Annotated in this window: 55 protein-coding genes (1 of these 55 running past the window's edge); 28 read left to right on the forward strand and 27 right to left on the reverse strand. The window is 32.6% G+C overall.

The annotated features are described in order from the left end of the window. Positions 1 to 460, forward strand: a 460-nt coding sequence (locus tag BM253_RS10685; RefSeq protein ID WP_143095626.1) for a helix-turn-helix domain-containing protein, incomplete at its 5' end; no start/stop codon positions are given. 26 nt (positions 461 to 486) lie between these two features. On the opposite strand, the gene BM253_RS10690 is transcribed toward BM253_RS10685, so the two are convergent. The 3 genes from BM253_RS10690 to BM253_RS10700 all read right to left on the reverse strand — a co-directional run bounded on the left by BM253_RS10690 (position 487) and on the right by BM253_RS10700 (position 2,817). Beyond that, a complete protein-coding gene (locus BM253_RS10690; protein ID WP_218154372.1) occupies positions 487 to 873 on the reverse strand; it encodes a VOC family protein in 387 nt (128 codons plus the stop codon). A 13-nt stretch (positions 874 to 886) separates the two neighbouring features. Further along, positions 887 to 1,348 carry a VOC family protein gene (locus tag BM253_RS10695; RefSeq protein ID WP_091523686.1) on the reverse strand — a complete coding sequence of 154 codons (462 nt, stop codon included), beginning with the start codon at positions 1,346 to 1,348 and terminating at the stop codon, positions 887 to 889. A 557-nt stretch (positions 1,349 to 1,905) separates the two neighbouring features. Continuing rightward, complete coding sequence (locus BM253_RS10700) at positions 1,906 to 2,817, reverse strand: EamA family transporter (RefSeq protein WP_091523689.1); 912 nt, start codon at positions 2,815 to 2,817, stop codon at positions 1,906 to 1,908. A gap of 380 nt (positions 2,818 to 3,197) precedes the next feature. On the opposite strand from BM253_RS10700, the gene BM253_RS10705 reads away from it, so the two are divergent. Next, positions 3,198 to 3,725, forward strand: a complete 528-nt coding sequence (locus tag BM253_RS10705; protein ID WP_091523693.1) for a DoxX family membrane protein — start codon at positions 3,198 to 3,200, stop codon at positions 3,723 to 3,725. Positions 3,726 to 3,818: 93 nt separating this feature from the next. On the opposite strand, the gene BM253_RS10710 is transcribed toward BM253_RS10705, so the two are convergent. Beyond that, the gene (locus BM253_RS10710) at positions 3,819 to 4,376 is read right to left on the reverse strand and encodes an NADPH-dependent FMN reductase (protein ID WP_091523696.1); all 558 of its coding nucleotides are present in this window, start codon (positions 4,374 to 4,376) and stop codon (positions 3,819 to 3,821) included. Between the two features lie 610 nt (positions 4,377 to 4,986). Here BM253_RS10710 and BM253_RS10715 point away from each other — a divergent pair. From BM253_RS10715 to yidC, 4 genes are all read left to right on the forward strand, one after another. Next, positions 4,987 to 5,598: a cyanophycin synthetase family protein gene (locus BM253_RS10715; RefSeq protein ID WP_143095627.1), complete on the forward strand. Its 612-nt coding sequence runs from the start codon at positions 4,987 to 4,989 to the stop codon at positions 5,596 to 5,598. Positions 5,599 to 5,693: 95 nt separating this feature from the next. After that, positions 5,694 to 5,924, forward strand: a complete 231-nt coding sequence (locus BM253_RS10720; RefSeq protein WP_091523702.1) for a DUF3820 family protein — start codon at positions 5,694 to 5,696, stop codon at positions 5,922 to 5,924. Positions 5,925 to 6,025: 101 nt separating this feature from the next. Further along, positions 6,026 to 7,645: a CTP synthase gene (locus BM253_RS10725; RefSeq protein ID WP_091523705.1), complete on the forward strand. Its 1,620-nt coding sequence runs from the start codon at positions 6,026 to 6,028 to the stop codon at positions 7,643 to 7,645. A gap of 83 nt (positions 7,646 to 7,728) precedes the next feature. Beyond that, entirely contained in the window at positions 7,729 to 9,606 is a 1,878-nt protein-coding gene (yidC, locus tag BM253_RS10730) for a membrane protein insertase YidC (protein ID WP_091523707.1), read from the forward strand. 600 nt (positions 9,607 to 10,206) lie between these two features. On the opposite strand, the gene BM253_RS10740 is transcribed toward yidC, so the two are convergent. After that, entirely contained in the window at positions 10,207 to 11,322 is a 1,116-nt protein-coding gene (locus BM253_RS10740) for an NAD(P)/FAD-dependent oxidoreductase (RefSeq protein ID WP_091523714.1), read from the reverse strand. A 180-nt stretch (positions 11,323 to 11,502) separates the two neighbouring features. Here BM253_RS10740 and BM253_RS10745 point away from each other — a divergent pair, with 180 nt between their 5' ends. From BM253_RS10745 to acs, 5 genes are all read left to right on the forward strand, one after another. Next, a complete protein-coding gene (locus BM253_RS10745; RefSeq protein ID WP_091523717.1) occupies positions 11,503 to 12,135 on the forward strand; it encodes a toxin-antitoxin system YwqK family antitoxin in 633 nt (210 codons plus the stop codon). A gap of 48 nt (positions 12,136 to 12,183) precedes the next feature. Beyond that, positions 12,184 to 13,380 (forward strand): tRNA 2-thiouridine(34) synthase MnmA, encoded by a 1,197-nt coding sequence (mnmA, locus tag BM253_RS10750; protein ID WP_091523720.1) that lies wholly within the window; start codon positions 12,184 to 12,186, stop codon positions 13,378 to 13,380. A 65-nt stretch (positions 13,381 to 13,445) separates the two neighbouring features. Further along, positions 13,446 to 13,871, forward strand: coding sequence for a hypothetical protein (locus tag BM253_RS10755; RefSeq protein WP_143095628.1), 426 nt, complete (start codon positions 13,446 to 13,448; stop codon positions 13,869 to 13,871). Positions 13,872 to 13,878: 7 nt separating this feature from the next. After that, entirely contained in the window at positions 13,879 to 14,817 is a 939-nt protein-coding gene (locus tag BM253_RS10760) for an NAD(P)H-dependent flavin oxidoreductase (protein ID WP_091523931.1), read from the forward strand. Between the two features lie 86 nt (positions 14,818 to 14,903). Beyond that, positions 14,904 to 16,811, forward strand: coding sequence for an acetate--CoA ligase (acs, locus tag BM253_RS10765; protein ID WP_091523727.1), 1,908 nt, complete (start codon positions 14,904 to 14,906; stop codon positions 16,809 to 16,811). A gap of 33 nt (positions 16,812 to 16,844) precedes the next feature. On the opposite strand, the gene BM253_RS10770 is transcribed toward acs, so the two are convergent. From BM253_RS10770 to BM253_RS10815, 10 genes are all read right to left on the reverse strand, one after another. After that, entirely contained in the window at positions 16,845 to 17,120 is a 276-nt protein-coding gene (locus tag BM253_RS10770) for an ATP-dependent Clp protease adaptor ClpS (RefSeq protein ID WP_091523731.1), read from the reverse strand. A 2-nt stretch (positions 17,121 to 17,122) separates the two neighbouring features. Then, entirely contained in the window at positions 17,123 to 17,965 is an 843-nt protein-coding gene (gene prmA, locus BM253_RS10775; protein WP_091523735.1) for a 50S ribosomal protein L11 methyltransferase, read from the reverse strand. A gap of 72 nt (positions 17,966 to 18,037) precedes the next feature. Next, the gene (locus BM253_RS10780; protein WP_091523738.1) at positions 18,038 to 19,252 is read right to left on the reverse strand and encodes a porin; all 1,215 of its coding nucleotides are present in this window, start codon (positions 19,250 to 19,252) and stop codon (positions 18,038 to 18,040) included. A 148-nt stretch (positions 19,253 to 19,400) separates the two neighbouring features. Next, positions 19,401 to 21,086, reverse strand: coding sequence for a sodium:solute symporter family protein (locus tag BM253_RS10785; protein ID WP_091523742.1), 1,686 nt, complete (start codon positions 21,084 to 21,086; stop codon positions 19,401 to 19,403). Positions 21,087 to 21,187: 101 nt separating this feature from the next. Further along, positions 21,188 to 23,683: a PIG-L family deacetylase gene (locus BM253_RS10790; RefSeq protein ID WP_091523745.1), complete on the reverse strand. Its 2,496-nt coding sequence runs from the start codon at positions 23,681 to 23,683 to the stop codon at positions 21,188 to 21,190. Positions 23,684 to 23,720: 37 nt separating this feature from the next. Beyond that, positions 23,721 to 24,227 (reverse strand): mechanosensitive ion channel domain-containing protein, encoded by a 507-nt coding sequence (locus BM253_RS10795; RefSeq protein ID WP_091523934.1) that lies wholly within the window; start codon positions 24,225 to 24,227, stop codon positions 23,721 to 23,723. Further along, the gene (locus tag BM253_RS10800) at positions 24,227 to 24,808 is read right to left on the reverse strand and encodes a Maf-like protein (protein ID WP_091523749.1); all 582 of its coding nucleotides are present in this window, start codon (positions 24,806 to 24,808) and stop codon (positions 24,227 to 24,229) included. Before BM253_RS10800 ends, BM253_RS10795 begins: the two co-directional genes overlap by 1 nt. A gap of 1 nt (position 24,809) precedes the next feature. Beyond that, positions 24,810 to 25,703, reverse strand: a complete 894-nt coding sequence (locus BM253_RS10805) for a UbiA prenyltransferase family protein (protein WP_091523753.1) — start codon at positions 25,701 to 25,703, stop codon at positions 24,810 to 24,812. A 19-nt stretch (positions 25,704 to 25,722) separates the two neighbouring features. Then, positions 25,723 to 26,250, reverse strand: coding sequence for a KdsC family phosphatase (locus tag BM253_RS10810; protein WP_091523756.1), 528 nt, complete (start codon positions 26,248 to 26,250; stop codon positions 25,723 to 25,725). Further along, positions 26,243 to 26,995 carry a Rossmann-like and DUF2520 domain-containing protein gene (locus BM253_RS10815; RefSeq protein ID WP_091523760.1) on the reverse strand — a complete coding sequence of 251 codons (753 nt, stop codon included), beginning with the start codon at positions 26,993 to 26,995 and terminating at the stop codon, positions 26,243 to 26,245. Before BM253_RS10815 ends, BM253_RS10810 begins: the two co-directional genes overlap by 8 nt. Positions 26,996 to 27,194: 199 nt before the next feature. On the opposite strand from BM253_RS10815, the gene BM253_RS10820 reads away from it, so the two are divergent. The 3 genes from BM253_RS10820 (at position 27,195) to BM253_RS17340 (ending at position 31,794) form a co-directional block, all read left to right on the forward strand. Continuing rightward, positions 27,195 to 28,811, forward strand: a complete 1,617-nt coding sequence (locus BM253_RS10820) for an ABC-F family ATP-binding cassette domain-containing protein (RefSeq protein WP_091523764.1) — start codon at positions 27,195 to 27,197, stop codon at positions 28,809 to 28,811. A gap of 88 nt (positions 28,812 to 28,899) precedes the next feature. Then, positions 28,900 to 30,324 (forward strand): T9SS type A sorting domain-containing protein, encoded by a 1,425-nt coding sequence (locus BM253_RS10825; RefSeq protein WP_091523768.1) that lies wholly within the window; start codon positions 28,900 to 28,902, stop codon positions 30,322 to 30,324. Positions 30,325 to 30,336: 12 nt separating this feature from the next. After that, a complete protein-coding gene (locus BM253_RS17340; RefSeq protein ID WP_091523771.1) occupies positions 30,337 to 31,794 on the forward strand; it encodes a T9SS type A sorting domain-containing protein in 1,458 nt (485 codons plus the stop codon). A gap of 70 nt (positions 31,795 to 31,864) precedes the next feature. On the opposite strand, the gene rluF is transcribed toward BM253_RS17340, so the two are convergent. Genes rluF through BM253_RS10850 form a run of 4 tightly spaced genes read right to left on the reverse strand, consistent with a single transcriptional unit; the run spans position 31,865 to position 35,503 of the window. Beyond that, positions 31,865 to 32,722, reverse strand: coding sequence for a 23S rRNA pseudouridine(2604) synthase RluF (rluF, locus tag BM253_RS10835; RefSeq protein WP_091523774.1), 858 nt, complete (start codon positions 32,720 to 32,722; stop codon positions 31,865 to 31,867). A 9-nt stretch (positions 32,723 to 32,731) separates the two neighbouring features. Continuing rightward, positions 32,732 to 33,592, reverse strand: coding sequence for an alpha/beta fold hydrolase (locus BM253_RS10840; RefSeq protein ID WP_091523777.1), 861 nt, complete (start codon positions 33,590 to 33,592; stop codon positions 32,732 to 32,734). 33 nt (positions 33,593 to 33,625) lie between these two features. Continuing rightward, positions 33,626 to 34,405, reverse strand: coding sequence for a zinc ribbon domain-containing protein (locus BM253_RS10845; RefSeq protein ID WP_091523781.1), 780 nt, complete (start codon positions 34,403 to 34,405; stop codon positions 33,626 to 33,628). Positions 34,406 to 34,408: 3 nt separating this feature from the next. After that, positions 34,409 to 35,503, reverse strand: a complete 1,095-nt coding sequence (locus BM253_RS10850) for a Nif3-like dinuclear metal center hexameric protein (protein WP_091523786.1) — start codon at positions 35,501 to 35,503, stop codon at positions 34,409 to 34,411. 73 nt (positions 35,504 to 35,576) lie between these two features. Between BM253_RS10850 and BM253_RS10855 the strand changes: the two genes are divergently transcribed. The 6 genes from BM253_RS10855 to BM253_RS10880 all read left to right on the forward strand — a co-directional run bounded on the left by BM253_RS10855 (position 35,577) and on the right by BM253_RS10880 (position 43,605). Continuing rightward, on the forward strand, positions 35,577 to 36,233 hold the full coding sequence (locus BM253_RS10855) for a hypothetical protein (protein ID WP_143095629.1): 657 nt from the start codon (positions 35,577 to 35,579) through the stop codon (positions 36,231 to 36,233). Continuing rightward, complete coding sequence (lpxK, locus tag BM253_RS10860) at positions 36,230 to 37,231, forward strand: tetraacyldisaccharide 4'-kinase (protein WP_091523793.1); 1,002 nt, start codon at positions 36,230 to 36,232, stop codon at positions 37,229 to 37,231. Before BM253_RS10855 ends, lpxK begins: the two co-directional genes overlap by 4 nt. 89 nt (positions 37,232 to 37,320) lie before the next feature. Continuing rightward, positions 37,321 to 38,817, forward strand: a complete 1,497-nt coding sequence (locus tag BM253_RS10865; protein ID WP_091523796.1) for a T9SS type B sorting domain-containing protein — start codon at positions 37,321 to 37,323, stop codon at positions 38,815 to 38,817. Next, positions 38,818 to 39,318 (forward strand): hypothetical protein, encoded by a 501-nt coding sequence (locus BM253_RS10870; protein WP_091523801.1) that lies wholly within the window; start codon positions 38,818 to 38,820, stop codon positions 39,316 to 39,318. 47 nt (positions 39,319 to 39,365) lie between these two features. Further along, positions 39,366 to 41,432 carry a T9SS type B sorting domain-containing protein gene (locus BM253_RS10875; protein WP_091523803.1) on the forward strand — a complete coding sequence of 689 codons (2,067 nt, stop codon included), beginning with the start codon at positions 39,366 to 39,368 and terminating at the stop codon, positions 41,430 to 41,432. A 106-nt stretch (positions 41,433 to 41,538) separates the two neighbouring features. Beyond that, positions 41,539 to 43,605 carry a T9SS type B sorting domain-containing protein gene (locus BM253_RS10880; protein ID WP_091523807.1) on the forward strand — a complete coding sequence of 689 codons (2,067 nt, stop codon included), beginning with the start codon at positions 41,539 to 41,541 and terminating at the stop codon, positions 43,603 to 43,605. 41 nt (positions 43,606 to 43,646) lie between these two features. Here the strand turns inward: BM253_RS10880 and BM253_RS10885 are convergent, their stop codons facing one another. Continuing rightward, complete coding sequence (locus BM253_RS10885) at positions 43,647 to 44,357, reverse strand: YebC/PmpR family DNA-binding transcriptional regulator (RefSeq protein WP_091523810.1); 711 nt, start codon at positions 44,355 to 44,357, stop codon at positions 43,647 to 43,649. A gap of 84 nt (positions 44,358 to 44,441) precedes the next feature. Between BM253_RS10885 and BM253_RS10890 the strand changes: the two genes are divergently transcribed. Beyond that, positions 44,442 to 45,074, forward strand: coding sequence for an outer membrane beta-barrel protein (locus BM253_RS10890; RefSeq protein ID WP_091523814.1), 633 nt, complete (start codon positions 44,442 to 44,444; stop codon positions 45,072 to 45,074). A gap of 59 nt (positions 45,075 to 45,133) precedes the next feature. Here BM253_RS10890 and BM253_RS10895 read toward each other — a convergent pair whose 3' ends face one another. After that, positions 45,134 to 45,604, reverse strand: coding sequence for a DinB family protein (locus tag BM253_RS10895; protein ID WP_091523817.1), 471 nt, complete (start codon positions 45,602 to 45,604; stop codon positions 45,134 to 45,136). Positions 45,605 to 45,758: 154 nt separating this feature from the next. On the opposite strand from BM253_RS10895, the gene BM253_RS10900 reads away from it, so the two are divergent. Then, entirely contained in the window at positions 45,759 to 46,652 is an 894-nt protein-coding gene (locus BM253_RS10900; protein WP_091523820.1) for a lysophospholipid acyltransferase family protein, read from the forward strand. A gap of 149 nt (positions 46,653 to 46,801) precedes the next feature. On the opposite strand, the gene BM253_RS10905 is transcribed toward BM253_RS10900, so the two are convergent. The 6 genes from BM253_RS10905 to BM253_RS10930 all read right to left on the reverse strand — a co-directional run bounded on the left by BM253_RS10905 (position 46,802) and on the right by BM253_RS10930 (position 51,953). Continuing rightward, a complete protein-coding gene (locus BM253_RS10905) occupies positions 46,802 to 47,563 on the reverse strand; it encodes an META domain-containing protein (protein WP_091523824.1) in 762 nt (253 codons plus the stop codon). A 215-nt stretch (positions 47,564 to 47,778) separates the two neighbouring features. Next, positions 47,779 to 48,525, reverse strand: coding sequence for a 3-oxoacyl-[acyl-carrier-protein] reductase (gene fabG / locus BM253_RS10910; RefSeq protein ID WP_091523827.1), 747 nt, complete (start codon positions 48,523 to 48,525; stop codon positions 47,779 to 47,781). Positions 48,526 to 48,562: 37 nt separating this feature from the next. Further along, a complete protein-coding gene (locus tag BM253_RS10915; RefSeq protein WP_091523830.1) occupies positions 48,563 to 49,852 on the reverse strand; it encodes a Na+/H+ antiporter NhaC family protein in 1,290 nt (429 codons plus the stop codon). 74 nt (positions 49,853 to 49,926) lie between these two features. After that, positions 49,927 to 50,820, reverse strand: a complete 894-nt coding sequence (locus BM253_RS10920; protein WP_091523834.1) for a transporter — start codon at positions 50,818 to 50,820, stop codon at positions 49,927 to 49,929. Continuing rightward, positions 50,817 to 51,485 carry a spermidine synthase gene (locus BM253_RS10925; protein ID WP_091523837.1) on the reverse strand — a complete coding sequence of 223 codons (669 nt, stop codon included), beginning with the start codon at positions 51,483 to 51,485 and terminating at the stop codon, positions 50,817 to 50,819. The genes BM253_RS10920 and BM253_RS10925 overlap by 4 nt, the downstream gene beginning before the upstream one ends. Then, positions 51,486 to 51,953 carry a helix-turn-helix domain-containing protein gene (locus BM253_RS10930; protein ID WP_091523840.1) on the reverse strand — a complete coding sequence of 156 codons (468 nt, stop codon included), beginning with the start codon at positions 51,951 to 51,953 and terminating at the stop codon, positions 51,486 to 51,488. 282 nt (positions 51,954 to 52,235) lie between these two features. Between BM253_RS10930 and BM253_RS10935 the strand changes: the two genes are divergently transcribed. From BM253_RS10935 to BM253_RS10960, 6 genes are all read left to right on the forward strand, one after another. After that, complete coding sequence (locus BM253_RS10935; protein ID WP_091523844.1) at positions 52,236 to 53,324, forward strand: M14 family zinc carboxypeptidase; 1,089 nt, start codon at positions 52,236 to 52,238, stop codon at positions 53,322 to 53,324. Between the two features lie 133 nt (positions 53,325 to 53,457). Further along, positions 53,458 to 53,937, forward strand: coding sequence for an Lrp/AsnC family transcriptional regulator (locus BM253_RS10940; protein WP_091523847.1), 480 nt, complete (start codon positions 53,458 to 53,460; stop codon positions 53,935 to 53,937). A 54-nt stretch (positions 53,938 to 53,991) separates the two neighbouring features. Next, positions 53,992 to 54,978: a metal-dependent hydrolase gene (locus tag BM253_RS10945; protein ID WP_177205769.1), complete on the forward strand. Its 987-nt coding sequence runs from the start codon at positions 53,992 to 53,994 to the stop codon at positions 54,976 to 54,978. Between the two features lie 87 nt (positions 54,979 to 55,065). Beyond that, the gene (gene yaaA / locus BM253_RS10950; RefSeq protein ID WP_091523854.1) at positions 55,066 to 55,830 is read left to right on the forward strand and encodes a peroxide stress protein YaaA; all 765 of its coding nucleotides are present in this window, start codon (positions 55,066 to 55,068) and stop codon (positions 55,828 to 55,830) included. Positions 55,831 to 55,893: 63 nt separating this feature from the next. Next, positions 55,894 to 57,387, forward strand: a complete 1,494-nt coding sequence (gene hutH / locus BM253_RS10955) for a histidine ammonia-lyase (protein ID WP_091523857.1) — start codon at positions 55,894 to 55,896, stop codon at positions 57,385 to 57,387. A 91-nt stretch (positions 57,388 to 57,478) separates the two neighbouring features. Then, positions 57,479 to 57,671 carry the 5' portion of an HD domain-containing protein gene (locus BM253_RS10960; protein WP_091523861.1) on the forward strand. It continues 1,043 nt past the right edge of the window, so the window shows 193 of its 1,236 coding nt (coding positions 1-193); its start codon is at positions 57,479 to 57,481; its stop codon lies beyond the right edge, outside the window.

The raw sequence follows: 57,671 nt of genomic DNA on the forward strand, positions 1-57,671 counted from the left end.
ACGTAGCGAGTTAGGTGTAAAACGAACACTTGATGAATTTGGAATACCACGAAGTACGTTTTACAAATGGTATAACAATTATCTTAAAGCAGGTTTTGATGGGTTAAAACCAACTAAAAGGCTAACTAACAAGCAATGGAACAGTATACCGGAAGATCAGAAAAATTTGGTAGTTGCATTAGCCTTGGAACATACAGAATTGTCCGCACGTGAACTAGCATATAAAATAACCGACGAGCAAGGCATTTATATTTCTGAATCAAGCGTGTACCGCATCCTAAAGCAGCGAGGGTTAATTGCAGCACCAAATCATATTTTAATCGCAGCATCAAATCAATTTAAAGATAAAACCCAATTTGTTCACCAAATGTGGCAGACCGATTTTACTTATTTTAAAATCATAGGCTGGGGCTGGTATTATTTAAGTACTATTCTAGATTGCATTACTATTTTAAGATGATGTTACAGTGTAAAATTACAACCATTTTACTCCGTTTGTGTACTCACTGCCCAATAATTTCCTGCAAAATCATAGAAAGATCCTCTCATGTCCGGATCTCCAGATTTGTTGATTGGTTTTTCAATAGTTTCACATCCATTTGCTATGGCTTTTTCAAATGTTGTTAATACATCGGGTACATATACATGCAGCATGGTTTTGTGTGCTTTATAGCTTTCTGTGCTGTTGCTCATCATTAGTACGCTATCGTCTAACTGTAATTCAATATGTGCAATCTTTCCGTTCTCGTGATTAAATCTTCTTAAAACTTTCGCATCGAAAATTACAGTGAGTAAGTCGGTTAGTTTTTGGGCATCATCAACTATCAAGTAAGGCGATAGTGAATTATAATTGTTAGGTTTATACGTTTTCATATTCATTATGTGTTTAAAAATCTGCAATAATTAGTTTTTTCATTCCCATCATTTTTTTGAAAGCACCCGGTTTTTTGTTCAGTTCTTCCCAATTTTCAGGACAAACCTGCCAGCTTAATCCATACTTATCCTTAAGCCAGCCGCAAACACTTTCTTCACCACCGTTGGCAGTTAACGAATCCCAATAATAATCAATTTCGGCTTGATTTTTACAAGGAATCATAAATGAGACCGATTCATTGAACTTAAACATAGGACCGGCATTGATTCCGATAAAACGCATGCCCAGAATTTCGAATTCAACCGTAAGAATTTTTCCGGCAAGATCTTTCTGAAATTCAGCCAATCCTTCTTCTTCGGTCATTGGATAATAAGTTGTTTGAATTATTTTCCCGTCTTTAAAAACAGACAGATAATAGTCTGCAGCTTCTTTTGCATTGCCGTCAAACCATAAATTTGGAACTATCTTTTGCATATTTTTGATTTTAATTGAATAGCTAATTTAATGAATTTGGTTGGGGCTGTAAATTGCCTTATGACAAGAATATATACGATTTATAATTGAATGCTTAAATATTGCTTTAAAATTGAATAATTGAACTTAATAATGATAATTATGTAACTATTTGTGATTGAGTAATGATTAATACAACGCTTTTATGATAAAACTAGATATTTAATCTATAAAATTTTTACATTATGATTGAAAAATTTTTAAATATTTTAAAATTTGAATACAACTTTTTTAATTAATAATGGTTAAAAATAAAAAATATTTCAAAAAATTAAAGATTTAATTTTGCTGCGTATTAAGTTATCAGTATTAGCTAATTGAGTATTTTAATTATGAAACAGAAATTATCTTATTTAGTTTGGGGTGCTCTTAGTTTATTATTCCCCTTTCTACTATGGTTAGGAGAGAAATTTATGTAAATAGATTTCAAACCGATACTTTTATTCAAAGAAAGTATCTCTACACCCTTCGGGGTGTTTTTTTTATGGTTTATAGCGAAATTATAAGGTACCTTATGATTATACTTTTTTCGATTTGATGTTATTCATGAAACTTAAAATCTTCTTTTCGAACAAATTAAAGATTAATCCGCCCATAATAAAAAACGAAGCCCAGAGTTTCCAATCGGTTAATTGTTCACTTAAAAACAATGCAGAACTTAAAAATCCAACTACAGGAATTAGCAATGTAAACGGAACCACTGTTGATGTTGGATACATTTTAATTAACAATCCCCAAATGCCGTAACCTAAATGAGTTGATATGTAAACAACGTAAGCAATTGCCGCTATTGCTGTCCAAGAAATATGTTCTAATGAATGTGTAATTGCTGTTGTACCATCGATAAAATAAGATGCACTTGCCATAAAGGGTAAGGCAACCAGATTTCCCCATACTACAAGCGAAAGCGGTGATTCGGCGTTGATTTTTTTTGTGAACATATTTCCCGATGCCCAAGCAAACGAAGCTAATAAGGTTAGAATTAGTCCTATAAGTGTAACATCGCCACCAACATGTGCGGCAACAATTCCAATACCTGCAAACGAAACCAACGATCCAATAATTTTAAACCAATTAGGTTTTTCGTTAAAAAAAAGAAATGCCAATCCTATCGAAAAAAATACCTGAACCTGCATAACAAGCGATGCCAAACCGGGTGACAACCCAAGATGAATTCCGCTAAAAAGTAAACCGAACTGTAACGCAAAGTTAAATAATCCGAAACCTATAATATATAAGATAGGAGCTTTAGGTCGGGGCAAAAAGAAAACAAACGGTAAAGCCGAAAGTGCAAAACGAATCGTACAAAAAAGAAATGGCGGCAGCTCTTTTAATCCTAAATATATTGCAATGAAATTTGTACCCCATACAAAAACAGTTACCAACACAAAAAAAAGATGTTTGGGAGTTAAATTTATTGTTGTGCTCATATTTATACGAAATAATTAGATATTTCTATTGAAATGCAAATGTCAGCAATCGGTTTTAATTATAAAGAATATTTTGTAAGTATTAAAGAATATCTATACTGTGTTTTGAATGGACATTTCTTACAATATGTTATTATGAAGTAAAAAAAATAAAAAGTCCCCCGCCCAAACTAAAAATCTCACCTTCTAATTCTTGAGTAAAAACCCCGTTAGGGGGACAATATATCGTTAGGTTGGGATATTTATAAGAAAGTGAGGGTGTAAATTTAATTATAATTATTCGGGATACAATATTTTTTCTCAAAAACTTAAACTTTATAGTACAATTTAAACTGCGGATGTAATATCTTTATATATGAATACAATTTCCGCTTGAATCAATGCTTAAGAAAGATCAAAAATCAACAATCTACTATTATATTATTATTTTCCTTCGAATTGTAGGCGGAACAGTATTTATTCCTTCGGGATTACTTAAAATACAAGGAAAACGGTTCTCGTACTTTTGTCCCGAAATGTATTCAGGCACTTTTTTTAACGAACTGCACCAAACAGGATTTTACTGGAATTTTTTAGGATTTTGTCAACTGCTCACGGCATTTTTGCTATTCAGCCAGCGATACACGGTATTGGCAGCGTTAATGTTTTTCAGTATATGCACAAACATTTTTATTTTTACATTAAGTGTTGGCTTAATTGATAAATCGATTATTATGATATTTATGATGAGCATTGCATCATTACTGATTTTATGGGATTGGAAAAATATCAAGCTGTTGTTTGGAAGAACTCCGGTTGAAAGTGTTATAGAAGATCACAAAAAAATTCCTGTTTCATTTCAAATAACCGGAACTATACTGTTTATTGTCGTAATTATTTTCTTTTTACTTGCTGATACATACTATTAGATTTGATTTATCTGCAAAAAAAATCCCACTTTATCTATTTAAAGCAGGATTTTATTCAACTTTAATCAGTTGAATCGAATAATTTTATATGAATTATTTCAAAAGCTTTTCAGCAAAATCAATATAAGATTGTAATGCATCCTTAAGAAATTTAGCAGAATCTTCTTTAACCAATTCACCTTTTTCATTAAAGTAATCTTGTACATTGGCCAAATATATTTCAGGTTGTTGTAAGGTAGGCATATTTAAAAAAGCCAGCGATTGCCTTAAATGATGATTGGCACCAAAACCGCTAATTCCGCTAATTGATGAAGAAATAACCATTGCAGGCTTATTGTCCCAAACACTTTTTCCGTAAGGACGCGAACCAACATCTAACGCATTTTTTAAAGCTGCTGGTACAGACCTGTTGTGTTCGGGAGTAATAAAAATGATTCCATCCATACCTTTAACTTTATTTCTGAATTCAGCATAGTTTTCCGGTTCGTTTGCATCATCATAATCCTGATTGTAAATAGGTAAATCAGCAATTTCTATTTTTTCAAGTTGATATCCCGATGGTGTATTCGACATTAAAAAATCGGCTATTTTTTTTGTGTAAGCATCTTTTCTGATCGATCCTACAATAATTCCTATTTTCTTATTTTCCATAACTATATTTTTAAGATCTACAATGGTATATTTCAAATCATAATTAACTCAATAAAAAATTGCTGGCATAAATTAGTATAGCTAATCCGCCAACAAATAAAAGTAAAATTGCTAAAAATTGAATGTTTAATTTCTTTTTCATCATAATAATATAAATAAGTGTTACGCTGATATTCAGCATTACTTATTGTGCATATATTGTGCCATTAATTTACAATGAGCGGTTTGTAACTATATTTCTTGTAAACAAATACTTTGTAAATAGGGATTTGTTCTCAATATGATTAATTCTAACCTTCATTTGGAAAATATCTACAAAGTGTAAACTAATTCTATAAAATTTCAGGTATATAAATACACAAATATTCGTTTGATATGGTTTTTTAATGATGTTTTAATTTCATAATAATAATTTAACTGCTCTAATATATTTTTAATAATCTCAATAAAATAAAGGTTTTACTTTGGATATTATTAATACAGCATTCAATCAAACTACTTTTTAAAATGATATTATAAATAATACATTCATTATAAATTTTGATTTTGAATGAACAACATTTGTTGGCACAATTTTTATATTTTTCTATGTAATAAAAAAGGAAAAGCTATGAAAATCGAAAAAATACAAGTACTAAATGATTCAAATGTTTTGAATAACAATTTAAAAAAAGTGATATTGATGAAAGTTGATATCGGTAATTTAGAAACAAAGCCTACAAATACAATTGATGGTTTTTCGGATCGATTAAAGGCTTTAATGCCGAGTTTATACACTTATAAAAATTCTGAAGGAACTCAAGGTAAATTTTTCCAATCTGTTGATAGCGGAATATCTATTACAAACATTATAAATAGTATTGCTACAGAATTACAATGCCTTGCAGGTATGCAAACAGAACTTGGCACAATTGAACAAACTGATACAAAAGGAGTTTACAACTTTACATTTAATTGTGTTGATGAAGATGCAGGTATGTACGCCGCGCTTGCCTCTGTTGAAATTGTAGAAGCATTAGTCAACGGAAAACTGTATTTTATAAGACATGATATAGACCGCCTTAAATGTTTGTACCATCAAAATCAAGCTGCATTAGCAACAATAAAAGTTGCTGAAAATGTTCCGTATTTTAAATTAAACAAGCAAACCGTTCAGTGGGAAAATGGTGTAAAACAACAACATAAAATTAAATTTAATATTCCGTTATTACGGGTTATTTAATTGTTTTAATTATAAAATTAGACTTAGATAATCTTTAATGTTTAAATCGAAATAGATTTTATCTTCATTATACAATTACGTACATTTGTTGTGTTATGGAAGATCAAAACAAAGAATTATTAGAACTAGCACATACAAAAATGCCCTTCGGAAAATTGCAAGGGCGTTTTTTAGTTGATATACCAGAGCCTTATTATGTTTGGTATAAAAACAAAGGTTTCCCGGCAGGTAAATTAGGTAAGCAGTTGGCTATGATGTACGAAATTAAACTCAACGGATTAGAGGTTTTAATACGAAATATCAAGAACAAATATCCAAAGCCGTAAGCAAGTATAATTGTTAATAGTAAAACTTTCAAAACCCAAATTATAGTTGTAATTTTGCCAAGTTTAATAAAGAACAACACAACTCACAACATACCTTACAAATGAAACAATGTAAATATATTTTCGTGACGGGCGGTGTAACATCATCACTTGGAAAAGGAATTATAGCAGCATCTTTAGCAAAATTATTACAAGCTAGAGGTTATAGAACAACTATTCAAAAATTCGATCCGTATATTAACGTGGATCCTGGAACTTTAAATCCGTACGAACATGGCGAGTGTTTTGTAACGAATGATGGAGCCGAAACCGATTTAGATTTAGGTCATTACGAACGTTTCTTGAACGTTCCAACATCACAGGCAAACAATGTTACAACAGGTCGCGTGTATTTATCGGTTATCGAAAAAGAACGCCGTGGCGAGTTTTTAGGTAAAACGGTTCAGGTTGTTCCGCACATTACAAACGAAATTAAAGAACGCATGCAGTTGTTGGGCAAATCGGGCGATTATGATATTGTAATTACCGAAATTGGCGGAACTGTGGGTGATATAGAATCGTTACCTTACATTGAATCTGTTCGACAGTTAGTTTGGGATTTAGGTGATAAAAATGCTATTGTAGTTCACTTAACTTTGGTGCCTTACTTGGCAGCTGCGGGTGAATTAAAAACAAAACCTACGCAACACTCTGTAAAAACGTTGATGGAAAGCGGAATTAAAGCTGATATTTTAGTTTGTAGAACAGAGCACGAATTATCATCAGACATTAAACGCAAATTAGCAGCTTTCTGTAATGTTTCTCAAGAATCTGTTATTCAGTCATTAGATGCTTCAACAATTTACGAGGTTCCAAACAATATGTTAGAAGAAGGTTTGGATACCGTTGCATTGAAAAAATTAGATCTTCCTGAAAAAGGATTACCTGATTTAACAAATTGGAACGATTTCTTACACCGATTAAAAAATCCTAAACACACCATTAATATTGGTTTGGTAGGAAAGTATGTTGAATTGCAAGATTCCTATAAATCGATACTTGAAGCATTTGTTCATGCAGGTGCGTCTAACTACACTAAAGTCAATGTGGTAAGTATTCATTCAGAATATTTAACAACCAAAAATGTTGCTGATAAAATGAAGAATTTAGACGGTATTTTGGTTGCACCAGGTTTTGGATCAAGAGGTATCGAAGGAAAGATTGAAACCGTTCGTTATGCACGTGAAAACAACATTCCGTTTATGGGAATTTGTTTAGGAATGCAAATGGCAGTGATAGAGTTTGCACGTAATGTTTTAGGTTACGAAAATGCCAATTCAACCGAAATGAACGATAACACGCCGTATCCGGTAATTACGTTTATGGAAGAACAAAAGACCATTACTGATAAAGGCGGAACCATGCGTTTAGGTGGTTGGGATTGCGAAATTAAAGAAGGCACAAAAGCATTCGATATTTACCAAAATACGTTAATTAACGAGCGTCACCGTCACCGTTATGAATTCAACAACTATTATACCGAAGCGTTTGAAAAAGCGGGTATGGTACTTTCGGGCGTAAATCCTGAAACTAAATTGGTAGAGATTATAGAATTGCCAAACCATCCGTTTTTTGTTGCAGCGCAGTATCACCCGGAATATAAGAGTACGGTAGCAAACCCGCATCCTTTGTTCTCTGCGTTTGTAAAAGCGGCAGTTGATAAAAAGATAAATACCCTGTAAAACTTAAAAATGTTTGGTTGTTGTAAAATGACCGAACTTTTTTTGATTTTTTCAGTTTTAAAAGAAGAAAAAGATTTTCAAGAATGGAAGAAAAAAAATTAGACAAAAGTAGCCTTATTGGTATGGCTATAATTACCGTTTTATTGTTTTGGATGATGTCTGGAACTATGTTTGGAGATAAAAAAGATGATAAAACAAAAGAAACAGCTAAAACCGAAACGGTTGCTAACACGTCAATTGATCAGTTGGCTGCAAATGCACAAAACGATACGGTTGCAAATGCGAAATTAAAAAGTCAGTTAGGTTCGTTTGCTTACGGTGCGTCGTTGCCAAGTGTTACTGGGGCTAAGGATATTACAGTAAATAACGGCGTTTTAACAGTTGTTTTTTCTAACAAAGGCGGATATATCAAAGAAGTTACCGTTAACGATCAAAAAAGAATTTCGAGCAAAAATGATGATTTGGTAAAAATTATCACCAACAATAATTCAAAATTAGACCTTAAGTTTACTACAAAAGACAATCGTTTGTTAAATACAAAAGATTTGTTGTTTGAACCTACTACGACAAAAGAAGGCGAGAACACGGTAGTTTCTATGAAATTAAAAACATCAGAAACGGCGTATTTAGAATATCGTTATGTATTAAAACCTAACGAATACATGTTAGATTTAAGCATAAAATCGGTTGGTTTAAGTTCTGTTCTTAACACGGCTGCACCTGCAGAATTAACTTGGCAGTTAAAAGCTACACGTAACGAAAAATCAATCACTTACGAAAATCGTTATTCAGAAATTGTTTATGAATACGAAGATGGTAAAGACGATTATTTAAATCCTGCAAAAACAACTACCGAAGACGCTAAAGATTTAACTTATGTGGCATTTAAACAGCATTTGTTTACATCGGTTTTATTAACGGAAACTCCTATTAAAGCAGCAAAATTAAGTCAAGAAAATTTGGTAGATAAGGAAGATGAAAATGCAGCGTTCTTAAAAGATTTTACTGTGGTAATGCCGTTAGAATATAAAGGAGGCGAAATAAACTACAACATGAATCTGTACATGGGTCCTACAGATTATAACATCTTAAACGATTACGATAAAAATTTAGACGAAATTGTACCATTAGGTTGGGGAATTTTTGGTTGGTTGAACAAATTAATCGTTATCCCGATTTTCACGGTATTAACAACGCTAATTCCACACGGAATTGCCATTGTATTGTTCACGATCGTTATCCGTTTAATCATGTCGCCGGTTCAATACAAATCGTACGTATCACAGGCAAAAATGAAAATTATTCGTCCGGAAGTAAACGAATTAAATGAAAAGTATGCGAAAGATCCAATGAAAAAACAGCAGGAAACAATGAAGTTGTACAACAAAGCCGGAGTAAATCCAATGGCGGGTTGTATTCCAATGTTGATTCAGTTGCCGGTTTTCTACGCATTATTCAGTTTCTTCCCGTCAGCGTTTGATTTAAGACAAAAAGCATTCCTTTGGGCAGACGATTTATCGTCGTACGACAGCGTGTTTACCTTGCCGTTTTCAATTCCATTCTACGGAAACCACGTAAGTTTGTTCCCAATTTTGGCTGCTTTGGCAACGTTTGTTTACATGAAAATGACAACCGGCGATCAAGCTGCAATGACTCCGCAACAGGAAGGTATGCCTGATATGAGCAAAATCATGAAAGTAATGATTTACATTTCACCAATCATGATGTTGTTCTTCTTTAACAATTACGCATCTGGATTATCGTTGTATTACTTTATTTCCAATTTAATTACCATTGGTATTATGTATGTAATTAAAAACAAAATTGTTACAGAAGATAAAGTAAAATTGATTATTGAAAACAATAAATCTAAAGAAAAGCCTAAATCAAAGTTCCAACGCAAAATGGATGAGTTGATGGAACAGGCACAACAACAGCAAAATGCTCAAAAGAAAAAATAATTTATTTTTATTATATTTAAAGCATCCTTGAAAAAGGGTGCTTTTTTAATATTAACAAAAAGCGAAAGTATAAAAGGATTATAATATTTATCCATAGGAAGACTTAATAACCGTATATAATTTTAATTTATAAATTAATGAAGTTTTACAAATTCTTAGTATCCATTTTGTTTTCTTATGGTTTATTAGAACTAATGAAGTACACAGTTTTACTTTTTTTTCTTTTAACAGATGATGATATATATTATTTCCAAAATATAAATACTAACTCTTTTTCTATAAAAGTTGGATTAAGCAATTATTTACCAATTTATTTAGGAATTTTGTATATTTTAACTCATTTTGTAGTCAAATTATATAAAAGAAGGAAACTAGATTTTTTAAACTTTTTTTCATTGATAATTTCATTGACTTTGTATATTTTTTTTGATTTTAGAAAAGCACTCTTCTTTATTGACAATTGGAAATTAAAATTATTACTTTCTTATGTACTTTTAATACTAATCATGATTGTTATTAAAAGACTACTCGCTAAACTAACCATGCTTTCACAGTCGTGATGCTTGTACTTAATAAATGCATGTTTTAAGATATTTTATTTTAATCGACCAAATTCGCCAATTCTTCGCCTACAATCGAACCAATCGCAATTCCCGTTCCTGTTAAACGAACGCCGCAATACACATTTTCGGATAATTGTTTTACAATCGGATTTCGCTGTTTGCCCATTCCCATAATTCCGCTCCAACGATGATCGATTTGAAATTTATGATTGGGTAAAATGATTTCACGTAAATAAGTTTCCAATTGATTTTGAATTAAATCTGTTGTGCCGAATTCAGTTGTGGTTTCGCCTTCCAAATCAAGATTTCGTCCACCGCCAAACAAAACGCGGTTTCCGATATTTCTAAAATAATAAAATCCTTCATCCATATGAAAACAACCTTTGAACGGTAAATTTTCTATTGGTTTGGTGACCAAAACTTGTGCCCGAGCAGGAACTACGTCCAAATCGTATAACTTTTTAGTAAATGCGTTGGTACACAAAAACACTTTTTTTGAATTGAAATGAAATCCATTTTCCAATTCAATTTCCACTTCAGAATTCAAATCGTTTATTGATTTTACTTCTACATTATTTAAAATGGAAATTTGATTTGAAATAACCAATTCTACAAAAGATTTCATCATTTTGCCGGTATGGATATGACCTTCAAAATCGGTTTCAATCATTCCGATTGTATTTTGAAAACCAAAATCTTTATCAGATTTTCGGTAAACATTTTCGTTAAAAATCGGTTTCAAGCAACCGTTAATTTTATTTAGATTTGAAAAACTCATTTCCATCAACTCTTTATCAGATTCACGGAAAATTTCATAACCCCCAAATTGATGATAATCCATTCTTTCATCAGGAATTAATGATCTTAACTTTTGCAAACCTTTAAATCTTCTTTCCACCAATTTGTAAACTTCTTCTTCAGAATTCGATTCTAAATACCAAAGCACTTCAGACAAAGTTCCGAAACAAGCAAATCCGGCGTTTTTGGTGCTTGCGCCTTCGGGTAGCATTCCTTTTTCAATGATGATAATTTTCGCTTCAGGATGTTTTTTGCGTAAATGATACGCGGTGCTTAAACCCACAATTCCACTACCAATAATTGTAAAATCCACATTTCGGAAGTACGTTTCCAATTCCCAAAAACTTAAATTCATGTTGAAATTATTTACCTCAAAAATAAGCTGTTTTGAATAATTTTCAACTTCATATTATAATTTTTAGTTTATAAATGAACACCAACTTAAATTTGTAAAAATGAAACTATAATTTTTGGCAAAATAATTGTAAATACATAACCATATAACGTATTTTTGAAACAAATTAATTAAGCAAAAATGAAACAATATATTATAACATCATTGGCAGTTTTAGCAGCAACAACAGCTGTTTATGCACAAGATGTCAATAAAACCAATGCACAAGGCAAACGTGAAGGTGTTTGGGTTGGTTACTACCCGAAAACCAATTATGTGAAGTATGAAGGAACTTTTAAAGACGGAAAAGAAACCGGAACTTTTAAGTTTTATGCCGATGAACCTGAAAAAAAACTCATTGCAACAAAAGAATTTAAAGCAGACGGATCAGTTTACGCCATTTTTTACAATGGAAAAAAGAAAATGTCTGAAGGTTTGTATGTAAATAAATTACGTGAAGGCATTTGGAAGGTTTACCATATTGATGGACAACATGTAATGTCTGAAGAGCCTTATAAAAATGATAAAATTCACGGTGTTAAAAAAGGATATTACATATCTGGCAAATTATCTGAAGAATTAGAATATAAGAACGGAATAGAAAACGGAATTTCTAATCAATATGCCGAAAATGGTGTGAAAATCAAAGAGACACAGTACGTTAATGGAAACTTGGATGGTAAAATCATTATTCGCGATGAAACCGGAAAAATTACCGACGAAGCTAAATATGTTAACGGCAAGCTAATTGTACCTAAAAAAGATTCCAAATAAAATACAAATCAACCAATTGTCGTAACTTTGCTTTTCGATAATTAAAAAATGAAAAAAAGAGTAGTAGTAGGTCTTTCAGGCGGTGTAGATTCAAGCGTTGCAGCGCAATTGCTTTTGGATCAGGGGTATGAGGTGATTGGATTGTTCATGAAAAACTGGCACGATGACACCGTAACTATTTCCGACGAATGTCCTTGGTTAGAAGACAGTAACGATGCTTTGTTGGTTGCCGATAAATTAGGAATTCCTTTTCAAACGGTCGATTTAAGCGAACAATATAAAGAACGTATTGTAGGTTATATGTTCAATGAATACGAAAACGGACGTACACCAAATCCGGATGTTTTGTGCAACCGCGAGATTAAGTTCGACGTTTTCATGAAAATTGCCCTTGAATTAGGTGCCGATTTTGTTGCAACCGGTCATTATTGCCGAAAAGAAGAAACGGTTGTAAACGGAAAAAAGGTTTATAAATTGTTGGCAGGTAAAGATCCAAACAAAGATCAGTCATATTTTTTATGTCAGTTATCGCAAGAGCAGTTGGCGAAAGCTTTGTTCCCGATTGGCGAATATTTAAAGCCCGAAGTTCGTGAAATTGCAGCAAAAAATGATTTGATAACTGCCGAAAAGAAAGATTCGCAAGGTTTGTGTTTTATCGGTAAAGTGCGTTTACCTGAATTTTTACAGCAGCAGCTAAAACCTAAAAAAGGAATTATTTACGAAGTTTCTAAAGATCATGCTGTATATACTAATCAAAAACCGACTTTTGATTCTTTGATTGATGAATTAACTTGGGAAGCAACTTCGGTTAAATACACACCCGAAATGGCTAAAAAAGTAGGTGAGCATAACGGTGCGCATTATTTTACTATTGGTCAGCGTAAAGGGTTGAATGTAGGCGGAACTCAAGAAGCTTTGTTTATTATTGATACCAACGTTATAGAAAATGCTATTTACACAGGTCAAGGACATTTACATCCTGGTTTGTTTCGTAAAACTTTGTTAGTTCAACCGCACGAAATTCATTGGATACGTGAAGATATGCGTTTGAAAAATGGCGAATCTATGGAAGTAATGGCACGTATTCGTTACCGTCAACCTTTACAAAAAGCAACATTGTATCAAACCGAAAAAGGGTTGTTTGTACGATTTAATGAACCGCAATCAGCCATTACCGAAGGTCAGTTTGTTTCATGGCATATTGATGAAGAATTGATCGGATCTGGTGTAATATCGAAGATTTAATAAAATTGAAATTATAATTGCAAAACCAAACTAATTTTTTTAGTTTGGTTTTTAATTTTTATATCTTGAAAAAAATAGTAACTCTCTACATTTTAACACTTTTTGTTTCCTGCAAAACATATGAACTAACACCATTAGGCTTAAAAACGCAGTTAGAGAATAGTTCTGTAGAAGAAAAAGGTGTTAAATTAAATAATGCTTCCATTTTTTTTAATTCAACTTACATGGCTATTAGTCTTGATTCATTACAGGTTTACGATAAACAAGGATCAGTATTTTATCTGCAAAATTCACCTTCAATAGAAATGCGTTTAATAAATAATGAAGGCGAAAAGTTCACAATGTACTTTGATACAGTGGTTATTAAAAATGACACATTAGTAGGAAGTAGATCAAGATTTATTTCAGGTATTAAACACAAAATTCCATTTAGTACAATATCGAAAGTTTTTGTTCAAGATGGGCACAAAAATTTTAAATACACTAATTAAAAATATTATGAACAGAATAACACAACTATTCAATATAAAATACCCAATTATTCAAGGCGGAATGATCTGGAACAGTGGTTACAAATTGGCAGCAGCAGTTAGTAATTCAGGCGGTTTGGGTCTAATTGGTGCAGGATCCATGTATCCGGAAGTTTTACGTGAACATATTCAAAAATGCAAAAAAGCAACCGATAAACCTTTTGGTGTTAATGTACCAATGCTGTATCCAAATGTTGAAGAAATAATGAATATTATTGTAGAAGAAGGTGTTAAAATCGTTTTTACATCGGCAGGAAATCCAAAAACATGGACTTCGTGGTTAAAAGAACGTGGAATAACGGTGGTTCATGTGGTTAGTTCGTCAAAATTTGCGTTGAAAGCACAGGAAGCTGGTGTTGATGCTGTTGTTGCGGAAGGTTTTGAAGCCGGCGGACATAACGGTCGGGAAGAAACTACAACACTGACTTTAATCCCGATGGTAAAACAACATTTACAAATTCCTTTGATTGCTGCGGGTGGAATTGCAACCGGGAAATCTATGCACGCAGCAATGATTTTGGGAGCAGACGCAGTTCAAATGGGAACTCGATTTGCAATGACTACCGAAAGCTCATCTCATCAAAATTTTAAAGATACTTGTGTAAATGCGCAGGAAGGTGATACGTATCTTACGTTAAAAGAATTGGCGCCGGTACGTTTAATTCGAAACAAATTTTTTAACGAAGTGCAAGAAGCTTATGGAAAATGTGCTACTACCGATGATTTAAAAGCGTTATTGGGAAGAGCAAGAGCAAAGCGCGGTATGTTTGAAGGCGATTTGGAAGACGGCGAACTAGAAATTGGTCAGATTGTAGGTTTAATAAATGAAATTAAACCAGTTAGTGATGTTATGGCTGAAATTATGGCTGATTTTGAAAAATCGGTTGCAACAACTTTTTCGTTCTAAAATCACAATAAACCCATAAAAAGCAAGGAATATTTATTAAGATATTCCTTTTTTTATTAAATTTAGTACCCTATAAGAATACTACCATGAGTTACTATAAAATTGCCGATTTAGAGCAGTACTTTAAGCATCATAAAAAATCAGTTCGCGAACCACGTAAATTCTGGAGCAAAATTGCCGAAGAAAATTTTATCTGGTATCAGGCTTGGGATAAAGTTTTTGAATTTGATATGGGTAAAGGCGATATTAAGTGGTTTTTAAACGGAAAATTGAATATCACCAAGAACTGTATCGACAGACATTTATCTAAGCGTGGTGAAAAAACGGCAATTATTTTTGAACCGAACAATCCTTCCGAAGAACCGCAGCACATCAGTTATAACGAACTGTACACCAGGGTTTCAAAAACAACGAATGTATTAAAATCGTTAGGAGTTAAAAAAGGCGATCGTGTGTGTATTTATCTGCCAATGATTCCTGAATTAGCTGTAACAATGCTGGCTTGTGCAAGAATAGGAGCGATACATTCGGTTATTTTTGCAGGATTTTCCGATGCTGCCATTCGTTCTCGAGTTGAAGATTGTGGTGCGAAAGTTATTGTAACTTCAGACGGAGGTTTCCGTGGCGAAAAAACAATAAAAATTAAAGAAATTGTTGATAAGGCTATTGAAGGACTTCCATCGGTTGAAAAAGTTTTGGTTGTAAAACGTACGAACGAACCGGTAGCTTTTAACGATAAAATTGATGTTTGGTTTGATGAATTGTATGAAGCTGCAGAAGCATCAAACATTGCTGAAATCATGGATTCCGAAGATCCATTGTTTATTTTATATACGTCAGGATCAACAGGGAAACCGAAAGGAATGGTACATTCAACGGCGGGTTATATGATTCAAACTGCCTATACTTTTCAAAATGTATTCGATTATAAAGAAGGCGATATTTTCTGGTGTACTGCCGATTTGGGTTGGATTACCGGACATTCGTACATTCTGTATGGCGCATTATTAAACGGTGCAACAACTGTGATTTTTGAGGGAATTCCAACGTATCCGAATCCATCGCGCTATTGGGATATTATCGATAAATATCAGGTTACGCATTTTTACACGGCGCCAACAGCTATTCGATCATTAATGACCAGCGATTATTCGTATGTGGCATCGCACAATTTATCTTCTTTAAGAGTTTTAGGTTCTGTAGGCGAGCCGATTAATGAGGAAGCTTGGCATTGGTTTAACGATTTTATCGGAAAAAAACGTTGTCCGATCGTAGATACATGGTGGCAGACAGAAACCGGATCAATCATGATTTCTCCGTTGGCATGTATTACACCAACAAAACCAACGTATGCAACTTTACCATTACCGGGAATACAAACGGTTTTAATGGACGAGAAAAATAACGAAATCACCGGTAATCAGGTTATGGGTAGTTTATGTGTTAAATTTCCATGGCCATCTATTGCCCGAACAATTTGGGGCGATCACGAACGTTTTGTAAAAACCTATTTTTCTGATTTTCCGGGAACATACTTCACAGGCGATAATGCCTTGAGAGATGAAGTTGGTTATTACAGAATTACAGGCCGTGCAGATGATGTAGTAATTGTTTCGGGACACAATCTGGGAACAGCACCGATTGAAGATGCCATAAACCAGCATCCGGCGGTTGCAGAATCCGCAGTGGTAGGCTTTCCGCACGATATTAAAGGAAATGCATTATACGGATTTATATCTTTAAAATTAGAAGGAAGCACACGAGATCGTGAAAACTTAAAAAAGGAAATAAACCAGTTAATAGCCGATCATTATGGACCAATTGGTAAATTAGATAAAATGCAGTTTGTAGATGATTTACCTAAAACACGTTCAGGAAAAATTTTACGTCGTGTTTTAAGATCCATTGCTATAAATCAATTAGATAATTTTGGCGATACATCAACAATGATTAACCCTGAAGTGGTTTCAAAAATTATAGAAAATAGATTGTAAAGAAAAGTCCCGAAGCAACGCTTCGGGATTTTTTTATTGTATTTCGGCACTTAAACCGGCATCTAACAAAGCAGAACACATAGGAACTAAATCATTAATATCGCCTGATTTTACATCGCATTTACCTTTGTAATGTACCAATAAAGCACATTGTTCTGCTTGTAAAGGTTCGTGGTTGCAAACTTTTACTAAAGTGTCTATAACATGGTCAAAAGTATTTACATCATCATTAAAAAGAACAATTGTATTTTGGTTACCTAAAAGTTCTTCTATTTTTACTTCTTCTAGAATTTGTTCCTTTGTACTCATTTTTATTTTTTTATAAATTTTAACGACGCCCAGTTATTTCGTTCTAACTGGAAATCTAAAAACATATTGTGTTGATTTGCAGTTTCTTCAATCGCACCAATATCTTCTGTGTAAAAACCGCTGAATAAAATAATTCCGCCAGTTTTTAATGTTTTGGCGTAAGCTTCCATATCATTCAACAAAATATTGCGGTTAATGTTGGCTATAACCAAATCGTATTTGTTTGTTTTATCTGCCAAAAGTTCTGCATCGCCTTCATAAACGTCAATATTTGTAATATTATTGCGTTCTGCATTTTCTATGGAATTTAAATAACACCAATTATCAATATCAATAGCATCGGCATGTTTGGCTCCTTTCATCAAAGCTAAAATAGCTAAAATGGCAGTTCCGCAACCCATATCCAACACTTCCATATCGGTAACATCTATATTTAATAAATGTTTCATCATCATAAAAGTGGTTTCGTGATGCCCAGTTCCAAAACTCATTTTAGGTTCAATAACGATTTGATAAGGAACATTTTTTGCTTCGTGAAAAGGTGCGCGAACATAACAAAGATCATCAACATTAATAGGTTCAAAGTTTTTTTCCCATTCTTCGTTCCAATTAACTTGTTCGATTTCTTCGGTTTGGTATGACACTTCAAATTCCGGATTGTTCAAAATATAAAGATCATTCAACAAATCGGGTGAATTATCATTTACTTGAATATACGCCGATAAGCCTTCTTCGGTTTCCACAAAACTATCAAACGCCAATTCGCCCAGTTCGGCTAATAATATATCTGCACCTGGATCTTTGGGTTCTATTTTAAAATGATAAGCTATATAGTTATTTAACATGTATTTATTTTTTACAAAGGTATAAATAAAAAGTTCGAAGTGAATAAACGCTTCGAACTCTTCTTAAATATTTTAAAAATTTATCTGTGCCTGTAAACGCAGGAGATTTCCTTTTTGATGATTGTCTCTTAAAACAAAATCTTCGTACTTACGATTAGAAATGGTGTACATGGCAACTATTTCCAAATGTTCGTTCAACTGCCACTCAACACCTAATTCCACTTCATTAACCTTATAGCTTCGGGCATCGGTTTCATGTTTTTTTCCACCTTTATAGTATTGATAACGAGCGAAAGGAAAGATGTATTGATCGTTGTGTTGAAATCTGTAAGATAATGTTGCATAACCACCTTCAAGGCTTTTTGTTTCGATGGAATTTGTTTCTTTATTGAATTCTGGACCTTTACCTATGTTATACTCTGCTTGAATACCGAATGGTTTTGGATAAAGAATGAAAGATGCCGCTGCGCGTTGATCGGTATAATTGGCATCGTGAGTCGTGGTAACGCCATCGTTAACCGATGATTCGGGCATTACCCAACGGCCTGAATATGCCTGAATTCCAGGCTCTATAATTTGATCGCCTATTTCAAACGGATACGATGCACGGGCAACAACGTGTAAATTGTTATTTAAGTCAGGTTTGTTGGCAGTTTGTCCGTTAAAAGCACCAAATGCTAAAACACCATAATCGCCAGATCCTTTAAAGTTGTTTTTTACAACATCTGAATAAATTTTTCTAACTCGTTCTGGTGCCCAGTAAAAAAATGCACCCAAATCGCGTTCGTTAGAAAAAGCACTATTTAAACCATCGTTACGGTCTAAAGGCAATCGGTTTTGACTTGACTGCATATTTTCGAATCCGAAAGGAATTTTACTTTGACCAAGTCTTACACGGAATTCATTTTTTTTATCGAAACCTATATCAAAATACGCATCACGTAACTGTCCGAAATGTAACCCTGTACTACTCGCAGCACTAGCAAAATCGGGCTGAAGATAAAAATAAACGTTTTTGTAAATTTGTCCGTAGAATACCAAACGTACTCGTCTTAAAAAGAAACTGCCTTCATTTCCCCACGATTTATCACATTGCTCACATCCCAAATCAGGGTTCGTTTCTAATAAGCGGTTGTATCTTACCTGAGCATAACCACGAATTTTAAAAGAATTAAACCATTCTTTTTCTTTCTTCGCAGGTTTTACTATAGAGTCGTTAGGTGTTTCTTGAGCACTTAACTGACTGCAGGTTAACATTGCTAGTACAAATACTTTAAAAATCTTCATTGTTGTTACGTTGTATTTTTCTGCTGCAAATCTATTAACATTAGCGTTCTATTGTGTTAACTTAATGTTATGAAGAAATGTACTTAACATTAAATTTATGTTTTGGAAATGATAATTTTTAAATTTAGTAACATAAAAAAATCGAACATTACGTTCGATTTTTTTTGCTGAATACTATTTGTAAAATAAAACCTATAATTATTACTAAAAATACACCAATTGGATTCAACCACATGTAGCTTATCACATCTAAATTATAAATGTAGATAACTAAAAGTTGCGTTAATAGGGCTCCCCAAAAAGTAGCTTTTGCTTTAATGTATTTAAAGAAGAAGGCTATAAGGAAAATACCTAAAACAGTTCCATAGAAAATAGATCCGATGATGTTTACCAACTGAATTAAATTCTCGAATAAGGTAATAACACAGGCTGCCAAAATACAGATGATTCCCCAGAAAACAACCAAATATTTAGTTACTTTTAAGTAATGTTGTTCTGTTTGATTTGGTTTATAAGTTTTGTAAATATCAATTGCCGAACTCGATGCTACTGCATACAACCCTGAAGCGGAACTTGACATGGCTGCCGAAAAAATCATTGCCAATAAAAATCCGATAATTCCGTGTGGCAGATAATTCAATATAAAATAGATAAACACATAATCTTTATCGTTTGTTTCGGCTTTACTATCAACTTTTGTAATGATATTTCGGGCTTCTTGACGCAACTGAACTTCGTTTTCGTTTAAAGTAACCAATTTTTCTTCTAACATTTCGTTTTCAAACCCTTGGTTTAACTGTCCGGTATAAATCTGCGTTACTTCTTTCTTTTCGTTCAATAAATCTTTCAACTCGATTTCTAAATTTCGATATTCCGCTTGATATTCAGAATTTAAAACTTTTGATGTATTTACTGGATTAAAATGCAACGGCGCCTGATAAAAATGGAAAAATATAAAAACCATAACACCAACTAACAAAATAAAAAACTGCATAGGAACTTTTAAAATTCCGTTCATTAACAAGCCCATCTGTGTTTCTTTAATGCTTTTTCCGGAAAGATATCGACCAACCTGCGACTGATCGGTTCCAAAATAAGCCAGCATTAAAAAGAAACCTGCCGTTAAACCGTTCCACAATGTATATGTTTCAGTAAAATCGGTAGAGAAATTAAGTAATTCTAATTTATTTTCAATCTTTGCAACATTAAATACGTTTACAAAATTTACTTCTTCGGGTAATCGGAACAAAATAATGAAAAACGTCAAGAACATTCCTGCCATTATTACAAATGCCTGTTGTTTCTGTGTGATGTTCAATGCTTTAGTTCCACCAAAATAAGTGTAAAAAATAATGACGATACCAATTGATACAATAATAAAAGTTAGATCCCAATTTAAGATCGACGATAAAATAATTGCCGGCGCGTAAATGGTAATTCCCGTACCAATACTTCGTTGAATAAGGAAAATAACCGAAGCCAATGTTCGAGTTTTTAAATCGAAACGTTCTTCCAAAAATTCGTACGCCGTATAAACTTTCAAACGGTGGAAAACCGGAATAAAAACCATACAGATTACGACCATTGCCAACGGCAATCCGAAATAAAACTGCACAAAGCCCATTCCGTCGTGATACGCCTGACCTGGTGTTGATAAAAACGTAATTGCACTTGCCTGTGTTGCCATGACCGACAAACCTACCGTAAACCAGTTGGTGCTTTGGTTTGCCAAAATATATTCCTGTATGTTTTTGCTGCCGCGAGTTTTGTAAGTTCCGTATAAAACAATAAACAATAGGGTGCTTAAAAGTATAATCCAGTCTAATAATTCCATACTAATTGCTAAAATGCATTATAAAATAAAAAAGAATAATGTAAAAAACATTAATTAAAAGCACAATACTGTAGCTTCTTCGCCATTTAATCCATTTAAAATCACTCATTTTTTAATTCAATTAGGTTAATAAATAGTTCTAAAGCACCGGTATTTCCTGCAGGTAATTGTCTAAAAAAGCTTAAACCCGTATAAATGTAATGTCCTTTTCCGTGTTTTGCAATAAGTAATGCGCCGTTTGTATCTTTTTCGTCGAAATCGTGCGATGTAAAAACTGGCTGAAATTCACCTGCAAATTCATCGGCATAATACAAACCTTGTTCCTGAACCCAGTTTTTAAAGTTCTCTTGTGTAATTTTAAAAGGTTTATTTAAAACCGTTTCGTTTGGGTTGATAAATTGAACAACGGCGTTTTCATCGGTAATTCGAGTTCTGCCAATCGATAATTTATACGGTGCAATTTCTTCGGTTTGTAAATTGCCGTTGGTTTGATATTGCGTTATTACCGTTCCGCCATTTTTTACGTAATCGAACAATAATCTGTTTTTAGTTTTTAACGAACTTTCGGTGTTAAAAGCACGTATTCCTACAATAATAGTTTCGTATTTTGATAAATCTTCGGATTTTATGGTTTCTAAATTAATGAAATCGACGTTGTAACCAACATCTTTTAAAACCTGCGGAATTTCATCGCCCGCACCAACAATATATCCGATTTTTGATTTTTTTAAAACACTTTTATTGAAAGATACCACTTTTGCTTCCGAATCTTTTAAATAATAGTTTAAAGGAATATGGTTATAATCGACCCATTTTGTTTCTCCTGATGTTCCAACTATAGATAAACCATTATTGTGACCCACAAAATATTTACCTTCAGTAAAATCTTTATTAATTATTATTTCTTTGTTTTTTTCGTTTGGCTTTAAATTAAATGTAGTTTCGTCTGAAAAAAGAACAAGACTTACAAGATTTGGAACTTTCTCACGTATTTTTTTACTTATTTCTGTATCCTCATTTTTATTAATAATAATCTTTCCATCAATTTCAACATCGGAATAATTACTTAAAACAACTGAAACGTTTTGATTTTTATTTGAATTTGATATGTAAACCGGTTGTTTAAATTGAACAGAAACTGCTGGAACAACATGAAAGGGTTTGTAAATTTCACCTTTTACTACATCTTTGTAATGATATTGAATAGGTAAGGTGTACGATAGATAAACACCGTTAACTTCTAAACCGATTTCATTTTTTATGGATGAATTAAATTGATTTTTAAAGTCATTGAAATTGTCGATAAATTTAAAATTCGTGTAATCTTGATTGGTGAATTTTGTTTGAAAATAATCGTAGTAAACTTCCTGATCTGCTAAAGATTTACCTACAGATTTTTTTTTGTTATTGATTGTAACATCTTTTATAACGATGTTCTGGTTTGATCTGTTGGCAACTTCAACCTTAACATCAACGTTTTCGTTTGGCGTAGTGTAAGGCTCGTTTGTTGTGATATCTAAAAACAATCCGGCACAGTTTTTAATCAGTTCTCTAACTTCGTTTTGTTTGCGGGTTTTCCAGATGGTTTCTGGTAATTTATCAATTTCAGAATAAATTTTTGTCAGTAGATTGATCGATTTCGATGGATCTTTAAAATCATACTCCTTAATTAATTGCGTAACCAAAGGTTGAATTTTGTTTCCGCCTTTAATACGATTCCAACTTGTGTCAATTCCTTCAAACAAATTGCTCGATTTCAACGCATCGCCATCAACCAATTCTACATAATCAATTTCTTCGCCACGAGATGACATATCACCGAAACCTTGTGATTGATGTTGACTGCGACTTAACGATGCAATTTCCTGATTATTCTTCCCCAACTGATTGTAAAAAACACCAATATTCAGTGGAATGTATTTTGATTTATCGGCTTTATCAAATGCTTGTTTGCTGCCAAAAAAGAACCATGAAACATTAAAGAATAATCGTTTTGGTTGCCAGATTTCTGCGTTTTCTTGCGATAAACCTTTATAGTTTTTATCGTTCGCTAAATTAAATGCCAGTTTAGATAATTGCGCCGATGCAGTGTGATGTCCGTGAGTGGTTCCTTCGGTTCTGTGATCAAAACGATTTACAATAACATCGGGTTGTTCCTTTCGAATCATGTAAACCATCTGTTTCAACAACAAATCTTTATCCCATTTTGAAAAAGCTTCTTTCGGATGTTTCGAAAAACCAAAATCATCGGCAGTGGAAAAAAATTGTTTTCCGCCATCAATATTTCTGGCATTCCATAATTCATTTGTTCTAATAACACCTAAATCGGTTCCTAATTCGTTACTAATTAAATTTTGTCCACCATTGCCCCGTGTTAAAGATAAATAGTTTGTATATGCTTTATCGTGATGCGTTAAATAGGTAATTAGTCGAGTGTTTTCGTCATCGGGATGTGCGGCAATGTACATGGCACTTGCCAAAACGTTTAGTTTTTCTATCTTAAAATAAATTTCAGACGGAGTAGGAGTTTGTGGTTTTTGTGCAAAAACGTTTTGTATAAACAATGCACAAAAGATATATATAATGTTGTTTTTCATTTTTTAGATTTCATTTTAGTCGTTATGACTTTAAATTTTATAGAACAACTACGGCTTTTTGTAAAAATAGATTGTTTGGATATGATATATGTTCGCCTTCGGCGGTAATTAAAATGGTATGAAATGCTTTAATATCGTCTATCTCAGCTTCAATAGGAAAATCTTTATCTTGGATTCTTATGCGATCTCCGATTTTATAAGGAAATGCAAAAAACATAATAACACCTGCGGTAAAGTTGCTTAAAACCGACCATTGTGCAAAAAATGCGACACCAATAAAGGTTATTGCAGCACCCACAAAGCCAAAAAGTTGGGTTGTATCAACTCCCCATAGTAAGATGATAAAAATAACGAACAAAATATTAAGTAATGAATTAAAATACTTAATGATCAGTTTGCTGCGGTTGTCTGATTTTGAAGAATATTCAGAAAATTTTAAAACTACTTTTCGAATAATCAGTCTTAAAATATAAATAACGACGATTAAAATTAACGTAGCTATTATTTTTCCGTAATAATCGTGTAAATGAAAATCTTTAAACATTACCATTTCATTAATTCGTTATAAAGTTTTTCCATTGGCATTCCAACTACATTTGTGTAAGATCCGTTGATTTTTTCTATTCCTATCAAACCAATCCATTCTTGAATACCGTACGATCCTGCCTTATCAAAAGGCTTAAATGTATCAACGTAATAGTCAATATCTAAAGAATTTAAGGTGTTGAATGTTACTTCGGTTACATCGTAAAACAAATGTTCTTTTTGGTTCGATTTGATACAAACGGCACTAATAACTTCATGCGTTTTGCCCGATAATTGTTGTAACATTTGCTTAGCATCATCACTGTTTTCGGGTTTTCCTAAAGCTATATCATCAATCCAAACAATTGTATCGCAGGTAATAACAAGCTCGTTTGCATCTAAATTATTAAATACCGAAGCCTTTTGCTGTGCTATATATAAAGCAATATCCTTGCCCTTTAAGTGGGAAGGATATTCTTCGTTTACGTTAGCTGGTTTAATAGTGAAATTTAAACCTAAATCTGTTAAAAATTGTTTTCTTCTGGGAGAATTTGATGCTAATATTATTTGATAATCGTTATATTTTTCTTGTAAGATCATTTCATTTTAAATTGAAGTATAAAACTACAATGGAAAATATAGTTAACCAAACGATTATGTTTAAAATATTGTTTATGCGGTCAAAATCTTCGGTAGTTTTGGCATTCCATAGTTTTGACAGATAAAATAAATAAGGAAGTACCACTAATGCACCAATGTATCCTATTAAAATGGTCAGGTTTAAATGTATCACACAAAACAAAATGATCAAAACCAAAGGAATCAGCGATAAAACGGTTGTTCGTTTTGCACCAATTTCTCTTCCGTGAATGGTTGCCAGTGACTTGCGTTTGTGCTTAATATCTAATTCCATAAATTTTAGGTCGATCAAAATCGTTTTAATAAAATATAAGAACCATAACAAAACACATATTTGTAATGAAATATTAAGCAATTGCTGTTTTTCCGGATTTTGCTCAGCATTCATTTGTAGCGACGGCATTAAATCCATCAAAACCAAAATAAAAAACGAGAACGAAATAATCAGTGAATACACAATATTATCGAACACCAAAATTTTGCGCCATTGGGTAATGTATAAGTAAAGTATTGCAGCCAAACCCAGGAAAAATCCAAAGTAATAAGTACGATCAATATCGCTGGCAACAAAAAACGAAATTCCAATACCAACGGCATTAACTCCTAAATATTTGTAATAAGCTTTTTCAACGCTTTTTTCGATATTTTTATCGGGAAATTCTTCCTGCAGCACAATTTTGTACAGCAAAACACCGCCGTACAATATAAAGCCAATAGCAATTACAAACGAAAAATAATGAAGCTTAGAAAGCCCTAAATCTTGAACCAAAGGTTCAAATAAAACAAACCTAAAAAGTAAAACAGCTGCAATAACCTGCAACATCATTTGTGCTTGATCTTTCTTTAGAACATTCATAAGCTTATATATTTAACTGTTAATCAAACTTTGCTTCGAAGTGCTCAAGCCAATTTCCTTGAACCTTCATAACTTGCTCAATTACATCGCGCACGGCACCTTCGCCACCTTTTATATTCGAAATGTATTTGCTAAGTCTTTTAATCTCGGGTGCAGCGTCTTGCGGACAAGCGGGTAAACCTACCTTTTGCATTACCCAATAATCGGGCAAATCGTCGCCCATGTATAAAACATTTTCGGGTTTAATGTTGTTCACATCAATGTATTCCTGATAAACTTCAATCTTATCAATAACCCCTAAATGTATGTCGTAAATGCCTAAATTTCTTAATCGTATTCTAACGCCTTCGCTTGATCCGCCCGAAATAACACAAACATTGTATCCTTTTTCAATTGCTGCTTTCATTGCGTAACCGTCGCGAATGTTCATGGTTCTTAATAATTCTCCTGCTTGTGTAACTTGTATTGTTCCGTTTGTTAATACGCCGTCAACATCAAAAATAAACGTGTTAATGTTGTTCAGGTATTCTTTGTAACTTTTAGACATTTTTTTGTATGCTTTGTGTAATTAAATTATAAATTTCTTTATAAGTTTTATTGGTTAAAAAATCTTGGTGTGCTTTTATTGTTTTTTGATCAAACCTTACTGCCGGACCTGTTTGGGCATCTTTTGGATTTAAATAATTGATCTTGTCAGCGGTTTCGTTAATCAGCGGTTTTAAAATATCGAACGGAATATTGTTTTCCTTACAGATTTCATTTCCTATTGAATACAGATGATTGGTAAAATTACTGACAAAAACCGCTGCTACATGCAGGCTTTTTCGTTGTTCTGACGATATTTCGAACACCTTGTCTGATAATTCTTCTGCCAACAATTTTAATTCGATTAAATCGTCCGTATTTACCGCTTCCAAACACAACGGAACTTCCTTAAAATTGATTTCCTTGTTTTTAGAAAATGTCTGTAAAGGATAAAAAACTCCTTTTCTGTTTTTATCGTTCAAAACTTCTAAAGCAGTTGTTCCCGATGTATGAACCACTAACGCATCTTTATACGGAATTCTCTCTGAAACTTCTGCAATGGCACTGTCGGTAACCGAAATCAAAGTGATATCAGCCGGTTTTAAATCTTCAATAGTTGGAACAATTAAATCGTTCGGAAAAAAATCTGCAATCTTATCTAAAGAACGAACCGCGACATTTTGAATCTTATAATTTGATAATTCGGCTAAAGCCCGCACCAAATGATGAGCCACATTACCAGAACCTATTATGTTTATTGTTTTCATAACATCAAAATTAAGGCAACACCATTTTGTAATTTCAAATTAAGTTAAATTTAATATAATTTTAAGAAAAAACGAATTTATAGTTAAAAATTATGAAAAGTTGAGTAAAATACTCACTCAAGCTATTTCAACTAATTTTAATTCGATCCTTTAATTGGATATATTTTCGTAAATTTGCAGCTTATAAAAAAATATAAGTATGTTAACAGTTTCAAATTTATCTGTTCAATTTGGAAAACGTATATTGTTTGATGAGGTAAATGCTACATTTACCCAAGGTAACTGCTACGGAATCATTGGTGCAAACGGTGCAGGAAAATCTACGTTTTTAAAGATTATTGCAGGCGATATCGATCCAACTTCTGGTCACGTAATTTTAGAACCGGGCAAACGTATGTCGGTTTTAAACCAGAACCACAATATGTTTGACGAGCACACCGTTTTAGAAACTGTTTTAATGGGAAATAAAGTGCTGTTTGCTGTTAAAAAGGAAATGGACGAGTTATATGCCGATTATTCTGACGAAAATGCAGATAGAATTGGCGAATTACAGTTGCAGTTTGATGAAATGAACGGATGGAATGCCGATTCTGATGCCGCTTCTATGTTATCGAATTTAGGAATTTCAGAAGATTTACATTACACATTAATGGGCGAGGTGGAGCCAAAGTTAAAAGTTCGTGTGTTATTAGCGCAAGCTTTATTTGGAAACCCTGATGTTTTGGTAATGGATGAGCCTACCAACGACTTGGATTTTGAAACAATTGGTTGGTTAGAGAATTTCTTGGCAAACTATGAAAATACCGTTTTGGTTGTATCGCACGACCGTCACTTTTTAGATGCGGTTTGTACACATATTTCAGATATTGATTTCGGAAAGATCAATCATTTCTCTGGTAACTATACGTTTTGGTACGAATCGTCGCAGTTAGCTGCTAAACAGCGTGCACAACAAAACAAGAAAGCCGAAGAGAAAAAAGCCGAATTAGAAGAGTTTATTCGTCGTTTTTCTGCCAACGTAGCAAAATCTAAACAGGCAACTTCACGTAAAAAAATGATCGAGAAGTTAAATGTAAATGAAATTAAACCATCGTCTCGTCGTTATCCAGCTATTATTTTTGAACAAGAGCGCGAAGCCGGAGATCAAATTTTAAACGTTAAAGATTTAGCTGCTTCGGTTGAAGGAGAAGTTTTGTTTAAGAATGTAGATTTTAATATGGCGAAAGGCGATAAAGTTGTTGTTTTTTCGAAAGATTCTCGTGCAACAACTGCTTTCTACGAAATTTTAAACAATAATTTAAAAGCCGATAACGGAACGTTTGATTGGGGAATTACTACAACGCAATCGTACTTACCGGCAGATAATCACAGTTTCTTTACCGATGATTTAACTTTGGTTGACTGGTTACGTCAATGGGCGAAAACAGAAGAAGAGCGTGACGAAGTTTATGTTCGCGGTTTTTTAGGAAAAATGATTTTCTCTGGTGAAGAAGCATTAAAGAAAGGTTCTGTTTTATCGGGTGGAGAAAAAGTACGTTGTATGATTTCACGCATGATGATGATTAGAGCCAACGTATTGATGTTAGATGAACCTACAAACCACTTAGACTTGGAATCGATTACGGCGTTTAACAACTCATTAAAAAACTTTAAAGGGTCGGTATTGTTTACAACACACGATCACGAGTTTGCCCAAACCGTTGGTAACCGTATTTTAGAATTAACACCAAACGGAGTTATAGATCGTTACATGACCTTCGACGAATATTTAGACGATCCAAAAATTAAAGAATTACGCACAAAAATGTATTCTTAATTACATTTTATAATATTATTTAAAAACAGTTCCATAAAACGGAGCTGTTTTTTTATTATATTTACTTTTTAACTAAAAAAAGAATATTATGAACAAAAAATTACTTTTTTTTTTACTAATTCCTTTTTTAGGATTTAGCCAGGTTCAAATAGGGCAGGATATTAGTGGTGATTCCAATGGTTTTCGTTTTGGTAATAGTGTTAGTTTTTCTGATGACGGTACTACATTTATAGCTGGAGGAATGTCCTCATCATCGGTAAAAGTGTATAGAATCAATAGTTCTGGTAATTGGATACAATTAGGTCAAAATTTTGTTGGTGGTAGTTTAGGTAATAATATTGCTATTTCATCTGATGGAAATATTGTAGCTATAGGAACTGTTACTAATTTAAGCAATATTGGTTATTTTTCGGTCTATCAAAATATTTCGGGTACTTGGAGTCAGATTGGGCAAAATGTTATGGGAAATATAGGTGAACAATTTGGATACAGCGTGGCTATATCTTCTAATGGAAGTGTTGTTGCAGCAAGTGCACCTTATGCTACCGGTAAAGGAGGGAAAAATTCAGGTAAAGTACGCATTTATCGTAATGTATCAGGTACTTGGACAAAAATAGGTTCTGATATTGATGATGGCGAAATAGTTAGTGAGTTTAGTGGAATTGATATTGATCTTTCTGAAGATGGGAACACACTTGCGATTGGTACTTTGCGTAATGCTTCTTCAACAAATGCAAAAGGGAAAGTTCGAGTATACCAAAATATTTCAGGAACCTGGACAAAAATAGGTAACGATATTGTTGGAGAAAATGCTTTTGATACGTGTTCTAGTGTGTCTTTATCATCAAACGGTAATATAGTTGCTATTGGATCACCACATAATGAAGGGAATGGTAAAGAGTCAGGTAGTGTTCGTGTTTATCGTAATAGTTCAGGAAATTGGATTAAAGTTGGACAAGATATTGATGGAGAAGTTGCAGGAGCTTTAAGTGGTTACAGTGTGTCTTTTTCTGCAGATGGAACTATTTTAGCAATAGGCGCCCCTGGAAATTTTACAAATAAGTCTGGTTACATTCGTATATATAAAAATATCTCTGGAAGTTGGGTTAAAATGGGGCAGGGCATTAATGGTAAAATAGGTGGGGAAAATTTCGGTCGTAGTGTTTCATTATCTGCCAATGGACAAAAAGTTGTGGTAGGTGCATTTAGTAATTCAGATAATGGAAATTTATTTGGACAAGTAAGAGTGTATGATATTTCAGGAATGCTATCAACTAATGATTTTGTATCACAAAACTTCAACATTTATCCAAATCCAACGTCAGATGTTTTAAATATTAATTTAGAAAATAATTTGGTTTTAGAGCAAGTAATTATTTATAACAATTTAGGTCAAGTGGTTAAAACATCAACTGAAAATGTTATAGATGTTAGCCATCTTGCAACAGGACTTTATTTTGTTGAGGTTACTACAAATCAAGGTAAAGCTACTAAAAAAGTGATTGTTAACTAAAAATACATAATTATGAACAAAAAAATACTTTTCTTTTTACTAATTCCTTTTTTAGGATTTAGTCAAGTACAGATCGGGCAGGATATTAATGCAATTCAACAAACGGAGTTGTTGGGAAAACGCGTTGCAATATCGGGTGATGGAACAACAATCGTGACATCAGCCTCAGGGTATAAAACTATTAATAACAATAGAGGTGCAGTAAGGGTTTTTAAAAATGCAAATGGTAGCTGGGTACAGGTTGGTTCGTCAATTGAATCAAATGGAATTGCAGATCATTTAGGTAGTGACGTTGATATTACGCACAATGGTAATATTATTGCGGTAGCAAGTTCTGGAAATCCTGGAGATGATTCAATAGGGTATGTTGCAGTTTACGAATATGATGGTATTGGTAATTGGATTCAGATAGGTAATAATATTTATGGGAAAAATTCAAAAGAAAATTTTGGATATTCTATAACTTTATCCGCCGAAGGAAATACTATTGCAGTAAGCGCACCCTATAACACGGATAATATGTTGAAAGGAAGAGTGATGGTATATCGTTTTTTGAATGGTGATTGGACACAAATTGGATCCGATATCAGTTATGCAGACGATAATTCTTCGTATTTTGGATGGAATATTTCACTTTCTGATGATGGAAATATTCTTGCTGTTGGTTCTTTGGATAATTGTTTTGGATGTACAGGTATTGCTAAAGTACATGTTTATGAGAACATTTCAAGCAATTGGACTAAACTAGGCAATGAGATAATTGGTAGTGATTCATTTGAAACTAGTGCAGGAGTTTCTTTATCATCCGACGGTAAAACTTTAGCGGTTGGGGCACCTCATAATAGTAGTAATGGAACTTATTCTGGAGAAGTACGGGTTTATAAATATTTATCGGGCTCTTGGTACAAAATCGGTAGTAGCATAAATGGATTGCAGGATGCTATTCGCAGTGGTCAATCATTATCTTTGTCTGCTAATGGTTCTGTTTTAGCTGTAGGATCCCCAGCTTCTTCTAATATATCTGGAAGTGTGCAAATTTATGAATACATTAATGGATTTTGGTATAAAAAAGGAGCTGATATAAATAGTAAAATATTAGGTGATTATACAGGCGAAAGCGTTTGTTTAAGTGCAGATGGAACAAAGATAGTTATTGGTTCTCCAAACTACTCTTCTGTTGGTTATGGATTTGCGGGCTTGGTTCGTGTATTTGATTTAACTAGTATTTTAGCAATAAATAATTTTATTTCAGATAATTTTAAAGTCTATCCAAACCCTACTATCGATATATTAAACATTAGTTTAGAAAATAATTTGGTTTTAGAACAAGTTACTATTTATAACAATTTAGGTCAGGTGGTTAAAACAGCAACTGAGGATGTTATTAATGTAAGTTCTCTTGCAAAAGGTTTGTATTTTGTTGAAGTGACAACAAACCAAGGGAAAGCAACCAAAAAAAGTGATTGTTAAGTAACAATAAAAAATACTACAAGTTATACCGCAATTAATATATTTTAAAAGAGGTGCGTATAACTCGGATTTATTTATTTCTAGTATTTCTGCGTTCGTTTCGTAGCGGACGTTGTTCTGTAAATTTCTTTTTAAAATCTTTACGATCTTTAGTAGGAGCAGGATTTTTATTAACCAAAGGTTTGTCGGTTTTTGGTAAACTGCCTTCCTCGGTTTTTGTACTGTCGCCAATTAAACGGTTAAGTTCGTCCATTTCGGCTTTGGTAATTTCGCGGTATTTTCCAACTGGCACATCTAACGAAATATTAATAATACGGATACGCTTCAACGCAACAACCGTATAATCAAAATACTCGCACATTCTGCGAATTTGTCGGTTTAACCCTTGCGTTAAAAAAATACGAAATGTTGTGCTGCTTATTTTTTCAACTCGACATTCTTTTGTAACCGTATCTAAAATAGGAACACCGGCACTCATACGCTGAATAAAACGGTCGGTAATTGTTTTGTTTACGGTAACAATATATTCTTTTTCGTGGTTGTTACGCGCACGCAGAATTTTGTTTACAATATCGCCATCGTTGGTCATGATAATCAATCCTTCCGAATCTTTATCCAATCTTCCCACAGGAAAAATTCTTTTGGGATAATTGATAAAATCAACAATATTCCCACGAACCGATTGATTAGTAGTGCATTCAATTCCGGCAGGTTTGTTAACCGCAAGATAAATTTTTGGTTCTTCTTTTTCTGTAACCAATGTTCCGTTTACACGAACTTCATCAGTCGGCAACACTTTTGTTCCCAATTCCGGAATTTTTCCGTTAATGGTTATTCTTCCTTGTTCCAACAGTTTGTCGGCTTCGCGACGTGAGCAAAATCCAACTTCCGATAAAAATTTATTAATGCGTATTCCTTCCTGATCCATTGTGCAAAATTACGATTTAAAGCGGTTGTTTTCTAAAAAATAAACAATTTGTTCGTTCACATCATCGCTGTATAAACTGTGTCCTAAATCATGTGTGGTGTAAAGCGGAATTTCCGGATGTTTCTCTAAAATTTCCAAAGTATCAGTGTACGGAACAACTTTATCTTCTTCATCGTGAATGATTCCAATGGGAACTTTTATCTGATCGACAAACGAACTACTGTTAAAATCAGTTGGATCAATAGAAAATCTTTTTGAAAATTCTTTTAGAAAACCTTGATAGGATCTATGGGAAAGCGAAATCAGGTTTCGATAATTTTCGGTAATTCGTAAAAAACGATTGGGTGCACCTAACGATACAATTTTCTTTACAAAATCGGGTTTAAAAGTCGCCATGTAATAAAACATCGTCATGCCGCCCAAACTGTGTCCAATTAAAAAATCGGGTTTAAAATGGTTGCAAACTTCGTTTACAAATCGGCTGTACAAAACGGCATTCAGTTCCTTACCATCACTTAGACCCTGTCCTGGAGCATCTAAAGCAATAATGCGGTAATGGTGTTGTTTTAGAAAATGAATCACGCCTTGCCAACGATTTGCGTTACTTTCCCAACCGTGAATAAGCAAAATAGTTTCTCTTTCGCCAAACCATTCGTACGTTTGAATATTGTGCTGATCTACTTTTAGTTTTTTCATGGCACTTGATCCCAAAAAAGTAGGCAACGATTTTAAGACGCCTTCGCGAGGAACCGAGAACAGCGTATAGGCAGTATTTGCTGCAAATTTTGCATTTAAGTAGTGCAAGGAATTAATGTACAAACCAAAACCTTTTGTAAGAAGCGTGTATTTTAATCTTTTGAAAAACCCCATAAAAAAAGCCTCTATTAAATTAGAGGCTTAAATTTATTTTAAATTTTTGATAATTGCATCAATTTTTTCTCTTTCTTCTGCTGCTAAAGCTGCATCAACCAAAATACGACCACTGTGTTCGTCTGTCATGATTTTTTTGCGGGCAGCAATTTCAACCTGAACTTGCGGTGGAATGGTAAAGAACGATCCTGCCGATGCACCACGCTCTATAGAAACCACAGCCAAACGGTTTTTAACGCCGTTTCTAATTCTTGTGTACGCATTTAACAAACGATCTTCAATTGCGGCAGCAAACTCTTCAGATTTTACAACCAACGCTTTTTCTTCGCGCTCTGTTTCTGTTAAAATACCGTTTAATTCGTTTTCTTTATGCTTTAAATGGCTTGTTTTAGTATCTAATTTTTCAGATGTCTGTGCAATTAAATTCTTTTTATATTCCATATTAGCTTTAAACTCTTTAATGTGTTTTTCAGCCAATTCAATTTCTAACGTTTGGTATTCAATTTCTTTAGTTAAAGAGTTGAATTCACGGTTGTTACGAACGTCTTTTTGTTGATCGGTGTATTTTTTAATTGATTCTTTGTGCGATTCAATTTCGTTTTTCTTCGTTTTAACCTGCTCTTCAACCGTTTGTACTTCGTTGTTAAGCTTTTCTAAACGAGTGGTAAGCCCGGCAACTTCATCTTTTAAATCTTCAACTTCAAGAGGTAATTCGCCTCTCATGTTTCTAATTTCATCAATTCGTGAATCAATCAATTGTAAGTCGTATAACGCTCTTAATTTTTCTTCAACAGTTTCTGCTTTCTTTGCCATATATTATAGGTAGTTAACCGGATTTGTTTTAATGCTTGATAAAATAATTGCAAAAGTACGTATTTTTTTTGATAGATAATCAAAAATATAATTTTTTACATAACGTTCACTTTCAAAATGACCAACATCTGCTAATAAAATCTGATTTTCTGCTTGAAAAAAATCATGGTATTTTAAATCGGCTGTTACCAGTACATCGGCATTTTGAGCTTTGGCGGCAGCAATTGCAAAACTGCCCGATCCACCTAAAACAGCTACTTTCTTAACTTTTTTATTTAAGAAATTTGAATGACGAATGCCACCGGTTTCTACTTTATTTTTTACTGATTGAAGAAAATCGATTTCGGAAATTTCATTTTCCAATTCGCCGATCATTCCCAAACCGATATTTTGATGTTGGTTTTCTAATTTTATGATTTCATGAGCAACTTCTTCGTACGGATGACTTTCAAACAAGGCTTTTAAAATGTTGTTTTGCAGATGTTTTTCAAAAGTAACCTCTAATTTGATTTCTTCCACTTCGGTAAAAACATTCTGAGTGCCAATTACCGGATTACTGTCGTTGTTTCCTGTGAAAGATCCAATCCCAGCCGAAGTAAAACTGCAATCGTAATAATTTCCAATAGCTCCGGCACCTGTATTAAACAACGCTTTTTGAACATTCGTTAAATGATCTTTCGGAACAAAAGTGGTTAGTTTATAGATAAAATCCTGTTTCGGAATCAAGATTTTTGTGTTGATTAACCCTAAAGTATCGCACAAAATTTTGTTTACTCCCAGTTTATGATTATCCAAACCTGTGTGAACCGCGTAAATAGCCACATCGTTTTTAATGGCTTTAATAACCGCACGTTCAACATAATTTTTGCCGGTAATTTTCTTTAAACCCGAAAAAAGTATTGGGTGAAAACACACAATTAGATTGCAGTTTTTTTCTATGGCTTCGGTAACAACGCTTTCCAAAGCATCGTGACAAACCAAAATACCTGTAATTGTTGCGTTTACATCGCCGACAAGTAAACCTACATTGTCAAAATCTTCGGCATAGGCTGTGGGTGCCATTTCTTCTAAAATCGGAATAAGTTGTTTTAACTGCACAATATCATTTTTAGTATATTCAAAGATAAAAATAATCGTTATTTTCGTACAAAATCTTATGAAATTATTCTTAATGAAATATTTACTCCTATTTTTTATGACTACACTCGTTATGAGTTGTAAAAAAGAAAAAGACACCATCGCTGAAATGAATGCTGATGATTACACCGTTGAATGGTCGAAAATTGATTATGATTCTATTAAAGGATCAGATAAAAACTACGAATTAATTGAACTATTTATTCCTAAAGATAAAAGTAAGGATACATTACGCAATCAGGTTAAGTTTTATAGTGATGGTAAATTAAATGAAGCCTATAGCCAATATTATGATTTAGAAGTTGAAGCAACAGATAAAAAACATACTTATTTAGCAAAAATTAAATTGCATTCTGAATATTCAAATTTACCAATAAGGGGACGATATGCTGATTTCTTTTTTCATAATTTTTATAAAGATAGTACAAGTTTAGAAACTAAAAACTTTGATAATGTTGATGAATTTGAAATTGAATTTATAAATTTTCACAACGATAGATTTGCAGGTGTTGTAACAGAGTATTTTGTTAGAGATACTATAATCAACAATATGAATGATAAAGTAAATATGCGAACTATTGAAACGGTTATAACTAACAAAAAGAATATGGCGGGTCTTTTTATAGAAAATGGATCTTTTTTTAATGAACGGAAAATTAGTTTAAAAGGTTATAAAAGACTAACCCAATGAAAAACCTACGCAAAATATTATTTCCGTTTTCGTTGATTTATGCAGCCATAACAAGCTTGCGAAATTTTTTGTACGATAAAGGAATTAAAAAATCAACTGCTTTTAATTTGCCGATAATTGCTGTGGGAAATCTGTCGGTTGGTGGAACGGGTAAAACGCCCATGGTAGAATATTTAATTAGACTTTTAGCTGATAGATACAATTTAGCGGTTTTAAGCCGAGGTTACAAGCGTAAAAGCAAAGGTTTTTATTTGGCAAATGCCACTACAACCATAGAAGAAATTGGAGATGAACCTTTTCAATATCATTCAAAATTTAAAAATGTTAATGTAGCGGTAAATACAAATAGAGTAGAAGGAGTTACCAAAATTTTAGAAGTTCTGCCCAAAACCGAAGTTGTTTTGTTAGATGATGCTTTTCAGCACCGTAAAATAAAAGCGGGGTTTTATATTATGCTTACGGCTTACAACGATTTGTTTTATAACGATTTGGTGTTGCCTGCCGGAAATTTGCGCGAATGTAAATCGGGAGTAAAAAGAGCAAATGTTGTTGTGGTTACAAAATGCCCTAAAGATTTATCGGAAGCAGAAATGCTTCAAATAAAAAATAAAATTTACATTGATAACGAGAAAATTTTCTTTTCAACGATTAGTTATCATCATTCGGTAACAAATAATATAGAAGAAATTAAAATTTCTGATTTAAAAAATGATTTTATTGCCGTTGCCGGTATCGCAAAACCCGAATATTTTTATGAGTATTTAAATTGTACTAAAAGTGAATGTTTAACATTTCCGGATCATCATTTTTTTTCAGATCAAGATATAAATAACATCCTTCAAAAAGCAAACAATCGAAAAATTATCACAACCGAAAAAGATTATATGCGCTTGCAGAATCTGCTACAAAAAGACCAGTTGTACTATCTACCCATTGAAATGGAATTCTTAAAAGATTCACAGGTTTTTGATACGGAAATAAGTAATATAGTTGTTTAAAAAAATATTTCTACTCTAAATGAATTATTTTTGTTGAGATATACTTTTTTTTGATAATTTTAACAAAAAATCAATTACACTAAAACCCCATGTTAAAAACACTGCTTTTGTTTACTACATTAATTTGTAGCTTGTCTTCTTTTGGTCAAAAAATATCACTTTACAAACAATTTTACGGTAGTTATGATTATACAATGCTTGGAAACACAATGAATGTACAAGCAAATGGAGATCCTAATTCTTGTGATATTTTAACAGAATCATCGGCAACACTTAATATACCCGGAACCAAAGAAGTAGTCGCAGCTTATTTGTATTGGTCAGGTAATGGAAACCAACGTGAGGCCGATTTAAATGTTAAATTAAATGGTATTGATGTAGAATCTGAACGCCTTAATCTTTTAGCAGCAGGTCCCGATCCAAACTTCGCCTATTTTTCGGCTTTTGCAGATGTAACGCATATAGTAAAGCAATTTGGCGAAACAGAATATACACTATCTGAATTAGATCTAACAAAACATATTAAAAAATATTGCGGTGGTAATTATGTAGGATGGGCAATTGCGGTGGTTTATAACGATGAAGATATTGAAGATAATTTAGTTGCAATTTATGATGGTTTTGAAAGTTTAGATACAGGTAACCCCATTATTAATATTATTTTAGACGGTTTTAGAATTACAAATGCAGCAAATTCAAAAATATCATTTTTGGCTTGGGAAGGTGACGCTTCTTTAGCTTCTGGCGAAGAATTATTAATAAACAACATCACTGTATCTAACGCAATGAATCCCGCAGATAATGCTTTTAACTGTACTAATACTTATTCAAACTCTACCGAAATGTGGAACATGGATTTAGATGAGTACGATTTAAGCAGCTACGTAGAAGTAGATGATACAGTTTTAGATATTAAAGTAACCACAGCTGCCGATGTAGTTTTCTTTAATGCAATAGTACTTTCTGTTTACAGTGTTTTTCCTGATGCAACAATGACTTTAGATAGTTATCAAAACTACTGCCATACCCGAAGAGTTGATGTAAATTACAGTGTTGCAAACCATAAAGGTAACCATCCGTTAAAAAAGGATACACCTGTAGCATTTTACATCAATAATGAATTGGTAGGAACTACTAAAACAGATGAAGAAGTTGCTGAAGGAAGTCAAATTAGTCAAACCATTACGTTAGATATTCCTAAAAAATTTGGTTACCGATTTGATTTGGTTGCTAATGTAGATGATACCGGAAACCAAAAAGGAATTGTTTTTGAAATTGATGAAGAAAATAACTCTTCAAAAACTCACATTGATTTAACAAGAAATTGTCCAATACAGAAAGGGGTTTCAGCTAACTTTGACGGCGCTAACGATGGGTTTGATTTAAGTGTGTACGACCTGAACCAATTAAAAATATATAACCGATATGGATCAGAAGTTTTTAGCTATGGCAAAGGATACACCAACCAATGGGTAGGGCAAAATATGAACAATAAAGCATTGCCAACCGGAACTTATTATTACGTTTTTACGACAGATTATGAGACTATTTCGGGTTATGTGTATTTAATTAAAGAAGTAAGATAAATGAAAAAAATACTATTATTAACAACAATATTTGCCCTATTTAGCTGCAATAATGAAATAGACGATATTTTAAACGACTATAAAACAAAACCAAAATCTGCAGATTTACAAGGTTTCTGGGAGTTAAAAGGTGTTTATCCTCCCGATTCGCTAAAACATGATAATGAAATAGGAATATCTCAAGGCTGGGTAGGAATAGGACCAAATGAAATTCTTTATTTAGATAATGAATATTTACGATTTTTAAATAAATCAACTGATGAAGATTCTCTTTATCACTACAATAAAAAAAATAAATTGTATTGGTATAATAGCGAACAGTTTATCAAATCGGTATATGAAGAAAGTTATAATAATAAAAATTTTCAGTATATAAACGAATATCAAATTCCGTATAAGTTGGTACAATCAAAAGACACGTTAGTTGTTCAAAGTAATCATAAAACCTTGTATCTAATTAAACGATTTAATATTAAATTTACCGAGTATGTATTTGATTAACTGATTAATACTTATTTTTTTGTATTTTTATTGAAACTATTTCGGTTATGATAAAAATACTACGATTACTTATATTTTTCTCATGCTTTTTTGCATTTAGCCAGCCTGTAAAACTTTTTAAGCAGTATACGGGGCAATATGACTTTTTTATAATAGGTAATACCATGAACACTGCTCCCAATGGAACAGGAGCACCTTGTACTATTTTAACGCAATCAAGTGCGGTTCTTAACCTAAATGCTAATGCCAATATACAAGCAGCGTTTTTGTATTGGTCAGGATCCGGAACTTTAGCACAAGCCGATTTAAATGTTCAGTTAAACGGTACACCTATTACAGCTCAAAGAACATTTACAACAATTGGTCCCACCGGATTAGAATTTTTTGGAGCTTTTGCAGATGTAACAACCTTTGTAAAGGCTACAGGTAATGTTAATTATACCCTATCCGATTTAGATCTAACAAACGTTATACCGCCTTATTGCCCCACAGGTAGTAATTATGCCGGCTGGTCTATTGTAGTGGTGTATGAAGACGTCGCTTTGCCAAACAGAGTTATAAGTGTTTACGAAGGTTTTCAAATTGTTGATCATACTGGGCAAAGTGCTACCATAACTTTAAACGGTTTAAATGTTACCAATGTTACTAATGCAAAAGTTGGTTTTTTAGCATGGGAAGGCGACGATAATTTAGCAGTTGCCGAAGAGTTAAGAATCAACGGAAATATAATTAGTAATCCGCCGTTAAATCCGGCAAATAATGTATTTAATTCTACCAATACCTATACAAACGCAACTAATTTGTGGAATATGGATATTGATTATTTTAATGTTGGTAGCCTTATTTCTTTAGGCGATACATCAATGACTGTTGAAATTAAAACCGGGCAGGATTTAATAATTGTCAATAATATATTGGTAGCATTAAGCAGTCTTTTTGCCGATGCAACTATCAATATTGATAAAATAAAAGTTGAGTGTAATAGTAGAGAAATAAAGGTTGATTATACAGTTTTCAATACAAATAAAGCTACAAATCCATTAATTAAAAATGTTCCTATAGCTTTTTATGCCAATGAGGTTTTGGTAGGAACATCTACTACAAAAAATGACATTCCAATAAATGATTTTGAAACAGGAACAATTACTTTAACAATCCCGGAATCTTTTGGCGATAATTTCACAATAACAGCAAGTGTTGATGATGACGGCAATAGAAATAGTACGGTGGTAGAAATTGACGAAACCAATAATACCGATTCTGAAAATGTAACCTTAATTTATGGACCAGAAGTAGATGAACCAACCGATATTATCGTTTGTGATGAAGACGAGAAAGGTTTTGTGATTTTCGATTTAACATCGAAGCAATTCGAAGCAAGTACCAGCAACAACGTTATTATTACTTTTCATGAAAGCAAAGATGAAGCAGAAAAAGGTGCAAGAGCTGTTAATAATTTTGATCGTTATGAATTAAAAAGTCACAGTTCTAAAACAATTTGGATCCGAGTAGAAGATAAAATTACAGGTTGTGCAAATACAACATCTTTTAAGATTACTGCTCAAATGAAGCCGTTTACAGAACTTAAAGAACCTTTAATGATCTGTAATTTTAAAAGTAATCCATTGGCAGCTAATTTGTCGTTAGCCTATATACTTTTAAAGAGGATTTTTCCGTATGTTGATGAAATGCAACTGAGTTTTTATGAAACAGAAGCAGATGCTGAAAATGAAATCAATGAAATTACCAATATTAATAGTTATCAGCCACCGCGCTTTCCTTACATTATCTACATTAAAGCAAAAGGTACAAAACTTTGGTGCGATAATATTATTCAATTACAATTGAACGATTGCGTGGTTCCCAAAGGAATTTCGCCAAACGGGGATGGCATGAACGATGGTTTTAATATTGAAATTTTTAACCCAATCGAAGTGAAAATTTTTAATCGTTACGGAATGGAAGTTTACCAACACGGTGAAGGATACACCGATCAATGGAAAGGTCAGGACAAAAATAATCGTGAACTGCCATCAGGAACATATTTCTATCATTTTAGAACTTTGTTTGATACTTATTTAGGATATGTTTATTTGATTAAAGAAGTTAAATAGGGTACTGTTACATAAATATTTAATGTTTAATAATTAGCTTTATGTTTTTGATATTTTATTATTTAATTAATTATTTTTTATATATTTATTAAAAACACTTTGAATTATGTATAAAAAAATATTTTTAGTTGTATTACTTCTTAATTCCATTTTAGGTTTCTCTCAGCCAATCTCTCTTTATAAGCAGTTCTATGGTCGCTTTGATTTTACAATGGTTGGAAATACATTAAACACTGCATCAAATGGTACGGGGCAACCTTGTACCATACTTACACAATCATCGGCTGCATTAAACTTAAATCCGAATCAAGAAGTAGTAGCTGCATATTTGTATTGGAGTGGTTTCCCAGAAAACAGGAATTTTGATCAAACTGTAATGCTGAATAATATACCTATTACGGCAGAAAGAATTTTATTAGATAATTCAATATTTAATTATCCTCAAAGGAGTGCTTTTGCAGATGTTACTAGTATAGTACAAAATACAGGTAACGGAGTTTACTTGTTATCAGATTTTACGAATAACTTTCCTAATTGCGCTAGTGGTTCTATCTATGCAGGTTGGGCAATGGTAATTATATACGAAGATCCAACAATAAAGACAAGACTGTTAAATGTATATGATGGATTTCAAATACTAGATGTATCTACAATTAGTAAAGTTTCAATTGGTTTAAGTAATTTAAAATTATCAAATAGTGAAGGTGCAAAAATTGGGATTTTAGCTTGGGAAACCGATGCAAATCTTGCTATAAACGAGGAATTACGTGTTAATGGAAATGTGGTAAGTGATCCTCCCTTAAATCCAGCAAATAATGTTTTTAACGAAACCGATGCTTTTACAAACAGAACCAATGTTTATAATATGGATATGGATTATTTTTTTATTGATAATTACATAACTGTTGGTGATACTTCATTGTTAGTCGAGGTGGATTCAAGCTCAGACATGATTAACTTTAATGCAATGGTTGTTGCTGTTACAAATTTAAAACCGGATGCTATAATTAGTGTTGATACCATTAAAACAGAGTGCGATAGTAAAACTGTTGAAGTTTTTTATAAAGTTTCTAATATGTACACTTTAGTTGATTTACCTGCAAACGTACCAATAGCTTTTTATCTAAATGATGTATTGATAGCAACTTCAAAAACTAAAAATATAATACTTCCAGACCAATCTGAGTCGGGTTTTATTTCATTTACAATTCCTTCAAATATAAATATAGATAACGATTTAGTATTAACAGTTAAAGTTGATGATGATGGGGTAGGAAATGGAATGGTTGACGAAGTTGATGAAAGTAATAATACAGATAGTGAACCAGTATTTTTGAAATTTAGCCCTATAATAAATGATCCTAATGATATAGTTATATGTGATGAAGGAAAAGGTTTTGTTCTACTTGATTTAACTGATAAATATTCAGAAATAAGTACCGCAAGTAATATTACTATTACATTTCATGAAACCAACGAAGATGCTGAAAAGGGGGCTAATAGAATAACTAATGTTACAAATTACGAGATAGCAAGCCATGCCTCAAAGGTCATATGGACGAGAGTTAAAGACAATATCAATGGTTGTGCTGAAATAACATTTTTTACTATAACAGCACAAATGGTACCTTTTGCAGAGCTGAAAGAACCTTTAATGCTTTGTAATTTAAAAAATGATCCATCAGCTGTGAATTTAACATCGGTTCATTTATTGCTTTCCAGAATGTTTCCTTATATGAACGAGATAAATTTAAAATTCTATGAAAACGAAATAGATGCAGAGAATGAAGTAAATGAAATAATGAATATTACTAATTACAAACCAAATATATTCCCTAAGATCGTTTGGATAAGAGCAAAAGGTAAAAATAACCTTTGGTGTGATAATATTATTCCATTGCAGTTGAATGATTGCGTGGTTCCCAAAGGAATTTCGCCAAACGGCGATGGCATGAACGATGGTTTTAATATTGAAATTTTTAACCCAATCGAAGTGAAAATTTTCAATCGTTATGGATTGGAGGTTTATCATCACGGTGAAGGATACATAGATCAATGGAAAGGTCAGGACAAAAATAATCGTGAACTGCCATCAGGTACTTATTTTTATCATTTTAGAACTTTGTTTGATACTTACGTTGGCTATGTTCAGCTTATTAAAGAAATTAGATAAAAATAAAGCGTTTCAAAAATGAAACGCTTTATTTTTAATATTTAAGCCATTGTGGTGTAAACGTTTTGTACGTCATCGTCTTCTTCAATCTTTTCCAACAATTTTTCTACATCGGCAATTTGTTCTTCTGTAAGTTCTTTTGTTACTTGCGGAATACGATCAAAACCAGATGAAAGAATTTCCATGTTGCGCTCTTCCAATTCTTTTTGGATTGATCCGAAACTGTTAAACGGAGCATAGATTAAAATTCCGTCTTCATCTTCAAAAATTTCATCAACACCGGCATCAATCAGTTCTAATTCAAATTCTTCCAAATCTAAACCTTCAACTTTTGCAATTCTAAAGTTACAGGTATGATCGAACATAAATTCAACCGATCCTTGCGTTCCCATGGTACCATTACATTTGTTAAAGTACGAACGAATATTGGCAACTGTTCTGTTATTGTTATCGGTAGCAGTTTCAATTAATATAGCAATTCCGTGTGGTGCATATCCTTCAAACAAAACTTCTTTATAGTTGGCTGTATCTTTGTCTGATGCTTTTTTAATAGCGCGTTCTACATTGTCTTTAGGCATATTGGCAGCTTTAGCATTTTGCATAACGGCACGTAAACGGGCATTTGTTTCAGGATTAGGTCCGCCTTCTTTAACAGCCATAACGATATCTTTACCAATACGCGTAAACGTTTTAGCCATTGCCGACCAACGTTTCATTTTTCTAGCTTTTCTAAATTCAAACGCTCTTCCCATTTCTATTTTTATTAATTTTACGCAAAATTATAGAAAAGATGTTTTTCTGTAAAAAAAAACACAAATTATTTTAACTTAAAACACATGAAAAAAACACTTTTTATTGCCTTAATGGCATCTTTTACTGTAAATGCACAAGTTAGAGAAAAAGGGGAAGTTGAGGTTTCGCCTTTTATTGGAGTATCTACTGCAAATTATTTTGGCGATGTTGGTATGATGAACGAAGCTGTTGTTAACCCTTATTTTGGTGCAAATTTAGATTTGTATTTTAATAATAGATGGAGTTTAAAAACGGGAGTTGAATATCAAACAATGGGATCTCAGGGGGAATCTTACGGGTTTTATGGATTTGAATCTTTTGAAGAAAAAATAAATTTTGTTTCGGTACCAATCCATGCAAATTATCATTTTTCTAAAAACAGAAGATGGTATTTAAATTTTGGTCCAACAATCAATTTTCTTACAGAAGCAACCTCTAACGGAATGAATATGAAAGAGGGAATCACCCCTGTTCAATTAGGTTTAGGTTTAGGTATTGGATATAAAATTTATGTTAATGAACGCTTTAGCATTGGTATTGATCATCAAGAATATATAGGTTTTACAAATAACTTAAAATCAAAATATAATAATAATGATTTATTTATTGGAAATTATTTTGGTAGTTTTAGTGTGAAAGCAATTTTTAAGTTAGGCTCATCGGAAAGTGAAAAATAATAAAAAGACTTCAAAATTTGAAGTCTTTTTAATTTTAATAACCAAAAATAATATAATAACTATTCTCGCTCCCAAAAGAAAGGTGGTTCAATATTTAAGCTTCTTAAATAAACGTAACCTTGTCCGCGGTGATGAACTTCATTGTCAACGAAATATAAAATATTCTGAATTACCGGAAATTTGTATTCGCCGAACAAATTGAAATCTTCCTTAAAACGATCTTCAGAAATCTGCATAAACAAATCATTGATTTTTGGCGTAGCATCGTCCCAAGCGTTTAATAAATCAGCTTTAGTTTTCAGTGGTAAATTGTGGTTGTAACCTTCGGTAGAATTTTTTACAATTCCTTCTAAACCAGGAACAGCGATAGATAACAGTTCTTTAACCAAATCGGCAAACGTACGCATTCCGCCAATGCTGTATTCAAAAAGTTCTTTTTCTGGGAAAGCTTCAATAACTCTTCTTGTTAATGCTCTGTGACCTTGCCAGTGGTTTAATAATTCTTCGTTTGTTAAAATGTTTGCTTTCATAATAATTGATTTAGATGTTTATTTTCAGTTCAAAATTATGAAGTGGTTTTGACAGCTGTATGTCATGCGATTTCTTTTTTTTACTAATGTTAAAACATTTTAAATAAAATCCTGTAAATAATTAGATAGGCTTATCTTTGCAAAAATTTCTTTAATGAAATATCTTTTATTTATTGTAATATATGCTTTGTTGTGGTGCATTTCAAAATTGCCATTTAAAGTATTGTATCTACTTTCGAACGTTTTTTATTTTTTAATATATAAAGTAGTAAAGTATCGAGTTAGAACGGTTCGATACAATTTAGAATTAACTTTTCCACATTTATCGGTAACTGAAAGAAAAGCAATTGAACGAAGATTTTACATTCATTTATGCGATTTATTCCTTGAAATGATAAAAACCATTACCATTTCGCCAAAAGAATTAGACAAACGCTTTGTTTTTAAAAATGTAGAACTAATGAAAGCCTACGAACAAAAACAAAAAAGCATTATTTTAATGTTACCGCATTACGGAAATTGGGAGTGGGTGATAGGTTTGGGGCAACATTTACAGTTTAAAGGTTTTGGTATTTATAAAGCATTAAAAAATAAACATTTCGATAAATTGTTTAGAGATATTCGTTCTCGTTTTAATGCCGAATTGATTGATACACACCACACAACAGGTGCTATTCGTGAAAATCAGGCAAAAGGATTATATGGAACCTATTTGTTTTTAAGTGATCAAACCCCATTGTTAAGAGAGAAACTTCATTGGGAACCATTTATGGGGATTGATGTGCCAATACACATGGGTGCCGAAGTTTTAGCCCGAAAATTAAATATGAATATTTTGTATTTAAAGGTTGATAAAGTAAAACGCGGACATTATGAAGCTACTTTTTCTGAAATTACCGATGATATTAAAAACGAACCAAAATACAAACCTACAAGAATATTTTTAGATAAAATAGAAGAGCAGATTAAAACGAAACCCGAATATTATTTCTGGACACATAAACGTTGGAAACACAAAGACCAAAAAGATCAATTTGAAACTAAATAATTTCGATAAAAAAGAGTGTCCGAAAAGTAAAAGATAAGCGAATTTATCTGTCATTCCAACGAAGGAGAAATCTCTAATAATCAAAACTTAGATTCTTCGACTACACTCCGTTTCGCTCAGAATGACACTTTTTGTACAACCTCTTTTGTTTATTCTTTCTTGAAAATCATTTTTAGATCATCGCTTTTAAAAAGATGCAGTTCGTTATCAATAATTTTATATTTGGTAATAGTTGCAATTTCTTTTAAAAATTCGGTTTCCATGTTTTCGTGCACACACATCATACGTGTTACAGCTAATTTAGAAAATCGAATGTATTGGTTATCAAAGAAAATAGCTCCGTTAAAACCGTTACAGCTTGCATTACCGCTTACATGTTTTTCTTCGTTTTCAAACTGTAAATAAGGTGTTTTAAGATATTTATCTTGCGGTATTTCGTTACCATTAAAACTAATTAAGTTCCATTTACCTTGTAATTTTAAAGGAATAATGTAATTACCGCAACCGTTTAATTTTAATTCGTTTTCTTTTGTAATGATCGAAACTTCGGTTTTATAATCAAACTCGGTGTCTGACATTCCATCAGAACAAGATTTTTGTGTAATGGTAACGCGTAACTGTTGGTTTCCTTTTTCAGATCTTATCAATTGAACATTTGCATCTTGTGCTTTATCGATACTATTAACTGGAAAAATTTCCGACTTTCCATCAATATCTTTATAAACAATAAAATCATCGCTTATTTCAATGTTCCAAAAAGGTTCGGTTCCCAATCCTTTAAAATACGGATCGAACGTTTTTTCATTGAACTTTTTTGCAGAAGATGTATTATCAACAGTAGTTTGTTTGCTTTTACAAGAAAACATCAATGCACATAAAAAAACAGCGATGAATAAATGTATCTTTTTCATAGTAAAATCTTTTACATTAAATGTACTAAAAAATGATGTAATATGAATTTGAAGTAATAGTAAATGTTGAAATATTTAAATTAAGTTAATGCCCGTCACTTCGAGTAGCGAAATGAAATGGAGCGTATCGAGAAGTTCTCGACAAGCTCGAACGGACGAATATTATATACTCACTAAAATAAAAAAAACCTTCTGAAAAAGAAGGTTTTGATATATTATGTTAACATTCCGCCATCAACATTTATAACTTGACCGGTAATGTAGGTCGCTAAATCTGATGCTAAGAACACACATGCGTTTGCGATATCTTCTGGAGTTCCACCACGTTTTAATGGAATAGCGTCTGTCCATCCTTTAACGGTTTCTTCGCCTAATTTTGCTGTCATTTCAGTTTCAATAAATCCTGGGGCAACCACATTACAACGAATGTTTCTTGAACCTAATTCTAAAGCTACCGATTTAGAAAAACCAATAATTCCGGCTTTTGATGCTGCGTAATTTGCCTGACCCGCATTTCCTTTCACACCAACAACCGAACTCATGTTAATAATCACTCCGTTTCTGGTTTTAAGCATGGTTTTTTGAACCGCTTTGGTCATGTTAAAAACCGATTTTAAATTTACATCCATTACATTGTCAAAGTCGGCTTCGCTCATTCGCATCAACAAATTATCCTTTGTAATACCGGCATTGTTAATTAAAATATCAACAGTTCCAAAAAATTCTAACACCTGATCAACTAAAGATTGTGCTTCGTTAAAATCTGCTGCGTTAGATTTGTATGATTTTGCCTTAACACCCAAAGCTGTTAATTCTTGTTCTAAAGCAATGGCAGCTTCTTCTGATGAGCTGTATGTAAATGCTACATTTGCACCTTGTTTTGCGAAAGTTAAAGCAATGCCTCTACCAATTCCACGAGTTGCTCCTGTTATTATTGCGGTTTTTCCTTCTAATAATTTCATGTAATAGTTTTTAACACTTTTAGGCAAATATAATTATTTAAACTGTTTTTTCTAATCGTTTTTCATTCTTATTCATAAAAAATACAATGTAAATAATGCTTACAATTAATAGAATGATTAAATAGTAACTTTTAGAAACCAAATCTATAAAACTGATTTGCTGATTTATCAAGGCAAGCAATATTAAAACTTGCGCACCATAAGGAATAAATCCTTGCGTTATACAACTGAAAATATCTAATAAAGATGTTATTCTAATTTTGTTTAGATTAAATCGTTCGGAAATCTGTCTTGCAATTGGTCCGCAAATCAGCAACGCAATGGTGTTATTTGCAACAGTCATGTTAATAAAAACGATCATTGATATTATAGATGAAACTGCTACCCATGGTTTTTTACTTTTTGAAATAAGCGATAAAACATTTTCAAACCCTTTATTTTTTTCGATTAGGTACGATAATCCGCCAATTAACAATGAAAGCAAAGAAATTTCGAAGGTAGATTGCATTCCATCGAATGCTAATTTAGAAATCGACAAAAAGGACAAGTCTTGAAAAAACGCAATGATTATAGCCAATAAGCAGCTAATTGTTAATACAACTAATACGTGTAAACGGCATAGTGCCAATACTACAATGGCTATATAAGGAAGTAAAACAACAGCTGTTTTATCGCTTTTGTGGATGATGCTTGAAGTAAATTCGGGTTGATTGAAATAAATAAAAACACACGTAATTATTGCAGCAGTAACTGCTATTAGTCCGTTTGCTTTAAATTTATCAATCATTTTTACACCCATAGTTTGGGTTGCTGCAATAGTAGTGTCTGATATTATAGATAGATTATCGCCAAACATGGCGCCACCCAACAAACTGCCCGAAAGTAGAATTAAAGCATCGGTATTACCGCTTGATAAACCTGGCAAAAGTGGTGCTAAGGTAACAATTGTACCAACCGATGTTCCTAAAGCAAAAGATATTAAGCAGGATATTACAAAAAAAGCAATGAATAATATCTGCGGAGTAATATGGTTTAAAATCAGTGCAACCAAATAATCTACACTGCCAATTTCTTTTGTAATAAAACTAAAAGATCCGGACAAGAAAAATATAAAACACATGGTTAATATTTGATTTTTGCCGGCACCTTTTAAAAATTGGTCGATATTTTTATTAATTGATCCTTTAAAGTAGATTATTGCAAATGCAACTGCACCAAAAGCAATAATAACGGGCGATAACGCGTAAAAATCGTTATAATAAATTCCTGAACTTAAATATATTCCGAAAAACAAAAATAAGGGGAGGAAATTCTTTAAAATTTTCATTAAAAAAGTTTTTTTACAGAACAAATGTAAGGTTTTTGTTTGGAAAGAAACTTTTTAGATTGCTTGATTTTCTATTAAAGTTCCATAGGATCTTTAAACTCGTATTTTTTATGATTTCTCCACGAAGCGCCAATTCCTGCCTGAATTTTATGTGGAGTATTTTCTAGACTTGTTCCACCAAAAGCATCAATCTGTAAATTTTGATGAATTTTATAGGTTAATCCACCTTTTAATGAAGCATCATTCATAAACGGAACTGCAATATTGTTGTATTTACGATCGATAATTCCCTGATGTTCGCCAAAAATGCTCCATCTGTCGCTTAAACCTAACGATGCTGTTACAATATAGCTAATATTTCTAAATTCATCTTCGGTAACATTTTCGCCAATAAAGTTATAGGTAAGGCTAAAACGTTTGCTTAAATGTTGCTGGGCAATAAGCATGGTTTTTAAGCCAACTTCTGGTAATTCTGGGTAATAAATATTGTGTTTAAAATTAAATTGTCCGCCTGCGTAAATCGATATTGCCGGAATTAATCTTCCCCATTTAAAGCGCTGATTCGCTTTCCAGCTGTAAACATTTCGCTTTTCAACGTAATATTTGTAATGATCGTAAATTAAAAATTTCGCCCCAAAGTTCAACTGACGAAAACCGCTGTTGCTTACATCGACATTGTAATCGGTTTGATTGTAACTGCTAAAATATAAATCGGCAACAAACTCTAAATTTTCAAGCATTTCGCCGTATCGCAACTGTAAATTAAAATTGTTATAAGTATTTACTTTTTCGGTATGAAATTCATCGTTTTGATAGGTGTATCCACCTTCAATCTGAAAAATTCCTTTACTAACGCTGTACGCGCCCATAGAAGAACTCGGACGGTTTGTGTTGATGTCTTTTGTGTATTGAGCCTTTGCAGAGATCGACCCTAACAAAACAATAGCTATAAAAATGTACTTTTTCATTTTATTTTTTTAGTGATAATTAAGTGATTGTGCCCGTATAAGTTTGCAAATTCTTCAACAGAAAAATATCGTTTTAAATTTTCGACAAACTTTTTGTTTCGTACTTTGTGCACATCACTTAAAATAAAGGTATTAAAAATTATGCTTCCGTTGAAATGTAAAACATTGTAAACCGATTTGATAAATTCAGTCTGAAAAACAAATTCAGGAATGGTAACATCATTAAAAAGATCAACAATAATAAGGTTATAACGCTCTTTAATGTATTTTAAAAAAACGTTGGCGTCGTTATTCACAATTTCAAATTTGCTGTTCGGAACAATATCGAATTCTTTCATGGCAACTTCAATAATAACCGGATCAATCTCAACAGCAGTAATACTTGCATGCGATTTGAAGTTGGTTCGTAGCTGCTTTACTACATCGCCACCGCCCAAACCTAAAATCAAAATCAATGTTTCTTCATTGCGAAAATCAGTTGTGACCGATCTTAAGCCTTTCTGCAAAACCTTTCCCAGATTTCCGTACGAATAGTTGGTGTTTGTAGTATCCAGAATTTTTTTACCGTTCAGCCAGTTAATTTCCAAAACACCGTTGTAGGTAGATTGGTAGGTGCGTTCGGGAATTACATTTAAATAACTAAAATACTTTTTTAAAATACTCATTTACGGATTGTACTTTTTAAAACTTCCGTCGTTGTAAAAAATAACGATACAGTCAATTTCTTTAGATTGGAAAGATAAAATGTTTTTTGGATTCTCCGTTATATTTTGACTGATATTTTTAGGTTCGATTTCTTCCGTTTCTATTTTATTTTGATCTTCATTTTCGATTTCATTTACCGTTTCAACTTCCAAAATTTCATCTAAAACAGGTGTTTCAATTTGATCTTTTTCGATTGATTTTGGATGAATTTCAGTTATCAAAAAAGGCTCTTTTTCGTAAATCAACCATTCTAAATTTAGGGTAGGAAAGGTGGTATGCAACTTCATTATAAACTCTAAACTCGGTTTGTTTCGCTCCGAAATAAGATGCGAAATAGTTGCCTTTGGAACCAAAATTCTATCTGCCAGTTCGGTTGTGCTTAAACCAAAATAATGCATTATTTTTTGTAGCTGTTTACTAAATTTCATAAGAAAATGTGGCTTTTTTGTTTAAAAATACGCTTTACAAATGTAAACAAAAGTGTTTTTACAAATGTAAACTAAATTATTTTACAATTGTAAATTCAATTAATTATATTTAAGTAAAAGTTTATGTAAATATATTTAATGTATTGATTTTAAGTTTTTAATTATACAAATATTAGTTTTTGTTAAAAGCTAAAATTAACATTTGTTTACAAAAATAAACAGCTGTTTAAAAATGGTTTTATTAGAGATTGATAGTATATTTGGAAAAAATTAAAAACAATCATGCAATTTTTAAAGCAACAAGAAATTAACGAGCGTTACATTACAAATTTTAGGTTAGAAAGTCTTTTAGAAAATCTTGATCAAGATATTTTTAAAGTATCGGTTGCCGGTAAAAGTGTGTTGCAGAAAAACATTTACCGAGTAGATTTTGGAACAGGAAATTTCAAGATTTTATTGTGGTCACAAATGCACGGAAACGAAACCACCACAACCAAATCGGTTTTTAATTTTCTTGAAAAATTGAATGAATCTAAAAATGCAGATTGGTTGAATTTTTTCTCGTTTACTTTTCTCCCAATTTTAAATCCAGATGGTGCCGAAGCGTTCACTCGTGTTAATGCAAATAATGTCGATTTAAACAGAGATTCAGTAGATCTTTCGCAACCCGAATCACAATTACTTCGTTCTGTTTTTAATGAAGTACAACCAAATCTGGCATTAAATATGCACGATCAACGCACTATATTTTCTGCCGGATCAGATCCAAATCCGGCAACATTGTCGTTTTTAGCTCCGGCATTCAATGAAACTTGTGATATAAATGATGTAAGAACATTTGCTATGCAATTAATTGCCAATATGAACGATGTTTTAAAGAATTATGCACCAGCTAATATCGGCAGGTTCGACGATTCTTTCAATATAAACTGTATTGGCGATATGTTTACACACTTAAATGTACCGACCATTTTGTTTGAAGCCGGTTTTGCATCAAACGATTATCAACGCAAAAAAGCCGAAAAATTGGTTGATATCAGTTTAGAAACCTTGTTAAACAGTCTCATATCGCAAGAATATAAAAAGTTTTCAATTGACGATTATCTACAAATTCCTGAAAACGAAAAAAACTTTGTCGATTTAATTATTCAGAATTTTTCTACCACAAATAGCAATTTTGATGATAAAAATGAACTTCCAATCGTATTTAAAGAAGAAATTGTTAGTGGAGAATTAGTTTTAAAACTAATTATAGATTTTGATTCTGCACCGAATTATAAATATGCCCATACGGTTTTAAACCTTAAAAAACAAACCGTTAACAATGAAAATGACCTTGTTAAAGCGTTAATTAATGTAACGATATCGTAGTTTTTTGGTAGTTAGTTGTTAATGATTTGCCAAAATCTAAAAATATTTTATGCTTTTCTATATTTTTTTTAATAATTCATTGTATTTTTGCCTTCATTAAAGATTAAAAAAAATAATTGATAAAAATTGTTATATGAGTAAGTTTCGATTAGATGAAATAGATCACCAGATCTTAGATATGTTGATTGACAATACTAGGGTGCCTTTTACAGATATCGCAAAGAAGCTGTTAATATCGGCAGGTACGGTACACGTTCGTGTTAAAAAAATGGAAGATGCAGGAATTATCCAAGGTTCTTCATTAACGTTAGATTATGAAAAATTAGGATATTCATTTATTGCTTATGTGGGAATTTTCTTACATAACACATCGCAAACAAAATTTGTTTTAGAGCGTATTAACGATATTCCTTTTGTTACCGTTGCTCACGTTACAACAGGTAAATTTAACGTTTTCTGTAAAATTCGTGCAAAAAACACGCGTCATGCAAAAGAAGTTATTTTTATGATTGACGATATCGAAGGAGTTTACAGAACAGAATCTATGATTTCGTTGGAAGAAAGCATTAACGATAAAAAACGTTTAATGCACACTATTTTTAAAGATATGTAATTAAAATATATTGTATTTTTGAACTGCTCATTCACAAAAATGAGCAGTTTTTTTATGGATTCATTTACACAAATAGTTTTAGGTGTAAGCGTTGCACATGTTGCTTTAAATAAAAGTGTTGGTACAAAAAAAATAGTTTTGCTTGGCGCGGTTGTTGCCACTTTGCCCGATTTGGACATTTATATTGCCAAGATTTTTAACGATCCGCTTACCGAAATTGAAATTCATCGAGGTTTTTCTCATTCCATTTTGTTCTTTTTGTTGTTAAGCGTTGCAATTACCTATCTGCTAAAAAAAGCTTTTAAAGAAACCACAAAAAAGCAACTGTTTATAACTACATTTCTTATTCTGTTAACACATTCTCTGTTAGATGTTTTTACAACTTGGGGTACGCAACTTTTTTGGCCATTTCCAGAAAAAATAGCATTAAAATCAATATTTGTAGTCGATTTGTTTTATACTATTCCGCTTTTAATGGGCGTTGTTTTAGGATTAATGAACAAACGAAAAACATTCACTTATGCCGGATTAATATTAAGTTCCCTATATTTAATTTGGGGATTGATCATTCAGCAGGTGGTAAAAAGTAGAGTAGAAGGTCAGTTTTATACACAATATCCTTCAAAAAATATAAAAGCGACAGTAAAACCTACATTTTCAAACAGTTTTTTATGGAATGTAATTGTTCAGGATGTTGATGGATTTTATATTTCAGATTATTCTATTTTCGATTCAAAACAAATGACTTTTCAATATTTTCCTCAAAACAAAAAGTTAATCGATCATTTAAATGATGATAATATCAATCGATTAAAAGAAATATCCGAAAATCAATACATTATTACAAAAAATAAAAACGGATTGGTTTTTAATGATTTACGTTTTGGATTGCTTAAAAATACCGATAATGAAGTGCAGTTTGCTTTTTCTTATCAGTTGATTCTGACAGAAAATGGCTACAGCGTTAAGGAACTTCCAAAAGACAAACGCGACGGAATGCAGCTTTTGAAAAACATTTGGTATCGAATTTTTAATATATGAAGTACTACTTTTTGAAAGTTTAATCTGTGTAAATTTGTGAAATCTGTGGTAACATCACAGTAGCAATTATAAAAATTATAGTATAAAATGAAAATAATTATATCGCCGGCAAAATCGTTAGATTTCGAAACTCAATTGCCAGTAACTACGCATACAAAACCAGTTTTTATCAAACAAAGTAAAGAAATACATAAGGTTTTAAAAACATTAAAGCCTGCGGATTTAAGTAATTTAATGGATATTTCTGATAATTTGGCAGATTTAAATTGGCAACGAAACAAAGCAAGAAAATATAAGTTGACAGAACTTAACGATATGGTTCGCCAAGCAGTTTTTGCTTTTAACGGCGATGTTTACACGGGTTTGAATGCTTATACATTAACCGAAAAAGAAATTGATTATTTACAAAATAACTTAAACATACTTTCGGGTTTATACGGTTTGTTGAAACCTTTAGACGCCATTGAACCTTACCGATTAGAAATGGGTATAAAACTGCCAATTGCCGATAAAAAAGATTTATACGATTTTTGGAAAGATACTGTTACAACAGCTTTAAACAAAGGTTACAAAAAAGGTGATGTGTTGGTAAATTTAGCCAGCAACGAGTATTTTGGAGCAGTTGATAAAAAAACACTCAAAGCAAAGGTTATTACTCCTGAATTTAAAGATTACAAAGACGGAAAACTGAAAATGATTAGTTTTTTCGCTAAAAAGGCTCGTGGGTTGACGGTTCGCTACATGGCAGAAAATAATATTACTAATGTAGAAGATATTAAACAGTTTAATGTAGAAGGTTATGGTTTTGATGCTAATTTATCAACCGATACCAAATGGGTTTTTACGAGATAACTCTTAAAACATTTTGATTTATAGATTAGTTTTAGGAATTTTGGCAAACTAAGAAAAAAGACCATGTCAGCAACACATTATATTAGCAACAGCACGTTGAGTTTAGAAGAGCTAAACACAATTATCGAAGAAAATCATACCTTGGCTTTATCAGAAGAAGCCATTGCAAACATTAATAAATGCCGTGAATATTTAGATAATAAAATGCAAACCGAAACCAATCCTATTTATGGAATCAATACCGGTTTTGGATCATTATACAGCGTTAAAATTTCAACCGAAGATCTAACTACATTACAAGAAAATCTAATGAAATCGCATGCTTGTGGTACAGGTGACGAAGTTCCTCACAGCATTGTAAAAATTATGTTGCTGTTAAAGATAAAATCATTGTGTTACGGTAATTCGGGCGTGCAATTGGTTACGGTTGAACGTTTAATCGATTTTTACAACAACAATATTTTACCGGTTGTTTATACGCAAGGTTCGTTAGGTGCATCGGGCGATTTATCTCCGTTGGCACATTTGTGTTTGCCTTTAATTGGCGAAGGCGAAGTTTTTATGAACGGAAACCGAATTACTGCAAAAAAAATGTTAGCCGAAAAAGGTTGGGAAACCATCACGTTGAAATCTAAAGAAGGTTTGGCGTTGTTGAACGGTACGCAGTTTATGAGTTCGTACGGAGCTTATATTTTGTTGAAGACCTCAAAATTATCACAATTGGCAGATGTGATCGGAGCTGTTTCTTTAGAAGGTTTCGATGGTAGAATTGATCCGTTTAACAATTTAATACACATTGTTCGTCCGCACAAAGGTCAGGTAAATACGGCTGTTTATATTTCCGAAATTTTAGAAGGATCAGAATTGATCAAACAACCTAAAAAACACGTTCAGGATCCATATTCGTTCCGTTGTATTCCACAGGTTCACGGAGCTTCAAAAGATGCCATTGAATATGTAGAAAAGGTTTTTAAAACCGAAATCAATTCGGTAACCGATAATCCGAATATTTTTGTAGATGAAGATTTAATTGTTTCGGGCGGAAATTTCCACGGACAACCATTGGCATTGGCTTTAGATTTCTTGGGAATTGCCTTGGCAGAATTAGGAAGCATTTCAGAACGCAGAACGTATCAGTTAATCTCAGGCTTGCGTAATTTGCCTCCGTTTTTGGTAAATAATCCGGGATTAAATTCAGGTTTCATGATTCCGCAATACACCGCAGCAAGTATCGTTAGTCAGAACAAACAATTGGCAACTCCGGCAAGTATCGATAGTATTGTTTCAAGCAACGGACAAGAAGATCATGTAAGTATGGGTGCCAATGCAGCTACAAAAACATTGAAAATTGTCGAAAATTTAGAACGAATTCTGGCAATTGAGCTATTTAACGCAGCACAGGCTTTAGAATTCCGCCGACCAGGAAAATCGAGTAATTTTATAGAAAACTTCGTAAGCGATTACAGAAAAGTTGTTCCGACTGTAGCAGAAGACCGTATTTTACATTACGATATTCAAAACAGTATTCAGTTTTTAAGCAATTATAAATTCAGTTAATTATACAAAATGCACTTTTAGTTATACAAAAGTGCATTTTTCTTTTGTGAAAATAGTTATATTTGCCTGATATTTCCACAACAAAATAGTTTTGACATCAGCAAATAAATTAAAAATTTTAAACGATCCTATTTATGGCTTCATAACCATACCCGCAACATTGTTGTACGATTTAATTCAGCATCCGTATTTTCAGCGTTTGCGCAGAATTAAGCAAATGGGATTGTCTTCTTTGGTTTATCCGGGTGCCGAACATACGCGTTTTCATCACGCTTTGGGCTGTA

The sequence above is a fragment of the Paenimyroides ummariense genome, assembly GCF_900115115.1.
Taxonomy (GTDB): domain Bacteria; phylum Bacteroidota; class Bacteroidia; order Flavobacteriales; family Flavobacteriaceae; genus Flavobacterium; species Flavobacterium ummariense.

What these genes read in the sequence shown, in the direction of transcription:
- yidC (WP_091523707.1), top strand. Translation starts at nt 7,729, where the DNA reads ATGGAAGAAAAAAAATTAGACAAAAGTAGCCTTATTGGTATGGCTATA.
- BM253_RS10795 (WP_091523934.1), bottom strand. Translation starts at nt 24,227, where the DNA reads ATGTTTAAAGATTTTCATTTACACGATTATTACGGAAAAATAATAGCT.
- BM253_RS10705 (WP_091523693.1), top strand. Translation starts at nt 3,198, where the DNA reads ATGCTTAAGAAAGATCAAAAATCAACAATCTACTATTATATTATTATT.
- BM253_RS10895 (WP_091523817.1), bottom strand. Translation starts at nt 45,604, where the DNA reads ATGAAAGCAAACATTTTAACAAACGAAGAATTATTAAACCACTGGCAA.
- prmA (WP_091523735.1), bottom strand. Translation starts at nt 17,965, where the DNA reads ATGTTAAATAACTATATAGCTTATCATTTTAAAATAGAACCCAAAGAT.
- BM253_RS10845 (WP_091523781.1), bottom strand. Translation starts at nt 34,405, where the DNA reads ATGGCAAAGAAAGCAGAAACTGTTGAAGAAAAATTAAGAGCGTTATAC.
- acs (WP_091523727.1), top strand. Translation starts at nt 14,904, where the DNA reads ATGAGTTACTATAAAATTGCCGATTTAGAGCAGTACTTTAAGCATCAT.
- BM253_RS10740 (WP_091523714.1), bottom strand. Translation starts at nt 11,322, where the DNA reads ATGAATTTAAGTTTTTGGGAATTGGAAACGTACTTCCGAAATGTGGAT.
- BM253_RS10760 (WP_091523931.1), top strand. Translation starts at nt 13,879, where the DNA reads ATGAACAGAATAACACAACTATTCAATATAAAATACCCAATTATTCAA.
- BM253_RS10770 (WP_091523731.1), bottom strand. Translation starts at nt 17,120, where the DNA reads ATGAGTACAAAGGAACAAATTCTAGAAGAAGTAAAAATAGAAGAACTT.
- BM253_RS10945 (WP_177205769.1), top strand. Translation starts at nt 53,992, where the DNA reads ATGGATTCATTTACACAAATAGTTTTAGGTGTAAGCGTTGCACATGTT.
- BM253_RS10930 (WP_091523840.1), bottom strand. Translation starts at nt 51,953, where the DNA reads ATGAAATTTAGTAAACAGCTACAAAAAATAATGCATTATTTTGGTTTA.
- fabG (WP_091523827.1), bottom strand. Translation starts at nt 48,525, where the DNA reads ATGAAATTATTAGAAGGAAAAACCGCAATAATAACAGGAGCAACTCGT.
- BM253_RS17340 (WP_091523771.1), top strand. Translation starts at nt 30,337, where the DNA reads ATGAACAAAAAAATACTTTTCTTTTTACTAATTCCTTTTTTAGGATTT.
- BM253_RS10710 (WP_091523696.1), bottom strand. Translation starts at nt 4,376, where the DNA reads ATGGAAAATAAGAAAATAGGAATTATTGTAGGATCGATCAGAAAAGAT.
- BM253_RS10715 (WP_143095627.1), top strand. Translation starts at nt 4,987, where the DNA reads ATGAAAATCGAAAAAATACAAGTACTAAATGATTCAAATGTTTTGAAT.
- BM253_RS10800 (WP_091523749.1), bottom strand. Translation starts at nt 24,808, where the DNA reads ATGATCTTACAAGAAAAATATAACGATTATCAAATAATATTAGCATCA.
- BM253_RS10820 (WP_091523764.1), top strand. Translation starts at nt 27,195, where the DNA reads ATGTTAACAGTTTCAAATTTATCTGTTCAATTTGGAAAACGTATATTG.
- BM253_RS10905 (WP_091523824.1), bottom strand. Translation starts at nt 47,563, where the DNA reads ATGAAAAAGATACATTTATTCATCGCTGTTTTTTTATGTGCATTGATG.
- yaaA (WP_091523854.1), top strand. Translation starts at nt 55,066, where the DNA reads ATGAAAATAATTATATCGCCGGCAAAATCGTTAGATTTCGAAACTCAA.
- BM253_RS10915 (WP_091523830.1), bottom strand. Translation starts at nt 49,852, where the DNA reads ATGAAAATTTTAAAGAATTTCCTCCCCTTATTTTTGTTTTTCGGAATA.
- BM253_RS10920 (WP_091523834.1), bottom strand. Translation starts at nt 50,820, where the DNA reads ATGAAAAAGTACATTTTTATAGCTATTGTTTTGTTAGGGTCGATCTCT.
- BM253_RS10785 (WP_091523742.1), bottom strand. Translation starts at nt 21,086, where the DNA reads ATGGAATTATTAGACTGGATTATACTTTTAAGCACCCTATTGTTTATT.
- BM253_RS10725 (WP_091523705.1), top strand. Translation starts at nt 6,026, where the DNA reads ATGAAACAATGTAAATATATTTTCGTGACGGGCGGTGTAACATCATCA.
- BM253_RS10880 (WP_091523807.1), top strand. Translation starts at nt 41,539, where the DNA reads ATGTATAAAAAAATATTTTTAGTTGTATTACTTCTTAATTCCATTTTA.
- hutH (WP_091523857.1), top strand. Translation starts at nt 55,894, where the DNA reads ATGTCAGCAACACATTATATTAGCAACAGCACGTTGAGTTTAGAAGAG.
- BM253_RS10870 (WP_091523801.1), top strand. Translation starts at nt 38,818, where the DNA reads ATGAAAAAAATACTATTATTAACAACAATATTTGCCCTATTTAGCTGC.
- BM253_RS10855 (WP_143095629.1), top strand. Translation starts at nt 35,577, where the DNA reads ATGAAATATTTACTCCTATTTTTTATGACTACACTCGTTATGAGTTGT.
- BM253_RS10720 (WP_091523702.1), top strand. Translation starts at nt 5,694, where the DNA reads ATGGAAGATCAAAACAAAGAATTATTAGAACTAGCACATACAAAAATG.
- BM253_RS10690 (WP_218154372.1), bottom strand. Translation starts at nt 873, where the DNA reads ATGAAAACGTATAAACCTAACAATTATAATTCACTATCGCCTTACTTG.
- BM253_RS10925 (WP_091523837.1), bottom strand. Translation starts at nt 51,485, where the DNA reads ATGAGTATTTTAAAAAAGTATTTTAGTTATTTAAATGTAATTCCCGAA.
- BM253_RS10890 (WP_091523814.1), top strand. Translation starts at nt 44,442, where the DNA reads ATGAAAAAAACACTTTTTATTGCCTTAATGGCATCTTTTACTGTAAAT.
- BM253_RS10840 (WP_091523777.1), bottom strand. Translation starts at nt 33,592, where the DNA reads ATGGGGTTTTTCAAAAGATTAAAATACACGCTTCTTACAAAAGGTTTT.
- BM253_RS10810 (WP_091523756.1), bottom strand. Translation starts at nt 26,250, where the DNA reads ATGTCTAAAAGTTACAAAGAATACCTGAACAACATTAACACGTTTATT.
- BM253_RS10790 (WP_091523745.1), bottom strand. Translation starts at nt 23,683, where the DNA reads ATGAAAAACAACATTATATATATCTTTTGTGCATTGTTTATACAAAAC.
- BM253_RS10815 (WP_091523760.1), bottom strand. Translation starts at nt 26,995, where the DNA reads ATGAAAACAATAAACATAATAGGTTCTGGTAATGTGGCTCATCATTTG.
- mnmA (WP_091523720.1), top strand. Translation starts at nt 12,184, where the DNA reads ATGAAAAAAAGAGTAGTAGTAGGTCTTTCAGGCGGTGTAGATTCAAGC.
- BM253_RS10745 (WP_091523717.1), top strand. Translation starts at nt 11,503, where the DNA reads ATGAAACAATATATTATAACATCATTGGCAGTTTTAGCAGCAACAACA.
- BM253_RS10875 (WP_091523803.1), top strand. Translation starts at nt 39,366, where the DNA reads ATGATAAAAATACTACGATTACTTATATTTTTCTCATGCTTTTTTGCA.
- BM253_RS10825 (WP_091523768.1), top strand. Translation starts at nt 28,900, where the DNA reads ATGAACAAAAAATTACTTTTTTTTTTACTAATTCCTTTTTTAGGATTT.
- BM253_RS10780 (WP_091523738.1), bottom strand. Translation starts at nt 19,252, where the DNA reads ATGAAGATTTTTAAAGTATTTGTACTAGCAATGTTAACCTGCAGTCAG.
- BM253_RS10940 (WP_091523847.1), top strand. Translation starts at nt 53,458, where the DNA reads ATGAGTAAGTTTCGATTAGATGAAATAGATCACCAGATCTTAGATATG.
- BM253_RS10700 (WP_091523689.1), bottom strand. Translation starts at nt 2,817, where the DNA reads ATGAGCACAACAATAAATTTAACTCCCAAACATCTTTTTTTTGTGTTG.
- lpxK (WP_091523793.1), top strand. Translation starts at nt 36,230, where the DNA reads ATGAAAAACCTACGCAAAATATTATTTCCGTTTTCGTTGATTTATGCA.
- BM253_RS10865 (WP_091523796.1), top strand. Translation starts at nt 37,321, where the DNA reads ATGTTAAAAACACTGCTTTTGTTTACTACATTAATTTGTAGCTTGTCT.
- BM253_RS10900 (WP_091523820.1), top strand. Translation starts at nt 45,759, where the DNA reads ATGAAATATCTTTTATTTATTGTAATATATGCTTTGTTGTGGTGCATT.
- BM253_RS10805 (WP_091523753.1), bottom strand. Translation starts at nt 25,703, where the DNA reads ATGAATGTTCTAAAGAAAGATCAAGCACAAATGATGTTGCAGGTTATT.
- BM253_RS10935 (WP_091523844.1), top strand. Translation starts at nt 52,236, where the DNA reads ATGCAATTTTTAAAGCAACAAGAAATTAACGAGCGTTACATTACAAAT.
- rluF (WP_091523774.1), bottom strand. Translation starts at nt 32,722, where the DNA reads ATGGATCAGGAAGGAATACGCATTAATAAATTTTTATCGGAAGTTGGA.
- BM253_RS10885 (WP_091523810.1), bottom strand. Translation starts at nt 44,357, where the DNA reads ATGGGAAGAGCGTTTGAATTTAGAAAAGCTAGAAAAATGAAACGTTGG.
- BM253_RS10695 (WP_091523686.1), bottom strand. Translation starts at nt 1,348, where the DNA reads ATGCAAAAGATAGTTCCAAATTTATGGTTTGACGGCAATGCAAAAGAA.